The sequence below is a fragment of the Kallipyga gabonensis genome, assembly GCF_001286805.1.
GTDB classification, from domain to species: domain Bacteria; phylum Bacillota; class Clostridia; order Tissierellales; family Peptoniphilaceae; genus Kallipyga; species Kallipyga gabonensis.
Genome location: NZ_CXYV01000002.1, coordinates 173015 through 229986, shown reverse-complemented (window position 1 = coordinate 229986; position 56972 = coordinate 173015). Strand labels below are relative to the sequence as shown.

The following is a 56972-nucleotide window of genomic DNA, read 5'->3' as shown; positions in this document are numbered from 1 at the left end:
TACGGAGAGGGAAAAGGGAAACATCCAGGGACAGAGCAGGAGGTCGCCCTCTTTTATACTTTACTCATCACCAGCGTTAGCTGAGTTTATGAGGAGGAGAAAGAGTATGTCGAACCTGGAGAATGAATTAATAAAAAGGACGAAGCAATATCGTTCGGTACAAAGTTTCATTGAGAACCAGTCGATAATGGCCATGGAGGGCTGGTTGGAAATGCGGCAAAGCGGGACAGCTAGGCGTTATTATTCCTGTGTCTATGACCGGAACCAGGGAAAGACAGTGCGAAAATATCTTCGGAAAGAACAACTGGGACTGGCGAAGGAGCTGGCACAAAAGGCCTATTACAGGAAAGTACAGTGCGCCATCGATCGCTGTCTTCCTTTGATGGAGGAGCTGGGGCGGAGAATTCATGAGGAGGATATCGGAAAGCTCTATGATGACTTACCGGATGCGCGAAAGGAGCTTATTCATCCGGTGATGATGACGAAAAAAGACCGCTTGGCTCAATGGATGGATGAGGCCTACTCACCTAACCCCATGCCCAAAAGTTCTCGTTCCATTGTGACGAAGCTTGGGGAAATTGTCCGGTCCAAATCGGAAAAGATTTTGGCGGATCTTTTTTATGATGCCGGGGTGCCGTATAAATATGAGTGTCCATTGCGGTTGAGGGGTGGTCGCATTCTCTATCCGGATTTCACCTTCCTGGACCCCAGGAGCTTGGAGGAAGTTTATTGGGAGCATTTTGGCCTGATGGATGATGTGGGCTATATGAATCGGGCCCTGGAGAAAATAAAGCTTTACGGAAGATCGGGCTATCGCCTGGGTGAACGCTTGTTGGTTTCCTTTGAATCCAGCGAGGTATATATCGATTTTGACCTGGTCCGGCAAACTGTTGAAGAGCGATTGAAATGGCCGGGGTGAGGGGGGCTTGTCCAAGAATAGTAGTGGTTTGGGGAAAAATGGTAATCCAACACTACTGTGGCGAGGGATAAGTAGTGTTGATTTAGTGAAATCGCCAAACCAACACTATTTTTTTTGGCTCATGTTCGTGTTGATTCAACAAAAAAGCCCAAACCACCACTACTTTGGCGGAGGGAGTGGCGGCTCATAGTAGTGTTGATTTGCTGAAAACAGCTAAACCACCACTATTGGGCCGCCAAAAACATAGTGTTGATTCGTCAAAAACGCCAAGCCACCACTACTACGGCGGCAAAAAACATGCCGATTCGCACAAGTGTGTTGCTATAACAACAGATATTGTTCTGAGATAGGGCTAAGCTAAATACAAACAAGGAAAGGAGTGATTACGATGACAAAGAAGTTTGATTTCAACGATAAAGAACGGGCAAGCGGCAAGCCTAGCAACAGTCGGACGGACCAACTCAAGGGTTATTTGAAGAGGCTTGGCCAAGGGGAAGCACTGGAGGCGGTGCGGGCGGATTTTGCCCATGAGTTCGGGGAGGTGGAAGCGGCTGAGATAATGCAGGCGGAGCAGGAGTTGCTGGAGGAGGGAACTCCGCTTACCGAGGTCCAGAAGCTTTGCGATGTCCATGCGGCGCTTTTCCATGGGGCCACGACAGAAGATCGGAAAGTCAATGCTGAGGTGATGGAGATGATGATCGGCCATCCTTTATATACGCTGACCAAGGAAAATGAGGCACTATCCAAGCTGCTTGCGGAGTATAGGGAAGGGAGGGAGGACCTTCTTCCCGAGATTCGCCAGCTTTCTATTCACTATGCTAAGAAGGGGGACCTCCTCTATCCCTTGTTGAAGGTGAAGTATGGCATATCCGGGCCGTCTGATGTCATGTGGACGGTGGATGATGAGATCCGGGATGAGCTGGGTCGTCTTTCCGGTGAGGGGGACCATGATGAGGCATGGAAGGGCCGCATGGATACAGTACTCAATCGTGCGGAGGAGATGGTTGATAAAGAACAGAATATTCTCTTTCCCATCTGTGCCGCCAATTTCACACAAGAGGAATGGGTTGGGATTTATCGGGATTCCAAGGACTATGCCGTCTGCTTTGGCGTGGGACAGGTGAATTGGCAAGAGGCCGAAAAGGCAGAGGTCCCCATAGCGGCTGGCGGAGAGGGTGAAGTTGTCATGCCGGGTGGGCATCTGACAGTCGCCCAGCTGACGGCCCTTCTGAATACGATCCCGCTGGAGATTTCTTTTGTCGATGCGGATAACATCAACCGCTTCTTCAATGAGGGGCCCAAGGTATTCAAACGACCCGCTATGGCGATTGACCGCAATGTCTTCTCCTGCCATCCGCCCAAGATTGAGCCGATGGTGCGGAAGATCATTGAGGATTTCAGGAATAAACGCCGCGACGAAGTGTCTGTTTGGATGGAGAAGGGCGGCCGCACCATGCTAGTCAAATATATGGCCGTCCGGGATAGGGACGGCAAGTATTTAGGGACGGTGGAGCTGGTCCAGGATATGGAATTTGCCAAGGAACACTTTCTTGGAGACGAGGTGTAAACCTGTTCAAATACTATAGAATTGTAGAGAATAGGGAGGGCTATCCGCTATGATTGGGATGACCCTCCTGTTTCTTTTATCCACGCATTTGTTCCATCAACCATTCTTTGAGAACAAGAGCGTGATTACACTGCTCATTTTTTGCCGAATAAAGAAGAGTTATTGCACTTTCTTGTATCTTTTGTAGGCATAGATCTTTAAATTCCTCCGAAGTCGGGTTGTCAGCTAATTCTTTTCTGTAGCGTTCATGAAATGCAGCATATTTTTCGGGAATATGAGAAAACCATTTTCGGAGTTCGTTAGATGGAGCAATCTCCTTAGCCCACAAATCAATGTTAGCCTTTTCCTTTTTGACGCCTCGCGGCCATAGTCGATCCACAAGAATACGAAAACCGTCTGTTTCTTCGTATGCCTCATAGATGCGTTTACACGATATTTTATTCATTATGCATAGCCTCCCTTTAAAGTAAATTCATTCTTACGGTAGGTGATCAATCCGTCTTCCTGCATTTTGGAGAGTTCCTTGGACATCGAACTCCGATTAACGGCAAGGTAGTCAGCAAGTTGCTGGCGATTGTAGGGGATGGTGAAGTGGGCACTTCCGGCTTCCAGCGCTTGTTCGGACAAGTAGGACAGGAGCCTCTCCCGCAGGGAGTAAGAAGCCGTGTGCATCATCCGTCTAGAAAGATTCAGATTTTTCTGGGCGGAAATCCGAAGCATATTCTTAACGAGCCGGGTGTGGAAGGCGCATGCCCGCTGGCATGGGGTAAGGAGCTTTTGCATATTGAGAAAAAGAACCCGGGTCTCTTCACAGGCAATAACATCGCAGATGAGGTCCTTGCCGGGGATCGCCGCATAGTTTTCTCCAAAGATTTGTCCCTTACTTACATGGCCAAAAATATTGCTGTTCCCCCAATAAAAATTCACCACGATATTGACGCTGCCGGATTCTATAAGGCCGATCTCGCTGATTGATGAGCCGGCCCGGAAGATGACTTCATCTTTTTGGAATGTCCGCTCCTGTGCACCCAAGCAGGTGAGCAAGACGGAGATCTCGTCTTCGGTGATCCCCCTGAAGATGAGAGTGTTTGCTAGGAAAGAAGTATTCATAAAAACCTCCGATACGTTGCCATGACAACATACTAGTTGTAATAATTATAGTATGATCGAAGTAGGAAATCAAAAGAAGTCGAAGGAGGGTAGGATGAACAATGTAATCAAAGCAGGCGAAGTTTTCAAATTGGCAAATCTTGTTTCTTATACAGAAGGCAAAGTCACCAAGGTGAATGTGGTGGACGATGATAAGGTGAAGTTTATTCTAATGGCCTTTGATGCAGGATCGGAACTTCCGGAACACGCCGCGCCAGGCGATGCCATTGTCTTCGCTTTGGAAGGTGACGCCGTGATTAGCTATGAGGGACAAGACCATACGATCAAGGCGGGCGAGAATTTCCACTTTGCGAAAGCCGATCTGCACTCAGTAAAAGCGACAAAACAGTTTAAGATGGCACTTCTTCTTACATTGGATTAAGAGAAAGAGAGGTTGATGACAATGAAGTATAGAGTCAATGAAGGATGCATCGGATGTGGACTCTGCGAGGGAACCTGCCCGGAAGTTTTTTTCATGACAGATGAAGGTGTGGCAAAGGCGATCGAAAGTGATGTTCCTGCTGATTTCGAAGAAGCAGCGGCAGAAGCGATGGACGGATGTCCGGTTGGAGTGATAGAGGAAGAATAAGGAGGATAGGCTATGGCAGAAACGAAGATGTTCTGTTTCCAGTGTCAGGAAACAGCAGGTTGCAAACGATGCACAATTTCAGGAGTTTGCGGGAAGAAGCCGGAAGTAGCAGCCATGCAAGATCTTCTGGTCTATGTGACAAAAGGGCTTTCTGCAGTAACGACAGGTCTCCGTCATGAGGGGAAGGAAATCGCAAAAGAGGTCAATCACCTTGTCACAATGAATCTCTTTATGACGATCACGAATGCAAATTTTGACCGTGAGGCAATTATTGCAGCGATTAAGAAAACGCTGAAAGCGAAGGAAGACCAGCTTGGCCGGCTTGACCACAAGGAAGGATTGACTGAGGCGGCGCTTTGGAATGGCAGTGAAGAGGAGTTTGAAGGAAAAGCAGGAACAGTGGGTGTTCTTTCGACGAAGGATGAGGATGTTCGCAGCCTTCGGGAGCTCATCACTTATGGATTGAAGGGTCTGGCCGCCTACTCCAAACATGCGAACACACTCAATCATGACAATGAAGAGGTTGATGCCTTTATCCAGGAGGCCTTAACCAAGGTTCAGGATGATTCTCTTTCGCTCGATGAACTGGTTGCTTTGACACTTGAAACAGGGAAATTCGGTGTGGAGGGTATGGCTCTCTTGGATAAAGCCAATACCGAAACTTATGGCAACCCGGAGATCACAAGCGTTGATCTCGGGGTCCGAAAGAATCCCGCTATTTTAATTTCCGGCCATGATCTTCGCGATCTGGAGATGCTTTTGGAACAGACGAAGGGTAGTGGTGTCGATGTCTATACGCACTCCGAGATGCTGCCGGCCCAATACTATCCGGCATTCAAGAAATATCCTCATTTTGCCGGCAACTATGGTAACGCATGGTGGAAACAGAAGGATGAATTTGAAAGCTTCAATGGCCCTATTCTGATGACCACCAACTGCATCGTACCGCCAAAAGAGAGCTATAAAGACCGTCTGTGGACGACAGGATCAGCGGGATATCCGGGCTGTAGACATATCCCGGGAGAATATGGGCAAGAAAAAGATTTTTCTGCGATCATTGAACAAGCAAAAGCTTGTCCGGCCCCAACCGAGATCGAGACCGGAACGATTACCGGTGGATTCGCCCATAACCAGGTGTTTGCTCTGGCGGAACCCATTGTCAATGCCGTGAAATCAGGAGCCATTCGCAAGTTTGTTGTCATGGCGGGTTGCGACGGGAGACAGAAGGGCCGTGACTATTATACGGAGTTTGCGAAGGCCCTTCCTAAGGATGTGGTTATTCTTACCGCCGGTTGTGCAAAGTATAGATATAATAAGTTGAACCTGGGTGATATCGACGGCATTCCAAGAGTTTTGGATGCGGGGCAATGCAACGATTCTTATTCATTGGCGTTGATTGCTCTCAAGTTGAAGGAGATCTTTGAACTTGAGGATATCAATGATCTGCCGCTGGCCTTTAATATTGCATGGTATGAGCAGAAGGCCGTGATCGTACTCTTGGCCCTTCTTTCCCTAGGGGTAAAGAATATCCATCTGGGACCCACACTTCCCGCCTTCTTATCTCCCAATGTAGCCAAGGTCCTGGTAGAGAATTTCGGGTTAGCAGGGATAAGGACGGTCGATGAGGATCTGGAGGTCTTGATCGGCTAAAAAGGAGCATCTATCATGATTTTTAAGAATAACGATGAAAAAACCTGGCTGGAAGATGAGTCCGGCAGAGAGATTGCACGGATTGACCACCCGGTGATCCGCCCCGGTGTCGTCAACATCCTTCATACGGAGGTGGATCCTTCTTATGGCGGTCAAGGCATTGCGGGGAAAATCACCCAGAAACTGGCTGACCGGCTCCGCGATGAGGGGATGAAAGCGGAGCTATCCTGCTCCTATGCTATCAAGTGGTTTTCCACGCATCCGGACTATGCGGACGTGGTGGTTTAGGGAAATCGAGAAGACCGCCACTAGTGTTTCGGCTTCGGGATAGTGTTGGTTTGGCGAAAAAGGCCAGACCAACACTATTTTTTATGCCCAAAGGAAGTGTTGATTCGACGAAAAAGTCCAAACCACCACTACTTTGGCAGAGAGAAAGACGGCTCAAGATAGTGTTGATTTGCCGAAAAAGCCCAAACCACCACTATTGAGGCGGGGAGAAGGGGGGCTCATGGTAGTGTTGATTCGCCCAAAAAAGCCAAACCACCACTACGGTTGCGACAAATCCTGGTTTTCATTTGATAAAATCATAAAATAAAGGGGAGTCGGTTGGTATAAAAAGCGAAAGGAGGCTAGATGATGACGAATCCTGGGCTAAACGGGCGGAAAAAAGGGATCCAATCTTTTGAGGAGAGTATTCCCTTCATTAAAGAAATTAAATTTACTTATGGTGAATGGTTTGTTGGGTATGAGACGAGGAAGATCACCTTCAAAGGGGAAGATCTCTTTCTGGATGTCGATTATTCCTATGTCTTTCAGAATGAGGTAAAGCCATTTACTCAGGAATTTCCCGGTATGAAAAAAGATTTTTTCGAAGCTCTGACCGCCCTACATGTTGGCGAGTGGGAGGAGCGCTACGACAATTGGAATGTTTTGGATGGATACTCCTGGAGCTTGGAGATCTGTTTTTCCAATGGTCATAAAGCGGTGGAAAAAGGTGGCTCCAACGACTATCCGGACAACTTTGATGATTTTTACCAATTGCTGAAGTTAGAAGAGAATGATTTGATGAAATGATTTTTGGCGGTAGCCAATGCCTATTTGGACCGGCGCTTTCTGTGGACAAGCCTGATAAGCCCCATCCATCCTCATGTTACTTTTCGTTGCTTGTGGCAATGGACACAATGGCGGTATTCTGACTATAAAAGGAGGATTCAGCTATGCTAAGTGAGAATATCAAAAGAATACGAAAAGAAAAGGGACTTTCTCAGGAGGAACTTGCCGGCAAAGTGTATGTGGTGCGACAGACAGTGTCTAAATGGGAGCAAGGGCTTTCTGTGCCGGATTCGGAAATGTTGATTGCCCTATCCAAAGCACTTGAAACACCGGTTAGCAGCTTGCTGGGGGAAAGTATGATAAAAGCAGAGGTGGATGAGCTGAATATCCTTGCTAAAAAATTAGAAGTGATCAATTTTAAGCTCTCTGAGGAAAATGAAAAAAAGAGAAAGCGGATTCATGGTCTTTTTATTGCTTTGGCCTTGATGATCCTGGTCATTAGCCTGATCTTACTCTTCCTTAAAAGTCCATATTTGAATTGGGACTATGGCGATCCGGAAACAGCGGTTCTTGGGACTGCTTATCATTCCTTTGAATGGGCTTTTGCCCGCATTGCCCCTATCGCTTTTATTCTTTCGGTTATTGGGATCATTCGGACGCGAAAATGATCCTCGCTTCAAGTAAAATCAACAGAAACCTGCTATACCAGAACGCTAAATGATAAATGCCATGATGTTTATTCTGTAGATGAGGAGGTTCTATGCTGAAAAAACAGAAAAGACGGATAGAAGAAAACCTATCAGAAATAGGGGCAAGTTTGGCCCTTGGATGAAGAAGATTCCGATCGTCCTGGTGACCTGAGTATTGATTCTTCCGCTAGGCATGCTTATGCTCCATGCGGAGGGCCTGGAGTCTGGCCCGGTCGATGCAGGCGTAGAATGTGCTCTCGATTCGAAGGTAGCGGGTGCCATCTTGGACAACGGCCCCCTTCAGGCCGCGGCGGATTCGGTCTTCTTTTTTTGCCCCATAATTTTGGGCGATGAAGGTGGAGAAGGCGTTGCCGAAGTCCTGGACGGGCATATAGGTAAAGGCATCGATCTTGACCCCGACGGCGAAGGCGGCGACCTCCCGGATGGCATCTCGGAAGATGGGGCCTCACCGGAAGAGCCGGCGGACCTGGGGGGCAGATCCAGGCATATGCTCCGATGCCAATGCCGGAGACGAATTGGGCGATGACGGTGGCCTCCGCTGCTCCGGCCACGCCTCGGCCCAGGCCTAGGACAAACCAGAAATCGAGGACAATGTTCAGGACGGAGGAGATGGCCAGGAAGACCAGGGGGACGACGGAATTCCCTATGGCCCGGAGGAAGGAAGTAAAGAAATTGTAGAGGAAGGTAGCGGTGATGCCGAGGTAGATGACGGCCAGGTAGTCCCGCATCATCCCCCAGACTTCGGGTGGGACCTGGAGGAAGCCTTCGATGGCATCCAGAAAGACGAAGGTCAGGACGTTCAGGACCAGACTGGCCATGGCGATGAGGAGGAAGGAGGCGCGGAGGCTTTCCTCCAGGCCCCCCTCATCCCCTTGGCCGAAACGGATGGAGAAGAGGGCCCCGCTCCCCATGCAGAGGCCCAAGAGGATGGAAGTCAAGAAGGTCATGAGGGTGAATGAGGACCCCACCGCTGCCAGGGTCTCCTTTCCAAGAAACTGCCCGACGATCAGGGTATCCGCCAGGTTGTAGCACTGCTGGAGGAGGTTCCCGAAAATCATGGGGAGGGCGAAGGTGATCATGGCAGGAAAAAGGGGCCCTTTGGTCGCTCTTTGCCCTTGACCAGTCGAAAAAGAAGCACCTGGAAAAGAATCACCGGAAAAAAGCTAAGTATGTCAGAGCCCTGCGTTGAATGTGTAACATATGTCTAAACAGTTAAGACACAGTAAGTACTATGGCAAAAAAATTTCTTGATACCAAGGGGATTTTGATGTATCTTAATAACTTTATATAATATGATGATTTTATCATTTGTGTGCTTTGAAAATAATGTGAAGCTCAAACCTACCGGGAATTTTGTGTACTCAAACGCATCGAAAAAGGTCATCGTTGAAAATCATCTACTTCGTTGAAAAAAATAATGATGCCTTAAAATGCAACGCATGCGTTGCATTTTTTGCTTTCGTGTTTTATACTTAATTCAATGAAGAGTAGGAGGACGGCATTATGAATAACGGAGCAGACAAGGCGACAGGGCTTTATGATGTAAAACGTCTGGCATCTCGTATGAGAGTAAAGCCAGCAACTATAAGATCAATGAAATCACGTGGAACGATCCCAGAACCAGCTTGTAACGATATAAACGGTGGTGCTGTCTGGTATCAAGAGGTCATTGAAGATTTTTTATCCATAAAACATAACGATGTATTAGTAACAACTATAAATGAAGATTTGCCAAATATTATAGATCTTTTTGCTGGATGTGGAGGAATGTCTCTTGGTTTTTCTGAGAGTGGATTTAATGTTGTAGCAGGTTTTGATAATTGGCCAGTAGCTGTTAATACGTATAACAAAAATCTGAACCATCATGCATATAACTTAGACCTTAGCAACGTGGAGCAGACAATTGAAGCATTAAAGCCATTCTTTGAAAAAGATACCCCTGGAATTATCGGCGGACCTCCATGCCAGGATTTTTCTTCTGCTGGAAAAAGAAAAGAAGGCAAAAGAGCTAATTTAACCGAGAAATTTGCACAAATTGTCTCCTTCTTCAAGCCCCCCTTTTTTATCATGGAAAATGTTACACGGGTCGAGAAAGCAGCAGCATTTCAGCGTGCTAAAGCTATTTTTTCTAATGCTGGATATTTTGTTGATTACATTGTTTTGAATGCTGCTTTTTGCGGTGTTCCTCAAAGTAGAAAACGATTAATAACATTTGGAAGCCCTTCAATAGAGACTACCAACCGCGTAATAGAAGCACTTCGTAAAAATCTGAGTCAAAAAGCGACCACTGTGAGAGACTGGTTCGGTGATTCCCTTAACACCGAGTTCTATTACAGGCATCCTCGGAGTTATGCTCGGCGAGGAATTTTTTCGATTGATGAGCCCTCTCCAACAATACGTGGAGTGAATCGTCCAATTCCAGCTGGGTACCCCGGCCATCCTGGGGATGCTGCACCAATATCGCAGGCCAGACCATTAACCACAGCAGAACGTGCAGAAATACAAACTTTCCCACCAGAGTTTGAATTTGTTGGCTCAAAAACTGATATTGAGCAAATGATTGGCAATGCTGTGCCCGTTCGTCTCGCTAAATATATGGGTGATCATATTGCCTCTATTCTTCTTGAATCTCCGAGTTGAGAAGGTGCTGAATCATGATGGCGCTATCCAAGCGTCTTTCTGGCATTAAATAATTGAAAGCCTCACGAGTGACGATACTTTCTAATTCAGCTTTTTGAATTCTTGGATTTCTAAATTCCGGGCTATTTAAATGCTTGAGCGGAATATCTCCTGCAAAAGCTCCGGCCTTATCTGTCTGTGCATCATAGGTGATTTTGGAATGATGCTTAGAAAAGTTCAAGGTTCTTTGAGCTGCATAATCAAACAACGCTGAAATTAGCCATATCAAAGACCTTTCCGGTCTTGTGACACTGTTTTTCTTCCTTTTCGAATTATTAACATCATCCGTTGATTTATCAATAAATAGCTGAAGAAAGGCCATGTCAGTCCATGCGAAGATATCAAATGCATTGTCTTCAAGGACTGGCTTTTGGCCTTTTGTTCTCCAGATAGCTGTCAAGGCAAAAGGTGTCTGCAACTTGATTCCTTGTCTAACAATTTCATTCGCAGCCATAACTACTTTTGGAACTTTATCTCTCATCCACAATTCTGTAGACCACTGATAATCCATCGGGTTTTTGAGGCAGTCTGTGATAATGTCAAGCAATTCAGTTCGACGTGCAGCTCCATACGAATCAGCTATTGAAAAAGCCAACTGCTCAATTGACGGCGGACGGACAACAATTTCGCATGATTGCTTGTCGTGAGGACGATCTGCTGTTTGTGAATTTGGCACAACCACAAGTTTTACTTCAAATGCTCGAGTTTGTTTTCCTGATGCATCAGAAACAACAATATCGCTTTTATTGGGAGAAGCATTCGTATATGGATTAAAACCTTGAAAAATCTCCTCAAATTTAAAAATAGCTGATTCCGGATCCGTTTCTATGATTTCACGCCATGATTTCAATGTATGCTTTGTAACTATTTTTTGGTCCGCTATATCAGCAGTAATAAGAGGAATGTCCATGCCCTTGCGTAACGCAAGATATTGTGCTATAGAAATAGGAAATGCATTGGTAAAAATGTTTTTTCCTAAGGACACTGGGTCAGTAAAATCATGACTTGCATGATCAAGCCCAAACAGAAGTAACGGTCCTCTTTGGCCATCTTTTTTCGACATAAATCATACCTCGCTTTTCTTATCTTTTGCCATCATTAGTTCGTAATGCTGATTAGACTCATTAATTCAAATATTAGTTTGAATAGTTTTCGATGGCTCTTTTCATTTTACTTCACGTGACATGGTTCAAACTATCGTCTTCAAGGTAGTACTTGAAGGCTACCATTGGTTTATTTCTGAAGTGGCCCCCAAATAGTAAAGCCTATATTGGTGTTATCAACATTTTATTGGTAATAGAACCAGTGAGGTGTTCGGTAAACAAGGGAAGCATGACTCCTTCTCTTCTCATAAAAGTGCCATACAAATTCATAGACTAGCTGCTTTGTTTCAAGAATTGTTTTCGGTGTGTTGTACAACCACTCTGCCTTTATCTTTCCAAAAAAGCTCTCCATTGCTGCATTATCCCAACAATTTCCGTCGTGACAATAAACTTGCGTTGTACCCTGAATGCCATCCCTTCTCTTACATAATTAGTTCCACACGCTTGTGATTCACCGCTGACTTTTCCTACTTCTGATGTCACTTCTGGCGGAAGCGGTAGATCAATGCAAACCTTAGTCTCTTTGGATCTTGATTAGAAAGGGTGCGGCTTTTTTTAAGATCTCTATCTCCTCCTTCAATTTAGCAATCTCCTTATCTGTCTCTGCCTAAAACTTTTTGTAAGCTCCACTTTCTTTACTCAAAAAAGCATAAAATTGCTGAACATTCTCATCTCCATGCTTTAGATAGATGTCCCTTCAGCGACAGACGGTAGAGGGGAGAGTACTATATTTCTCTGAGAGCAGAAATTCATTCCCTTCCATCTGTGGCCTTAATGTTTCTTCAACAATACTCTTTCGAAGTGATTTGGTGTATCTTTGTCTTGCCATGTCATTCTCCTTCGTCTCTTTCTTCATTGTAACTTGTTCTCTTCGGAGACTCTAATTTTATGGAGACATGTTACTACTGCGTGTAGCCAGAGCAGCCCGCCCCTGGCTTATGGCAAAATTGAGCCCCACCCAGGGCGTGGCTATCCTGGCTAATGCCGGAAATAAGCCCCAGCTAGGGCAGGGGTCACCCTGGCTAGCGGCGAAACTGGGCTCCTGCCAGGGCAGGGGTAGCCCTGGCTCAGGCCAAAACCAGGCTCCAGCCAGGGCGTGACTGCCCTGGCTAATGCCGATAATAAACCTCAGCCAGGGTATGCTCCTCCATAATGCCTCATCATGACTCCAACAGGCAACCGAAAGGACTTCGCAAGGCTCATCGCTGCCCCCATCGCCATCCCTCATAGGTCCTGCACCACCCCCCAATCTCCCAAACTAGGGGAAAGAACTGGTCTTTCTCGTCTTTTACAGTATAATAGAAGGTAGTGTGAAAAGAAATGAGGAGGAATCATGCTTGATATTAAAAGGATTAGAGAAGAAAAAGACCAGGTTTTAGCAGGCTTGGCTAAGCGACATGGCGAATATCCGGTGGATGAAGCGCTCAAGCTCGATGATGAGCGTCGGGGCCTCTTGGCAGAAGTGGAGCTCAAGAAAGCAGAGCGCAACCGGGTTTCCAAGGAAATTCCCCAGCTGAAGAAAGAGGGGAAGGATGTTTCCGAAGTCATCGCCTCGATGAGGGAGCTGGGGGATGAGATCTCCGGCTATGATGACAAGCTGCGCCAAGTGGATGAAAAAATTCGCGACATCCTCCTGAATATTCCCAACGTGCCCAATGCTGAGGTCCAGGAAGGAAAAGATGATTCGGAGAACCTGGAACTCCGCAAGGTGGGCGAGCCCCGCAAATTTGACTTTGAGCCCAAGGCCCATTGGGACCTGGGAACGGACCTCGACATTCTGGACTTTGAGCGGGGGATCAAGCTTTCCGGCTCCCGCTTCACCGTCATGAAGGGACAGGGAGCCCGCCTGGAGCGCGCCATCGTCAACTTTATGCTGGCCCTCCATACGGAAGACCAGACCTATACCGAGGTTGCCCCTCCTTATATTGTTAACCGGGCATCCATGACCGGAACGGGTCAGTTGCCTAAGTTCGAAGAGGATATGTACCACTGCAATGAGGACGACCTCTTCCTGGTTCCTACGGCCGAAGTGCCGGTGACCAACCTCTTCCGGGACGACATCTTGGAAGCCAAGGACCTCCCCATCCACCTGACGGCCTATACGCCCTGCTTCCGTCGGGAAGCCGGATCCGCCGGTCGGGACACCCGGGGCATCATCCGCCAGCACCAATTCGACAAGGTGGAACTGGTCAAGTTCACCAATCCGAAGACCTCCTACGATGAGCTGGAATCCCTGACCGCCGACGCGGAAGAAGTCCTTAAGCGTCTGGAGATCCCCTACCGGGTCGTCCAGCTCTGCACCGGAGACCTGGGCTTCTCCTCGGCCAAGACCTATGACATCGAGGTCTGGATGCCTTCCTACCAGTCCTATGTGGAAATCTCCTCATGCTCCAACTTCGAGGACTACCAGGCCCGCCGAGCCAACATCCGCTACCGCGACGAAGAGGGCAAGGTCCAGTTCGCCCACACCCTGAACGGATCCGGCCTGGCCGTGGGACGGACCTGGGCAGCCATCGTGGAGAACTACCAGAATGAGGATGGGTCCATCACCATCCCCAAGGCCCTGGTTCCCTTCTTCGGCAAGGATAAGATCGAAGCGCCTTCCAAGTAATGAATAAGAAAATCATACTGACCGGCGGGGGAACTGCCGGTCATGTTTCTGTCAACTTAGGCCTCATCCCCCGCCTGAGTCGGGAGGGATGGACCATCGACTATGTGGGCTCGGAAGAGGGGATCGAGCGGGATCTGGTCTCCGACTTCCCCCAGGTGACCTACCACGCCATCTCGACGGGGAAGTTCCGCCGGCGGCGAAATTGGGAGAACATCAAGGCCAACATCGGGGACGTGGGCCATGTCTTCTCCGGCATCAAGGAAGCCAAGACCCTGGTGAAAAAAATCAAGCCGAATATCGTCTTTTCTAAAGGGGGCTTTGTCTCCGTGCCTGTGGTTTTTGCCGCCTCCCGCCTGGGTGTCCCCGTCATTGCCCACGAATCCGACTTGACCCCCGGCCTGGCCAACAAGCTCTCAGCCCCCTTTTCCCGGAAGATCCTGACCACCTTTGAAAAGACCCTGGACTACCTGCCAAAAAACAAGGGCCTCTACTTGGGCCCCATCATCCGGGACCAGATCAAAGAGGGATCCCGAGAAAAGGGCCTGGAGATTTTCGGCTTTGATGGAAATAAGCCTATCCTCCTGATCCTTGGGGGATCTTCCGGGGCTGTCCGAGTGAATGAAGCCATTTGGGCCAATCTGGATTCCCTTCTGAACACTTTCGATATCCTCCATGGGGTGGGCAAGGGGAAGGGGAGGGAGGAACTCAACCGTCCCGGCTACCGCCAGGTGGAGTTCATCCGTGAGGATATGAACCACGCCCTGGCCATGGCTGACCTCATCATCTCCCGAGCCGGGTCCAATGCCATCTTCGAATTCCTCTACTACCGCAAGCCCATGGTCCTGGTCCCCTACCGCCTGGGTTCCCGGGGAGACCAGGTGGACAATGCCCAGGTCTTTGTCGACCGAGGATTCGCCCTCTCCCTCAATGACCAGACCATGAGCCGGGATGATTTCCTGGAGGGGGTCAATGAGGTTTGGATCAAGCGGGAGGACTTCATCCGAGCCCAATCCGACTTCGCCTTCGAAGACGGGCTGGGGAAGATTTGTCAGATTTTGGATGAGGACCAAATGCCCTATTCCTCCCGGTCCTAAAGCCGTCAACAACCGGCACGGATCGTCATTATAGAAAGCGAGTAAGCATGGATTCCACTGTATTACCGGGCCTATTATTGCCCTTCCTGGGAACCACCCTGGGCTCCGCCTGCGTCTACTTCATGCGGGGGGACCTGAGCCCTAGCCTTCAAAAAGGCCTATCGGGCTTTGCCGGGGGGATCATGGTGGCCGCCTCCGTTTGGTCCCTGATCATTCCCGCCATTGACCAAACGTCCGGAGAAGGCTTCGCCAAAGTCATGCCCGCCTTCGTGGGCTTTTGGCTGGGCACCCTCTTTCTCCTCCTCCTTGACCATGTCATTCCCCACCTCCACCTTGGGGAAGAGGAACCGGAGGGGCCCAAGGCCAACCTGGACAATTCAACCATGATGGTCTTTGCCGTCACCCTCCACAACATCCCTGAAGGAATGGCCGTGGGCGTCGTCCTGGCCGGCATGGTTTCCGGCCAGACCACCATCACCGCCGGGGCCGCCCTCTCCCTGGCCCTGGGCATCGCCATCCAAAACTTCCCGGAAGGGGCCATCATCTCCATGCCCCTCCACGCCCAAGGGGACACCAAGAACCAGGCCTTCCTCAAGGGCTTCCTCTCCGGGGCGGTCGAGCCCATTGCTGCCCTCTTTACTATGATGGCTGTGGGCCTGGTGGTTCCGGCCATGCCCTACCTTCTCTCCCTGGCCGCCGGGGCCATGATGTATGTGGTTGTGGAGGAGCTGATCCCGGAACTCTCCGAAGGCCAGCACTCCAACGTCGGGGTCATCGCTTTTTCCCTGGGCTTTACGGTCATGATGGCCTTGGATGTGGTTTTGGGATAGAACGCAATTTTTTGGCGGACCTTGCCGGCTAGGAGGACGAGATGAAGAACAGGAATATCGGAAAAATCTTCTGTTGCTTGATTCCGGTTATTATCGGGACCTATCTATCGGTGAAAGACTACGTAGAGCTTCAAAATCACCCGGAATGGAGTGTTTCACCGACCGTCGTATGGATAAAATTTGGGATAGGATTGGTCATCAGCATCATTCTGCTTTGGTTTGTTTTCAAACAAAAGAATTAAATCAAAAAAAAGCCCCCAGACTTCGGAAAGCAAGTCTGGGGGCTTTACATTATCCCTTATCTGGAGCCCGGTCTTGGGCTCTTTTTATTGAGCAGTCCGCTGTTTGATGGATTCGACGATTTCCTCCAGGCGGAGGGCCCGGGAGGCCTTGACCAGGACCAGGCTGGCCGGCTCGATCAGGGTCTTGGCCCGGTCGACCAGGTCCGACTTCTTGGAGAACCAAAAGAGGTGGTTGTCCCGGAAGCGGAGGCTGGCTCCTTCCATCATGTATTTGGACAGGGGGCCGAAGAAGAGGACGTCCGAGAAGACCTCGGGGTCAATCTCCTGGCCGATGTCGAAGTGAATCTTCTTCTCCATGGGCCCTAGTTCCAGCATATCGCCCAGGATGGCGATCTTCTTCCGGTAGCCCGCCAGGACTTTGGTGGTGTGGAGGGCTTCCCGGAGGGACTGGGGGGAGGAGTTGTAGCAGTCGACCAGGATGTCGAAGCCCTGGGCATGGATGAGCTCGGACCGCATCTTGGTCTGGTCGGTGACCTGGAGGCCGGCTTGGATGGTCGCCTCATCCAGGCCCAGCTCCTTGGCACAGAGGATGGCTGCGGCGGCGTTGTACATCTGGTAGGAGCCCAGGAGGTTAACGGAAAATGGCTCCCCTCCCAATGTGAAGGAGGACCCGCCTTCATTGGACCGGGTCAGAGAGAGGGAGGAATCCGCCTGGGGATCCTGGCCGAAAGAGAGGGTCCGGGGGAGGAGGCCTTCTGCCGAGGCTTTTCGCCGGTCGACCTCATGGGCCAGGAAGGAAGAATCCCGGTTGTAGATGAGGAGGTCGTCGGGGCCCATCCCGTTGACGATTTCCATTTTGGCCTTGGCAATATTTTCCTGGCTGCCCAGTTGGTTGAGATGGGACTGGCCCACGTTGGTGATGATGGCGATGTGGGGGCGGGCCATCTTGACCAGGGTGTCGATTTCTCCGAAATCCGACATCCCCATCTCGATGATGGCCATTTCCGTGGACTCATCCAGGTCCAGGAGGGTCCGGGGAACCCCGATTTCATTGTTGAGGTTGCCGATGGTCTTGACGGTCCGGAATTTTCGGGTCAGGACCGAGGCCAGGATGTCCTTAGTCGTCGTCTTTCCGTTGGACCCCGTCACCCCGATCACCAGGACATCCAGGCTCTTCCGGTAGTTGGCGGCCAGGGTCTGGAAGGCCTCCAGGGTATCGTCGACCAAAAGGAAGATCTTATCCTTGAAGTCATCGACCAGGTCCAGGTGGTCCCGGTCGATGAAGGCGGCAGCGGCGCCTTTTTCAAAGGCGGTGGCGAGGAAGCGGTGGCCATCCATCTTCTCCCCGATGATGGGCATGAAGATTTCCCCGGCCGTCATGGTCCGGGTGTCGATGGAGACCCCCTTGGCCATGGTCCGGTCGGGATCGTGAAGGCTGGGGTCAAGTCGGATTTCCGCTTGGGCCCATTGGGCGATTTCTGTGATGGAATGTGGCTTCATGGTCTACTCCCAGGAATAGGTTAGGGCTTGGCGGTTGGCGTAGGATTCTTCCCCGAAGCGGATGATGGCATCCAGGTAGTCGGAGAAGGTCATGTCGGTCAGGGCGGTCCACATCTTGGGGGCTAATGAGGTGGGAGTCATGCCGGGCAGGGTATTGACCTCATTCACATAGAAGCAGTCATCCTCCCCATAGAAGATGTCCACCCGAGCCAGGCCCTCGCAGCCCAAGGCATGGTAGGTCCGGAGGGCCAGGTTCTGGATCTCCCGGGTCTTTTCCTCTGAAAGGGGGTGGGGGATATTTTCCACCAGGGTCCGGTCCAGGTACTTGGCCTCATAGTCCAGGACCTCTCTTGTTGTGGTGTAGGAACCCGGCTTCGATGCCTCGGCCTCCGCATTCCCCAGGACCGAGACCTCCAACTCATGGCCCCGGATCATCTCCTCCACCAGGATCTTGTGGTCGTAGGCAAAGGCCTCATCCAAAGCCCGGTCGAAGTTCTCCCGGCTGGTCTTGGTCACCCCAACCGAGGACCCGTTGTTGCAGGGCTTGATAAAGCAGGGGAAGCCCAGCTCCTTTTCAACCCGGTCCATGAGGACCTTCCGGTCCAGGCCCTTCTTTTCCACGATGATGTACTTGGCTTCCGGGATCCCCAAGTCGGCCAGGACCTGGTTGGTGTAGCCCTTGTCCATGCAGAGGGCTGAGGCCATGATCCCATTGCCTATATAGGGGAGGCCCAGCATTTGGAGGAAGCCCTGAACCTGGCCATCCTCCCCGCTCTGGCCATGGATGACAGGGAAGACCATGACATCCTCCAGGCGGTCCATATCCCGGGCGAAGGCTTCGATGGTGGAGAGGACCGAAGCCTCTGACCGGACCATGAGGTCCTCCGGCTGGTCCACATGGTCCCGCCGACCCAGGGAGAGGAAGCGACCCGCTTTATCTACATAGTAGGCTACCACCTCATATTTCTTCTTATCCAGCTCATTGATGACGGTCCGGGCGGACCGAAGGGCAATCTCATGCTCCGTGGATTGGCCCCCACATAAAACCACAATTGTTTTTGCCATGAAAATCTCCAAAATCTATTGCACCAGCAGAATCAAAAATACGACTACTCATATGCCCCCTATTATAATGCAAAAAAAGAGGAAATCCCAGATGGGCCGGGCAGTCCCCCAGATACGGCCAGGCAGTCCCCAGACCCGCCTTCGCTTAGGCAAATCCTCCGGATTTGCAATGCGCTCAGGTCGGGCCTGGGGACTGCCTGGTGGTGGAGGCATGTGGGCTGGGGCAGTGTGGAGAGACCGGGTTCCCTTTTTTGAGGGTCACTCTAGGGGACACCCCTCCTTCCCGCCGTTTTCACCACTTGGAGGGGTATGAGGATACCCCTCCTTCCCGCCGCTCTCGCCACTTGGAGGGGTACGGGGTCACCCCTCCTTTCCGCCGTTTTCACCATTTGGAGGGGCAAGGGGATACCCCTCCTTCCCGCCGTTTTTTCCATTTGGAGGGGCAGGGGGACCCCCCTCCTTCCCGCCGTTCTCGCCACTTGGAGGGGTATGGGCCAACCTTTTGGGCTCCGCTCAAACCCGCCCTGGCCAGGAGCAGGGAAAGTTGTGTACTATTTTCCCTTCCCTAGAAATTTCGAGGGAGGGGCGGTAGGAAGTTCTGATTCGGGGCCTCATGAGCCCACAAGCCGGAAATCATTGAAGGGAGGGCAGGTCTCGGGTATCATAAGAGGTGATGAAAAGAGTGATAGAGCGATGTGCTTGGTTGGGCGGGAGTCCTCCTGAGCCATCAGTGGATCCTTGAGGAGGAGAGCATGAAGATTAAGTTGTATTCGGATGGTGCGAAGTTTGAGGAGATGGTGGAAGATTACAAGAAGGGCCATGACGGCTTCACGACCAATCCCTCTTTGATGAAGAAGGGCGGGGTGACGGACTACATGGCTTTTGCCAAGAAGGTTTTGGAGGAGATTCCTGACCGTCCGGTTTCCTTCGAGGTTTTTTCAGATGATTTTGACCAGATGGAGGAAGAGGCCAGGGCAATTTCTGCTTTGGGCGATAATGTCTTTGTCAAGATTCCGGTGACCAACACCAAGGGCGAGTCCAGCCTTCCTTTAATTAAGAAGCTGTCTGCAGAGGGTTTTAAGCTCAACATCACGGCCATCTTCACCCTTGATCAGGTGAAAGATGTGGTGGATGTCCTCAGCGAGGAGGGCGAGTCCATCGTCTCCGTCTTCGCCGGCCGCGTGGCGGATACGGGCGTTGACCCCATGCCCCTCATGAAGGAAGCGGCAGAGATTTGCCATCAGAAGAAAAATGTCTACCTCCTCTGGGCCTCCACCCGTGAGGCCTTCAATATCAAGCAGGCAGAATCCATCAGCTGCGACATTATCACGGTGCCCCCCAGCATCCTGAAAAAGCTGGACCTCTTTGGTAAGGATCTGAATGAGTATTCGTTAGAAACCGTTCAAGGCTTCCTCAAGGATGCCAAATCATCTGGTCTGTCGATCCTCTAATTTTGAAGGTGGCCGGCGGACCATGGAAGGGTCACGCAACTGAACTGTTAGCGACCGCCTCGAAAAAATAATAAAACGCCCCCTCCCGGATCCGGGAGGGGGTTTTCTTTTTGGGCTGGAAGCCTAGGCCAGGTCGGCCAGTTTGGGGATAGCATTGGAAGCTCCCCGGGTCAGGCAGGTTTTTGCAGCGGCCCGGCTGGCCAGGGTCATGGCATCTTCGATGGACCGGCCCTTGGTGATGGCGGCGAGGAAGTAGCCACAGAAGGTATCACCGGCGGCGGTGGTGTCAACGGGTTGGATCTTCTCGGCGGGGGCGAAGAAGCGGTGGTCCTGGTCCTGATAGATGGCCCCCTTTTCACCTAGGGTCAGGACCACGGTGGCCTGGGGGTATTTTTCCTTGAAGAGGGCCAGGATTTCTTCGCTATCTGAGGCACCGGTCAGGGCCTGGCCCTCAATTTCGTTGATGAGGAAGCAGTGGACCTGATCCAGGGGGGCGGTCAGGACGTCTTCGTCGATGGGGGAGGGGTTGAGGTAGATCCGGAGTTTGCGTTCAGCGGCCTTATCCATCACCTCATGGAGGCAGGAGATTTCATTTTGGAGGAGGATGAGGTCGCCTTCTTCAAAATGGGCGAGGACGGCATCCACATAGTCCGGGTCGATGGCCCGGTTGGCCCCGCCGGAAACGATGATGGAGTTGTTCCCCTGGCTGTTAATCTGGATGACCGTGTGGCCGGAGGGGAGGGGGGACCGGCCCACAAAGTCGGTATGAACCCCGGCGCCCTGGAGGGCCTGGACCAGGCTGTCCCCGTCCCTTTCCCCAACCAGGCCCGCATGCCATACCTCCCCACCGGCACGGGCGATGGCGATAGACTGGTTAAGGCCCTTACCCCCGACAAACTCCCGGTAGGAGAGGGAGGAGAGGGTTTCGCCCTCCCTGACCATATGGGGAACCCGGTAGGTTTTATCAATATTCAATGATCCGAAATTTACGATACGCATGACGCCTCCTTATGAACGTTTTTCAAGAGTTATTGTGAATCCTTAGTTTTCATGCTGTTTTGGACCGGGCTAAGGCCGGGGGTAGGCTCCCCTCCTAACCGACCAAGGTTAGCTGAATATCCAACTGTTCCATATATTTTCTCCATTCCGGGCTCAGCCCCCTGTCGGTGATGATCTCATCGATCTCTTCAAAAGAAGAAAAGAAGGCGGGCTTTGTCATGCCGAACTTGGAGGAGTCGGTCAGAAGGTATCTTTTCAAAGAGGATTGGATGGCCGTTCTTTTTGTAATGACCTCATATTGGCTAAAGCAAGTCAGGCCGTTTTTTTCCACTCCTGCGGTGGAAATGAACATCTTGGTTGCCCGGAGGTGGCTGAGAAATTCCACATTTTCTGTAGATTCAAAGGATCGGGACTCGTGGTGGTAGTAGCCACCGATGAAGATGAGCTGTATATTCCGGCGTAGGGTCAGGTAGGGGAGGAGGTTTTCACTATAGGTAATGACCGTATAGGGAATGTCCGTGGGCAGGAGAGAGCCCAGCAAATTGACGGTAGACCCGGTATCTAAAATGATGATGTCATTTTTTTCAATGAGAGAGGCCGCATGTTTGGCGATTTGAGATTTTTCCTCCCTGGCATCCTTGCAGGCCTTGTTAAAGACGTAGGACCCGCTGGAAGGAACGGACTTGGGCACATCCAAGTGGCGGGTTAAAACACCCTGCTCTTCTAAATATTTCAAATCCCTACGTATGGTCATTTCCGAAACATCATATTTTTCTGCTAAAGATGAAATCTTGAAAGCGGGATTTTTCAGGATTTCCTGGGCAACAGCCATCAAACGTACCTTGCGTGTCATATCTCACCTCTTCAAATCGTTTTCGAAGGAGAGAAATTCTCCCTGTCTCTTGTCACTGATTATATCAAAAATTAACATTAAAATGTTATAAAATGTTAAAAAAGACCATATTTTGTGAAATAAATGGATAAATCACTATATTTTTGTGAAAATCTGTTGACAGCGGAGAGAAAAGTGCTAGAATAAGGTTACAGGAAATCGATACCAATAACCTAATTTTGGAGGTGTGAAAAATGTTGCGAAAACGGAAAATTTTAGCTCTTATGCTCGCTTTTGTCATGCTGTTTACCTTTGCCGCTTGTGGCAAAGATGGAGACAAGCCGTCATCGGAAAGCACTCCGGCTGAAAGTTCACAAACCAGCGAATCCACTTCGAAAGAACCTGAACCGACAGCGGAGAACCCGGTCAAGGGAAAGAAGGTGGCCTACATCATGCAACTCCCGTCCGCCACAATTTTCCAGATGTGGAAAGACTCTTGTGCAAAATTGACTGCCGCCTTGGGTGTGGATTTTGAATTCTTCTTCTGCGACGGAGACTTCAACAAATGGCAAGATACCATCCGTACCTGTGCTTCCGCCGGTTACGATGGTCTACTGGTCAGCCACGGCAACCAGGATGGTTCCTATGTGTTCTTGAAGGAAATCAAGGAACAGTATCCCGATTTAAAGATTGTCACCTTCGATACCCAGTTCTACACCGACGGCGAATACAAGAAGTTGGACGGCGTTACCCAGTTATTCCAGCAGGATAAGTCCCTGGTCACCGTTCTTCTTGACCAGATGATTAAGGATAAAGAAGCCCGTAAAGAAGAAGGCCCTGTTCGCTTAATCAAGGTTTGGAGAGGCCCCAATTTCAACAGCCCCTTCGACCGCAGAGAAGTTGGTTGGAAAGAATATGAAGATGCCGGCAAGATTAAGACCGTCGGTGAAGTACAGCCTCTCCAGGACACCATGGACTCCGCCAACACCGTTACGGCTGCTTACTTGCAGAGCATTAAGAGAGAAGATGTTGATGGCATCATCGCTTACTATGACCTCTATGGCCAGGGCGTCTACAAAGCCATCTCTGAAAATGCAGCAATGAGCGGAGATAACCCCCTGCCCATGGCTTCTGTCGATATTGACCCTGTTGACATCACCAACATGCACACTCGCCCTGACATCTGGACCGCAGCCGGAACTACCGACTGGACCCTGAACGGCGAAATCGGTATGCGTCTCCTTCTCCTGGAAATTGCCGGCGAATATGACAAGATCTATGATCCGGCCACCCAGAAGTCCGGTGTTGACGTTGTCGAAATCCCCGGAACAGCTATCTTAGCCAGCAACCTCAAACCCGAATCCACGATTGAAAACCTGGGAGAAATTGCGGGTGAAACCTATGGTAACCTGGACTATCTCTCTGAGACATCTTGGATGCCAAAAGATTTGATTCACAAATAAGCTTTTACGAAGATTGCGTGACGAAAATCTGACATTGTCTGGAGGAGAGAGTGAAAACTCTCTCCTTTTCAAAATAGGGATTAGGGTGAAAATATGGAAAAAATGACAATACAAGCCAAGAATATTTCAATCACCTTCCCGGGCGTCAAAGCCCTGGATCAGGTGGATCTTACCATCTATTCAGGAGAGATCGCAGCCATCGTTGGAGCCAACGGAGCCGGAAAATCAACCTTGATGAAAGTTCTTTCCGGGGCTAACCCCAAGTATGAGGGCGAGGTACTTCTGAATGGCCAGGTTGTAGAACTTCGCAGCCCCCAGACGGCTCAACAACATGGCATTCAGACCGTCTACCAGGAAGTGGACACCGCCCTGGTTCCCACCCTTTCCGTTGCAGAAAACATCATGCTGAACGATATGGTTTTAGAGGGTGGAGTCAAGGTCAAGTGGTCTCGAATCGAAGAAGAGGCTCGAAAGGCCCTCAAGCGGCTGAATATGGACTCCATCAATGTGAAGGCCCAGGCTCAATCCTTAACCCTGGCACAAAAGCAGATGGTCCTCATTGCCCGAGCCATCCGGGAAAACTGCAATTTCCTCATCCTGGATGAGCCGACAGCCCCGCTCAGCAACAATGAGACCCGGGAGCTCTTCAATGTGATGAGAAAGCTCAAGGAAGAATCCGATCTGGGCATTATCTTCATTAGCCACAGGTTGAACGAAGTCCTGGAAATCTGCGAAAAATATACGGTAATGAGGAATGGGAAGATTGTCGATACGAAAGAGATTACGCCCGCTACCACTTCCTCAGAAATCGTAGAGAAGATGTTGGGGCGGAGCTTATCCGATACCTACCAGAAGACCAAGGTCCCCATCGGGGATGTCATCTTTGAAACGAAGAATCTTTCCTCCGAAGCCGGACGTTTGGAGGGGATTAACCTCACCGTCCATGCCGGAGAAATAGTGGGCATCGCTGGTTTGGTGGGTGCAGGAAAGTCGGAGCTCTGCAAAACTATTTTCGGTGCCTATCCCAGTGAAAGCGAAGGAAATAGTCTGGGTGGCCAGGAAATCAAGGTCCACTCTCCTTCCCAAGCCGTAAAGGCAGGGATCGGTCTGGTACCGGAGGAGCGGCGGAAAGAGGGCGTCCTGGTCCACGAATCCGTTTCCTTCAACCTGGCAGCGGCCACCTTGGGAAAACTTTGTTCTATGTCCTTTATCAATAAGGATCGGGTGAAAAAGAACGCAGATTCCTTTGTTGAGGCCCTGGGCATTAAAACCCCCTCCATTCGGCAGAAAGTCGCTAACCTTTCCGGTGGTAACCAACAAAAAGTTGCCGTTGGAAAATGGCTGGCTGCAGATTCCCTCCTCTACATTTTTGATGAACCCACAAAAGGGGTGGATGTCGGGGCAAAGCGGGATATTTTTAAGCTGATTAATAACATCGCTGCCAATGGAAAAGGTGTCATCTACGCTTCCAGTGAAAATGAAGAATTGCTCTCTCTGGCTGATCGAATTTATGTCATGTACAGCGGAAAAATCGTCGCTGAGCTGGTGGCCGCAGAGACCTCAGATGAAGAAATCATGTACTATTCGGTCGGTGGACCCAATAAGAATCGGGAGGAAATCGCATGAATGATAATGTCATTAAGGAAAAGAAGTCCACAAAATCCAATGATTTTTTACATACCCTCATCAACTGGGCAGCCCTCTTAGCCCTTATCCTCAGCTTCCTTCTTTTCTCACTCTTACGAGGGCCATCCTTCCTCTCCGGCGATAACATGATCAATATTTTGAGGGCTATGTCCATCAACACCGTTTTCGGTATTGCACTCACGATCACCATGGCCCCGGACGGTTTTGATATGTCGGCCTGCACCCTGGCCTCCTGCTCGGCTTATGTCTTTGTCTCTGCCTACCTCTGGTTCGGCTTAAGCCTGGCCATGTCCATCATCGTTTGCCTGGTCGTCACCCTGATTATGTACCAGCTGACCATGTTCATGATTCTGGTCTGCAAGATTCCGGATATGTTGGCCACCGTTGCCCTGATGTTTGTCCACCAGGGACTGGGCCAATGGTACATCGGCGGCGGCGCCGTCTCCACCGGAATGAAAACCTCCTGGGGAGCGGCCCCCGCCCGCGTCATGCTTGAGGATTCTTTCTCCGCCTTGGGACGGGCTCCCATCATCATCATTATCATGTTCGCCTGCGTCATTGCCGCCCATGTTTTCTTAAACTACACCAAACAGGGTCGCTACCTCTACGCCATTGGTGGGAACAAGCAGGCTGCCCAATTATCCGGCATCAATGTGAAAAAGTACCGCTACATGGCAGGGATGATCACCGCTGTCTTTATCGCCATCGGGGCCATCCTCGTTGCTTCCCGGTCCAGCTCGGCCCAGGTTATGGGGGCGGATAACTACTTCATGCCTTCGCTGGCTGCCGTCTTCGTTGGGAAAACCGTGGGCGGAATTGAAAAACCCAACGCCTTAGGTACTATGCTGGGTGCAGCTCTGGTATCCACCTTGGAAAACGGCTTGACCATTATGGCTGTTCCCTTCTATGTCCTACCCGCAGTTAAGGGTGCAGTTCTTGCTCTTGCTTTGATCGCTTCTTACTCGCTCAAAGAAGAAACCTACAATTAATCGTAAAAATCGGCACTTCAATAGGAAGGGGAATTAATGATGACTGATTTTTCCAAATATTTTTTAATGATTGATGAATCCGATCCGGTGAAGACCGAGAAGATCGTCATCGAATACGTTCTTTATAAGACTGAGGGGACAGGCGAAAACCAGATCCCTTGGGACAGGGAATCCATGAAGGCGGTGATCCCCAAGGAACACGGGAACCTCAACCACGTCTGCCGGGTCTTCGATGATAAAGGCCACAGCATCTATATTAAGCAGGCTGGGGACACCCTCCGGATTTCCGAAGATATGACCGCCACCTTGGACCGGAACCGTCAGGAATCCGAAATCCTCCAGATCGAAGAGTCCCTTGCCCCCGGCTATGTTCCTCATGTCTATTTTTATGACACGGTCATGAGTGCCAACGGAATGGAAGACTGCACAGACTATAAAGTCATGCGGAACGCCATGCTGGACCATGATATTTATGAAGGTTTTGATGAGGAAATTGCAGAATTTATGGCAAGAACCCTCCTTCTTTCCAGCGACCTGGTCATGGACCACAGAGAAAAGAAGGAGTGGACCCGCCGGTTTATCACACCGGACCTCTGCGATATTACGGAAAAGTTAGTCCTTATGGAACCCTATCTGGGAGCGGATCGGAACAATATCTTTGCGCCCAACCGGGAATTTGTCGAGAAATACCTCTATGGCGATCCCCAGCTCCACAAGGAAGTGGCTAAGCTTAAATTTAACTTCATGACCAATGCTCAAGCCCTCTTGCATGGAGATCTTCATACAGGGTCTATCTTCATCAAGCCCGGATCCATCAAAGTCTTTGACTGCGAATTCGGGACCTATGCGCCCATGGGTTATGATACCGGCAACCTCTATGCCAACCTGGTCTTTGCCTACTGCAATGGACGGGCTTACGGCAAAAATGAATTCTGTGACTGGATCAAGCGGACCATCGCTTCCGCCTTCGACCTCTTTGCGAAAAAGTTCATCGACCTCTATGAAAAGGAAGTTACCGAACCCATGGCCCGGGTGGAAGGCTTCCAGGATTGGTACCTGGCTTCCATCCTCAGGGATACCGCCGGCTATGCCGGGACCGAACTCCACCGCCGGACGGTAGGCATGGCCAATGTCACCGACCTGACCACCATCGAAGATGAACCTTCCCGGATGATTGCGGAACGAACCTGCATACTCCTTGGCATCGATCTGATTAAACATGCAGACTCTTTCGTGGATGGAAGATCCTATGTTGATGCCCTGGAGAGAGCGGAAAAAGAGGCCCTTGCATCCGTGAATTGATCCTTTTTATCAAGAAAGTGGAGGTGTTCATTATGAAAAAAGAATTACAGGGATTTTTTGACCGGGTGATCTCGGTTAAACTCCCTGAGAATAGAGAGTATGTCGACATCATTGACCAAACCCTGCTTCCCAATGAAGAAAAGCGGATTGCCCTCCGCACCCGAGAGGAAATTTGGGAGGCCATCAAAAAGCTCCGCGTGAGAGGGGCTCCGGCTATTGGGGTTTGTGCCGCTTACGGTATGGCTGTCCTGGCCAACCGGTATTCCGCCGAGACCTATGAGGACTTTTCAAAGGCTTTCATGGCAGACAAGGACTACCTGGCTTCCTCCCGTCCCACGGCCGTCAACCTCTTCTGGGCCCTGGACCGGATGGGGAAGGTGGTGGAGAAGAATTCCTCCTTGCCCTTGGACCAGCTCAAGGACCGTCTCTTCGACGAGGCCAAGGCCATCCAAGAAGAAGACATCCAGATCAGCCGGAACATCGGGGAGATCGGCTTCAAGCTCATGAAAGAACTGAAAAAATCCGGTCAGCCCCTGGGGATTGAAACCCACTGCAATGCGGGAACCCTGGCTACGGCCATGTACGGGACAGCCACTGCCCCCATGTACACCGCCCTGGATAAGGGGTGGAAGCCTGAAGATATGCATGTCTACTGCGATGAAACCCGTCCTCTCCTTCAGGGTGGGCGTCTGACTGCCTATGAAATGAACAAATCCGGCATTCCTACGACCGTGGAGTGCGACAGCATGTGCTCTATCCTCATGCAATCCGGCAAGATCCAAATCATCTTTGTCGGCTGTGACCGGGTGGCCCGGAATGGAGATGCCGCCAACAAGATCGGAACGTCCACCCTGGCCATTGTGGCTAAGCACTACAACATTCCCTTTTACATTTGTGCGCCCTCCTCAACCATCGACCCGGAAGCCAAGGATATTCATGACATTCCCATCGAGTTCCGTGACCCGGAAGAAATCAAATCCATGTGGTATGAGAAAGCCATGGTTCCCGCTGAGGTGGAAGGCTACAATCCGGCTTTCGATGTCACCACTCATGACCTCATCACCGGAATTATCACAGAGAAGGGACTGGTAACCGGAGATTATGAGAAGGAGTTTCAGCGGTTAGGGATCTTTTAGGATCGCCCATCCTGCCGATCAACGCTTCACAACGTGAGGAGGCAAAACGTGGAAAAACAAAGTGTTCAATACCCCAGCGATGAAGAAGCCAAGGCCTTAATTATCGATATTGGAAAAAGAATCTATGACCGGGGTTTTGTTGCGGCCAATGATGGAAATATCTCTTGTCGTGTGTCGAAAAATGAGATATGGGTGACGGCAACCAATGTCAGCAAGGGCTTCATGACGGAAAAGAACCTGGTCAAAATGTCCATTGATGGCAAGATTCTTGAAGGAGAAGAAAAACCCTCCAGCGAGACCAAGATGCACCTCCGAGTCTACCGGGAGTCGGAGGATCTGAACGGGGTGGTTCATACCCACCCCATGCATGCCACAGCTTTTGCCTGTGCGGGCTTGTCTTTAGACAGTCGCTTTCTCCCGGAAGGCATCGTCCAGCTGGGCAAGGTTCCCTGCATCCCCTTTGCCATGCCGGGAACCGAAGATGTGGCCAATTCCATCGTTCCTTATATTAATAAGTATAACGCGGTCCTCCTGGGCAACCATGGGGCCCTGACCTGGGGCGATTCCCTGGTCCAGGCCTGGATGCGGATGGAGACTGTGGAATATCTGGCCCATATCACCGTCATCAATAAGTACATCTTGAAAAAGTACAATGATTTCACGGATGAGGAGATCGACATCCTTCTCGGAGCCCGGTCTTCCTTCGGGATCCGCGGGGGGAGCCGGCCTTCCTAAGCCTATCTCTTCATCTCACCATTTAAGGAGACACTATGCTGCGAGGAATCCCATCAACCATTTCTTCCGACCTCCTGAAGGCCATGGCGGACATGGGGCATGGGGACCTGATCGTGGTCGCCGACCACTTCTATCCCCCCTATTCAAAAAGTCCCAATGCCCGCTCCATCCAAGCCAAGGGCATGAACTGCGCCACCCTCATCGGTGACATGCTCAAGCTCTTCCCCCTGGATGCTGACTTCAGCGAATACCCTGTCCTCTGCATGGTTCCCGACGGGGCCGGCAAGGAAGCCCTTACGGACCAAACCGCCGCCCTGGACGTCATGGAAAAAGTCCTTGAAAACGGCTACTCCAAATTCTCAGTCGGTGCCATCGAGCGTTCCAAGTTCTACGATTTAGCGGCCACAGCCTTTGCTACCGTATGTACCAGCGAGCAAGAGCCCTATGGCTGCTTTATCCTAAAAAAAGGTGTAAATTAGTTTCATTTCATTATGATTTATAGCCTCATGGAAAAGATCCATGAGGCTATAAATCCCTCCTATTTTTTTCTGTTTTTTATCTTTTTTTTATCTGCCTGAAAAATCAAGGGCATCTTTTCTCCATCATTCCCAGGATCTGGACAGATGAAATCCCCTTACTTATACTTTAGATAAGTTGGATTTCATGAGGAGTAAGGAGGATTTTTTTATGTGGGATATTACGGCCCTTGGTGAGTTATTGATCGATATGGCACCGATTTCAGTGAATGATGAGGAAGACCAGCCGGTTTCCGCCTATCTGCCAAAACCGGGGGGCGCTCCGGCCAATTGCATTGCCCAATTAGCCAAACTCGGGAGAAAGGTGGCCATGATCGGTTGCGTGGGCCATGATGTCTTTGGGCAGAGAATCCTTGATGCATTAAGAAACGTGGATATTGACGTTTCCTGCGTTCAGGTGGACACGGAGATTCCGACCACCCTGGCCTTTGTCTCCCTTAATGAGGAGGGTGACCGGGAGTTCACTTTTTACCGAAAACCGGGAGCCGATCTTCGGGTGAAATGGAATCGTGAAGCGGAAAAGCTGATCAAAGATTCTTACATTTTCCACCTGGGGACACTTTCCCTCGTAGATGAACCCTCCATTACGACGACCATGAAGGCTCTGGAGTGTGCTAAAGAATCCGGAAAGCTAATTTCCTTTGATCCCAACTTTCGCCTTAACCTTTGGCCCTCCTTCCAGGCACTGAGAAAAGCTACCGCCTCCGTCTTACCTTATGCCCATGTGGTAAAAATCAGCGGCGATGAATTACGAGCCTTTTGCCATCCTGATCAAGTCCAAGACCTGGTTAATGCAAAGGGAAAGAGGGAATACTCCCTGCCGGATGTCCAACCGGAGGAGGATGAGGTAAAGGAAGATATTGGTCGCCTGTTTAAGGACTATCCCCAATTAAAGATCCTGGCGGTCACTTTCGGGGCTAAAGGGTCCATTTTGGCCATGAAGGACCGGAAGGTTTTTATCCCCGCCTATTCCATTCGCGCGGTGGACACCACAGGAAGTGGGGATGCCTTCATGGGCGCCCTTCTGTCCGGCCTTCTGGAGAGTAAGCTGGAGGGCAAGATTGGGGTGGATGGGATTTTCTGGGATGACCTCGCCCTTGAAGAGATGGGAAGATTCGCCAATGCATGTGGAGCCTACGCTGCTTTACGCTATGGGGCCATTCCCTCCCTGGGAGAAAAGGACAAGATGGAAGAATTTATCTATAGTTTTCAAGATAAATAATATCTTTTGATAAAAGAACTCCCGGCTAGAAGGGCCTTGCCTTCCCCGCCGGGAGTTCTTTTATTAGTGATTATCGTTTGGAAGAGTAAAGGGATTAATGATTCAGTGCATCGGGGTATTTCCCATCGCGTACAGCTTTGCATACCGATAGGTTGACATCACAGTAGGGGATGAGGGTGGCCTGGTAGGCATGGTAGAGGTCAGGTTTGCCCGGCCAAACGGTCCCGACCACCTCATTATTATTGTTGAGTTGGTGGAACCAGGATCCATGGTCATGGTCCAGGACTTTTTCGTCAAGGTAGGCAAGGAATTCGGCAAAGGAATCCGCATAATAGGCCTGGTTGGTCACTCGGTAGAGAACGGCGGCGGTGTTGATGGCTTCGGCAAGGACCCAGTGCATCCGGTAGGAGACGATGGGCTTTCCTGACCAATCCGTGGTATAGACAAACCCGGGAGCCCCATCAGCAAACCAGGCATCTTCTTTCGCTCGGTGGAAGAGCTTTTGACTGGCCTCCAGAAAATGGTGGAAGTCAGGATCATCCTCATCGAAAGTGGAAGAGGCCCATTGGAGGATCAGTCTTGCCCACTCAAGTCCGTGGCCGGGTGTGGCCCCGTAGGGCTTAAAGGGGTCGGCAGGCCGGTCTTCATTGTAGTCCAGAAGGGGATCCCATTGGTCATTATAGTGTTCCGGGATCCGCCACTCATTGCCGGCTGCCAGGTCCACCACACGGCGGATTATCCTTCCGGCACGCTGGCGGTAGACTTCCTTCCCGCTGGCATCCGCTGCATTTAATAGGGCCTCCACCGTATGCATGTTGGCATTTAAGCCCCGGTAGGAATCCTTCTGTGAGAAGGAAGTATCCCAGGTATCACAGGTCATTCCATCCTTCTCATCCCAGAAATAGCGGTCAAAAACGGAAAGGGCCTTGTCAAAGAACTCTTTCCCCTCTTCATCCCCGGCCATCAGACAATCGGAGGCAGCGAGAATGACGAAGGCATGTGAGTAACAGAGTTTTCCCTCTTTGGGCTTTCCGTCAGGTAGGAGGCCGTCAAACCATCCTCCGTTTTTCTCATCGTGCAAGGCGGAGATCAGTCCCTTTTTGGCTCCATCCGCCTGCTTTTTCCATTCCTGCCTATACATCATGGCCCCCATGTGATAGACGTGGCACATGCGGGCCGTTTCGTAGGTGTTTCTCGGGAAATCAGGCCAGGGACGGCCGTCATCCCCCAAATAATAGGCAGTTCCGTCGGGCGAGATGACATCCTTACCGAATGCCAGTAGCTTTTTTCGGATTTCATTCAAAAAACGGATATTCTCAGGGGTGTCGATTTGGTATTTTTTATCCATAATAAAATCTCCTATGATGCTTTTCCATGAGCATTTCGATTATTCCGGTTAAGAATTGAAGCGGAGAGACCAGGTCCTGTAGTGGACTTGTCCCGGGGGAAGGGAGGTGAGGTCCTCCTGTTTTTCAAAATCTTCCACAATTCCTTGCCTGGAAGGTAGTGCGGACCAGGGCTCCAGGCAGAGATAGGGCGCCTTGGTATGTGGTTTATGCCAAAATCCCCAATAGGGGAAATCGGGTGCAAGAAGAGTAACCGAACAGGTTCCTTTCTTACTTCGCAGGGTCACGCTTTTCGGTGTATTTTTTAGAACGATAGCATCGTCATCGAAAAGGTCATGTCGCAAGGGAAGACTGGAGTTTTTCAGAGGGAAGGGGAGGTCATGTCCGGTGATGAAGCAGTCTTCGGAAAATTCAACACGCTTCATCTGATCCGAGGAAAAGTCCAATTGGTAGTCTTCAAAGGTCAACCCATCTTCCAAAGGAAGGTTGATGCCGGGGTGGCCACCGATGGCGAAGTACATGGTCTTTTGGTCCTTATTGCTGACGGAATATTCAACATGAAGGGATTTCCCCTCCAGGCGATAGCTGATGGAGAAAAGAAAATGGAAGGGATACATTTGATAGAGGGAGTCATTGTCTTCTAAATTGAAGGTGATGGCATCTTCCGATTGATGGCTTACTTGAAAGCTTGAAGTTGGTGCAAAGCCATGTATGGGCATCTGATACTTTTTTCCCTGATAGGTGTAGGTTCCCTCAGTCAGGCGAGCGATATACGGAAAGAGCTGGGGAGCTCGTCCGGACCAAAACTCCGGATCGCCTTGCCAAAGAAACTCTTTTCCATGGGCATCTTTTATTGACATAAGTTCAGCTCCTCGTTGAGAAATCGAAACAGAGAGCAGACCATTTGAGACACGGTAAACCATATATTCATTCTCCTCGCATTTAGATTGACATCAATTAACTCCATGATAAACTGAAATAAGCATTAGTTAAAGCGTTTTCTTTGTGACATTACGTTCTCGTAAATTTTACAAAAAGGATTTTCAAAAAACATTTTAAGAAGATAGGTTGAATAGATATGCTGACACTCGGACTGGACATTGGTACAACCAGTATTTCTGCCGTTGTTTGTGAAGGCTACGACGTGGTTGCTTCAAAGACGATCGACAATGATTCAAGACTCTCGGGGGAGAAATGGGAAAGCCTTCAAGATGCCGAGAAGATCGTTGAAAAATCTTTCGTAACGATTCATTCGCTATGCAGTGAATATCCTGAAGTTGCGAAGATCGGCATCACCGGACAGATGCATGGAATTGTTTATTTGGATGATCAGGGGAATCCCGTCAGTCCCCTGATCAATTGGAAAGATGGACGAGGTGACCTTCTGATCAATGAAAAGGAAAGTTGGGCACAAGACCTGTCCAAACGAACGGGTTACCGGCTATCCACAGGTTACGGGGCCCTTACCCATTATGTAAATAGAAAGAAGGGATGGATTCCTCAAGGGGCCAAGGTCTTCTGTACCATTGGGGATTATTTGGCCATGAAACTGGCCGGAAGAAAGACCCCGATCATCCACCCAACCAATGCGGCCAGTCTGGGCTTATTTGACCTGCAACAGAGGTCCTTTGATAGGTTGGCCCTCAAGAAGGCAGGACTTTCCCCAGACCTTTTCCCGGAAGTCTCGGAAGAGGGACTCCTGGGCAGGACGGAAAAAGGAATCAGAGTTCACCAGGCCATCGGGGACAACCAGGCCAGTTTCCTTGGTGCCAGTGAAGGAGCAAAGGATTCCCTCCTCATTAACGTAGGCACAGGAAGCCAGATTTCGATCTACAGTCCCGATTACATGGAGATTCCCGGCCTGGAAACCCGCCCCTATGTGGATGGAGAATGGCTCCTGGTGGGTGCAGCCCTATCCGGGGGATTAAGCTTTGCTCTTTTGGAGAGCTTCTTCCGTCAAACCGTGAAGATGGTCACAGGGGAAGAAAGAACTTGCTATGGCCCTATGATGAAGGCCATGGAAGAAATGTCCCCCCGGTCTTCGGAAGACGTGCCGATCATTACTCCTTTATTTTATGGGACAAGACAGGATCCGACACTGGCGGCATCCATCACCGGTCTCCGACCCGATAATTTTACGCCTCAAGGCTTTATTCTTGGCATGATGAAGGGAATGAGTCATGAGCTATATCAGATGTTTGAGGGGTATTTGGCCCAAAGTACAAGACGACCTCTGCATTTTATTGGATCAGGGAATGGTCTTCGGCAAAATCCCTATCTCGTTCAAATCATTGAAGAGGAGTTTGGAAGGCCTCTACATCTTTCCAACCGGACAGAAGAGGCGGCCTGCGGAGCAGCCCTGTATGCTTGTCAAATTGCCGGCCAGGTGGATTGACAGGAATTGTTAATAAATGCTAGTATTAGTGACATATAGAAAGGTTTGCCTGCATTTTATTATTCTTAGTTTTCAGGAACGGAAGGTGAAGACAAATGGGTGAGATCATCGTCTCAATGGAAGGAATTACCAAGAGCTTTCCCGGCGTCAAGGCATTGGATAAGGTCCACTTTGAGCTTCGGAGTGGAGAAGTCATGGCCCTCCTGGGCGAAAATGGTGCCGGGAAATCCACTCTTGTTAAAATTCTTAGCGGTGTTTATACAAGGGATGAAGGAACAGTAGAGATCTTTGGAAAGCAGTATGGGGATCTGAACACAAAATTAGCTCAGGAAATTGGTATCGCCATTATCCACCAGGAACTCAATATGTGTCCACACCTGACCGTGGCTGAAAATATGTTTTTAGGCCGTGAGATTGTGAATGGGTTCATCACGGACTCAAAGAAAATGGAAGCGGAAGCATCAAGGATTCTCAATGAGCTTCAGATTAACATTGATCCAAAAGAGGTCGTGGGCGATCTTGCTGTGTCAAAGCAGCAGATGGTGGAAATTGCCAAGGCTCTCTCCATTAACGCCAGAATTTTGATTATGGATGAACCCACTTCCGCATTAACCGCCAAAGAGATTAATGATCTTTTCCGTATTATCAAGAGGCTTCGTGAAAATGGTTGTGGGATCGTCTATATTTCACACCGGCTAGATGAACTTCAGCATATTGTTGACCGGGTGACCATCATGCGGGATGGTCAATATATCACCTCCTGCAACTTCAAAGACACCTATATGGATGAGATCATTTCCAACATGGTCGGGAGAGAAATTAAAGAAAAGTTTCCAACCATAGAATGTAAAAAGGGAAAGAAAATATTTGAAGTAAAGAACCTGAATGCGGGAAGTATGGTTCAAAATATCAACCTGGAGGCCTATGAAGGCGAAATTGTGGGAATCGCCGGCCTCATGGGAGCCGGGCGGACAGAAACCACCCGGGCGATATTCGGTGCGGATCCCAAGACATCGGGAGAGATTATCCTTGATGGGAAAGAAGTAAAGATTAATCATCCGGGGGATGCCATAAAAGCAGGCGTCGTTCTTGTACCGGAAGATCGCAGGAAAGACGGTCTGTGTACAAAACTCTCGATTCGCGACAACATTGCTTTGCCGAATTTAGACCTGGATAGACTTTGTAATTCATTGGGCGTCATTGATCAGGCCCATGAGGAAGAAATGTGCAAGGACGCCATTGATAGCTTACGGATTAAGGCTTCCAGCCTGGAAATTGATGCGGGCAGCCTGTCCGGCGGAAACCAGCAAAAAATAGTCGTTGGAAAATGGTTGGCGAGAGATTCTCGGGTCGTTATCTTTGATGAACCCACAAGAGGGATCGATGTTGCGGCGAAAATTGAGATTTATAACCTGATGAACCAGTTGAAGGAGCAAGGAAAAGGCGTTATCTTTATTTCTTCTGAAATGCCCGAAGTTCTTGGCATTGCAGACCGAATTATTGTCATGTGTGAGGGACGTATTGTTGGCGAGGTAATGGCCAGGGAAACAACGCAAGAAGAGGTACTGACGCTGGCAACAAGATTTAAGAAAAAACTGGCGGATCAGGCCGTCTAAAGGGAGAAAACTATGAAATCGAAAAAGAAATGGTCTTCAGTGCGGGGCTTGCGGACCGCCTTGCTTGCTTTTGTCGCTTGGGCAGTTTTGATGGTTGTGTTTGGATTTATCGACTCCAATGTTTTTAAGATGACGAACATTCTCAACCTTCTGCGGTCCATGTCAAAATACCTCCTGGTCGGGGTTGGCCAATCCATCATCCTCATTACCGGAAACATTGACCTGTCGATTGGTTCGATTGTCGCCATGTCAGCCATGATTTCCTGCACCCTGATGACCAAGGGGGTCAGCGTTATTGTCGCTATTCTTGTGGCCTTTATTGCCTGCATGGCTTTTGGCTTTATTAACGGCGTTCTCGTTGGAAAATTCAAGGTCCCTCCTTTCATCGCTACCTTAGGCACCATGTTTGCCGGAAGAGGGATTGCCTATATGGTGAACAATAACCGGAATACCGATGCCATCGCATCCGGAATTGGAAAAGAAGCCGGCGAGTCCTTCCAGAACTTCTTCTATTATGGTAAGACCTTGGGGGTTTACAACGCTTTCTGGATTGCCGTGGTCATCTTTCTCGTCGCCTTCTTTATTATGTCAAAAACCCGGACCGGTCGACATATTTATGCTATCGGATCCAATGTGGAAGCGGCTAAGCTTTCCGGTGTGAACGTATTTGCCACCACGACAAAGGCCTACATGATCAGTGCTTTCTGTTCTTTTGTTGTCGGCTTGATCCTGGCCGCCCAGGCGTCCATGGGAAATATGGAAGCAGGGAATACCTATGAAATGTATGCCGTTGCAGCTGGTGTTATCGGTGGCATCTCGCCCCTTGGAGGAACAGGTCTCCTGCTTGGCACCTTTGCCGGCGCAGGTGTTTGGCAAATGCTGGAAAATGGATTGGGAATTATTGGAGCACCGGTAGGTATCCAGAGACTGGTCATTGGCGTTATAGTAACCGCCGCCGTACTGGCGGATATTCTCTTCCGTCAGGGAGGAACTACGAAAAAGAATAGAGACTGAGGATGTTATTGATACAGGAACCATCCTGTAGAGATAAAATAAACGTCAAATAAGGAGGAAAGAATGAAGAAGAAATTACTCGCATTAATGTTGTCATTGGCCATGGTCCTTACCGTTTTAACGGGTTGTGGTCAAAAATCCGGTCAGGAGAGCTCAGAATCTTCAGCTCCCGCTTCTGAAAGCCAGGAAGCCGGTGAATCCTCTGAGGCGGAAGCAGGCAAGGACAAGGATTACAAGATTGCCCTGATCACCATGGACTCCATTGACCAGCACTGGGTCCGTTTGAACGAGGGTGCTCAGGAACAGGCCAAGGAACTTGGAGTCACCGTAACCTACATGGCTCCAAACACGAAGGATGATGCCCAGCAAATTGAGCAGGTCAACAATGCCGTTTCTGCCGGCAACCAGGTGATTATTGTAGCCGCCAATGGCCCCGATGCCATTACCTCCGCATTGAAGGAAGCCGTCGCTGCCGGTGTTAAGGTCATCTATGTTGACTCTGCCGCCAATATGGACGCTGAAGCCACCTTCTCTACTGATAACAAAGCAGCCGGTAAATTGGCCGGTGAAACCATGCTAGAAGAGTTGAAAGCCAACGGAACCACTTCCGGAAAAATCGGGATCATCAGCGTGAACGCCGCCACGGCTTCCACGGTGGAGCGTACCGAAGGATTCTCCTCTGCCTTTGAAGGCACCGACTTTGAAATTCTTCCCATCCAGTATGGTGAAGGCGATGCTGCCAAGTCCCAAGCGATTGCTGAAAACTACATCACCCAGGGTGTTGTCGGCATCTTCGGCGGTAACGAAGGCTCCACTACCGGTGCCGGAAATGCCATCAAAGCAGCCGACTCAAAAGTCGTCGTTGTTGGTTTCGACCAGTCCGATGCTATCATGGGACTCATTGAAGATGGTTACATTCTCGCCACCATGGCCCAGAACCCTGATGTGATGGGTAAAGAAGCGGTGAAAGCGGCTGTCGAAGTCCTGAACGGCACATCCCTGGATGGGAAAGTCGTTGATACCGGTGTTACTGTCTTGAAGAAAAAATAGAAGCGGACGAATAAGTGAATCATCAGATTTGATGTCGCTTATTTAATGAGAAGGAGGAGCAGGAGAATGCTCCTCCTTTTTTGTTGGGGAAATCATTAAATGAATTTTATGGTTGTAAAGAGAATGAAATAAGCTCCGGGTATTGACTTTTACTTAGTCCTATACTTTTGTTTACATTTTCTTGACAAAAATATAATTAATTCTTATTCTATGATTAGTAAAACGTTTTATTCATTCGAGGAGGAGTTATGAGAATCTTGAATTTTGGATCATTAAATATTGATAAAACGTATTCCGTCCCTCATATTGTTCAAGAAGGTGAGACGATCTCTTCTGTTGCTTATCAGGAGTTTGTTGGTGGAAAGGGGCTTAATCAATCCATCGCCATTGCCAGAGCAGGTGGGGAGGTTTGGCATGCAGGTTTAATTGGAGAGGAAGATGGAAGCATTCTTCTACAAGCACTGGAGGATTCGGGTGTCCATACGGAATTTGTAGAAAAACGTCCTATTGCTTCGGGACATACAATTATTCAGGTCGATCAAGAAGGGAGAAATTCTATCATCGTTAGCGGCGGTGCCAATCGGGCTATTGATGAGCCGTTCATTGACAAAGTTCTGTCACATTTTTCAGCAGGTGACTTACTTCTACTGCAAAATGAGGTTTCTTGCTTTTCTACAATTATAGATAAGGCCCATAACAAAGGCTTGATCATTTATCTTAATCCCTCCCCTATGGACAGTGAAGTTTTATCAGCAGACCTAAATATAATTGATTGTTTTTTGATTAATGAAATTGAGGGACAAATTTTGACCGGCGAAAAAGAAAGCACGAAAATCATGGAAGCGATGAGATCAATGTATCCAAAGGCTTCCCTGGTTTTAACCTTAGGTGCAGAAGGTGCTTATTTTCAGAAAGATGATAATCGGTTCTTTTCACCCTCAGTTAAGGTTCATGCCATCGATACAACAGGTGCGGGTGATACCTTTTGTGGGTATTTTATTGCCAGTGTTACCAAAGGAGAGTACATTAAGGAAAGCTTGAGAAAAGCGAGTCGTGCTGCATCCTTAGCCTGTACTATCAAAGGAGCCTCCAACTCCATTCCTATGAGGGAGGATATAGATTGAGAACTACATTAAAAGATGTTGCTAAAGAAGCCGGTGTTTCTGTTGCTACGGTTTCCTTAATCTTAAATAATAAAGCACAACACATTCGGCCTGAGACAATAAGGAGAGTGAATAAGGCCATTAGAAAGCTAAATTATTCACCAAATTCATACGCCCGCTTTTTGCAAAAAGGGAAGACTAATTTACTTGCCCTCCTTGTCCCAGACTTAGGAAATGAATTTTATACGCAGGTCGCTCAGGGAGCTTTGTTGCGTGCCCAAGAAGAAGGTTTTTTATTAACACTGCTCAATTTTTCTCAAGAAAATAATGCTATCAAGGAGTTGCAGATTAACCTTTCCGGGGGACAATTTGCAGGAGCTTTAGTTGTATCTCGTCGTTTCGATACGGTATTAGAAAATCTTGTAGAGACTAGAGACTTTCCAATTGTTCTATTAGATGAATCAATCAATATTGGCCATTCCTATAACCTAGTTACAGGGGACAATAATAAAGGAGGTATAATCGCAGCAAACTACCTTTTGGATTGTGGACATAAATCTTTTTTTTGCATTTTAGGACCTCAAGAGACGCCAAACTCCATTCGACGGCTTTCAGGATTCATTAAAGCCTTAAATTTGAGAGGTTATAGTTTACCAGGTGACCACATATTCTTTGGAGATTATAACCTCCAGGGTGGTTATAAGGCAGGCTGTGAAATATCAAAGTTGCTAGAGAGGGAGGAGGGGCCGTCAGCCATATTTTCCCTGAATGATTTGTCAGCTATTGGATGTATTCGAGCATTAAAGGAATCTGGATACGATGTGCCAACAGATGTTTCAATTATGGGATATGACCACATCTCTATTGCATCCTATCTCCCTATCCAGCTTACAAGTATTGATCAGCAAGCTGCACAAATCGGTGCGAGAGGAATAGATACTCTTGTTAAAAAAATTAAAGGGATTGAACCTGTTGATAAGATTCTTGTTGAGCCCATACTTTTTGAAGGGGAGAGCGTAGTAAATTATAATCGTCTCCCAGAAAAGTAATGAAAAGAAAAAAATAAAAGCTTTCAAAAAAAAACGATTGCATTTCACTTCACGATTATATATAATTGATTTATCAACGAAAGGTTTTTATCAATTAAGTTAAACGTTTTAATAATTTGGAAAGGAGGAAAGTATGGGAGAGTTTGAACCAATACTTCAATCTCAATATAGACCCTTAGCACCATATGTAGATCTTGAACCAGATTTTTTTAGTAACTTTGATCCTAAGAAAAGAAAGGAAATTGTCAATAGGGAAGAAAATTTTTATCATGAACTAACAAAGCCATATTCCTTGGAGGACAAGGTAGATCAAGAGATGCTTAAGTTCAAATCTTTTGATACTACGGATATCAACGTTAAATTCTATTGCCCAAAGGATTGTCCCGATGTATCACCTGCAGTAATTTTTATTCATGGAGGTGGATTTATCACATGTAGTCCTGAGACACACAATTATGTTCCGGAGTATCTAGCTGCGAAAGCTCGTGTACGTTGCTTTAATATTGATTACCGGCTTGCTCCAGAATATCCTTTTCCAACGGGACTTGAAGATTGTTATGCGGTCATTCTTGAAATTCTAAAGGATTCTAAGAAGTTTAATATCGATGAGAATCGGATTGTTCTTTGTGGAGATAGCAGTGGTGGGAATTTTGTTGCAGCGCTTACACTTATGGCAAGGGATAGGAAGGAATTTTCTGTGTTCAAGCAGGTTCTTATTTATCCTGTGACAGACCTATCGAATACGATCCCTTCAAAGTCAGCGAAATTCTTTGCACCTGATTCGTCTGATAACAGGATGCCTCCTTATAAAGAATGGTATCTACCAGATCCAAAAGAAGCAAGGAACATTTATGTTTCTCCAGTTCTAGCAAAGAATTTTAAGGATCTTCCGCCAGCTCTATTTATTCAGGCAGGATGTGATCTCCTTCTGGATGATGGGTTGATTTATGCGAACTGCTTGAAAAATGATGGCGTTGACGTAGATGTAAAGGTTTATGAAGGAATGCCTCACGCATTTATTCTAAGAACCTATGATGAAACATTTGAGGCTTTGGATAAAATAGTGGAATTCGTGAAGCAATTTGAATGCAGAGGAAATACGAAAGGATGAATATCATGTTAAAAAAGATCATTGCTGGCCTACTCTCTCTATGCTTAGTTTTTGGCTTAGCTGCTTGTAGTTCCAAACCTGCAGATACGAACAGTGGGGAATCTGGAAAAGAAAGCACAGAAACAACGAGTAGCTCTACAGAAAATAATGGGAAGGACATGAAGAGAATCGGTTTGGCTATGCATAACCAAACAGCAGACTGGGCCGTCCAGTTTGCTGACACTTTCAAGAAAGAGGCTAAAGAAAGAGGTTATGAAGTTGTAATGACCGATGCCAACTCAGTGGCGGCAGACCAAGTTTCACAGATGGAAGACCTTGTGGCTCAAAACATTGGTGGTTTAGTGGTTTTGCCAGCAGACTATACAGCTTTAGGACAAGCCCTAAAAGCAGCCAGCGAAGCTGGTGTGAAGATTGTTAATGCTGACTCTCAGGTTGATGAGAAAGATCAGAAATTAGTGGACGTTTTTGTAACAGCTGATAGTTTTCAGGGCGGGTATGTAGTTGGTGAATATCTATCAGAAAAACTTCCTAAAGATGCCCAAGTTGGAGAAATTAACTACTCTCAGCTTTCTGTTATTGCTGATCGTTTCTTAGGCATGGAAAAAGCTTTTAAGGACAAGGGAAGAGAAGATGTTACCTTCGTCTCCAAAGATGCCACGGACCTAAATGCAATTGCAGCTTATGCTGAAGATATGCTGATTGCAAACCCCAACATGAATGCCATGGTTTGCCTCAATGATAGCTCTGCTCTTACTGCGTTTGGAGCTGCAAAACAACTCAAGAAAACCGATCTCATGGTTTTCGGTTTCGATGGTTCGCCAGCTTCTAAACAGTCGATCTCAGCAGGAGAAATGTCTGGAACAGTGGTTTATTCGCCAGTAAAATTGGCTGAGGCATCCCTGGAGGCAGTGATTGGACTGTTAGAGGGGAAAGATGTTCAAAAGGATACCAAGGTTGATATGGAGTTGATTAATAGCGAGAATCTTAAAGATTACGATATTGACTCCTGGAATTAATTTTATGGCGGGCCGCCTTTACAGGCGGCCCTTTCATTCATAAGGATATGACATGGCTAATAATCTTCTAAAGATGACGAATATTCACAAACGCTTCCCTGGAGTCTATGCCCTGCAGGGCGTTGATTTATCTCTAGATAAGGGTCAGGTTTTAGCTATTGTAGGTGAAAATGGTGCAGGAAAATCTACACTGATGAACGTTTTAGGTGGAATCTATCATCAAAATGATGGAGAGATATATTTTGAAGGCCAAAAGCTAGATCTGAAAAATTCTAATGATGCAAAAGAAATAGGTATTAGCATTATCCATCAAGAACTAGTGCTTGTACCCTATATGACGGTTGCAGAGAATATTTTTTTAAATCGTGAACCTTTAAAGGGAAGAGTTGTTGATTTTAATAAGATGTATCAGGACGCTCAGAAGTTCATCGATTCTTTTAATGTAAATATTGATGCACATGCTATTCTAGATACATTGACAATTGCTGACCAGCAATTAGTTGAAATCATCAAAGCTATCTCTTTTAATTCAAAAGTAATTGTCATGGATGAACCCACCTCATCCCTATCTGGCTCTGAGATAGAGAATCTTTTCGATGCGATTCGATTGCTGAAGAAGCGAGGAATAGGCATTATTTATATTTCCCATAGACTTTCAGAATTGCAAGAAATTGCTGATAAAATTATGGTCTTGCGAGATGGAAAAACAGTGGGACATTTTGATTTTGAAGAAATTGAAATGGACGAGATCGTCCAATTAATGGTTGGACGTAAGGTGGTAAATTACTACTCACGCGATTTTTGTCAAAGTGGAAAAGTACTCTTAGAAGTTCAGGATCTCTCATCAAATCGTGTGAAGGATGTCACCTTTAAATTACATGCAGGAGAAATTTTAGGTGTTTCGGGATTAGTTGGTTCTGGAAGGACAGAAATGATCCATGCATTACTTGGTTTTGATCGGCTGAACTCGGGGACTATTTACTTTGAAGGAAATAATATTCATTTTCATAAACCTGAAGAAGCCTATCAGCATGGAATCGCATATGTGCCAGAGGACCGGAGGGGAGAAGGTATTTTTCCCCAAAAAAGCAGCCAATTTAACTTGACCCTTAATATTTTGCAAAAGTTTATCTCGGGAGTAAAGGTAAGAGCTACAAAGGAAGATCAGATTTTTGATCACTATAAAGAATCCCTATCTATTAACTTACCAAGCCGAGAAACAATGATCCAAAATCTTTCTGGAGGAAATCAACAGAAAGTAGTCATTGGCCGATGGCTAGCTACAGAGCCTAAGGTTTTAATCTTGGATGAGCCTACAAGAGGCATAGATGTTGGGGCTAAGGCTGAAATATATGAAATTATGAATGAGTTAGCAAAACAAGGTCTAGGCATTATTATGATTTCTTCGGACATCATGGAAATACTAAATATGAGCGATCGGGTCTTAGTAATGAGGGAGGGTTCAATGTCCGCATTGCTTGAAAAGGAAGAAATCTCACAAGAAAATATTATGAAGAATTCATTGGAAATTCGGTAGGTGGTCAAATGCAAACATTTATGATGGGTGTTAAGAAAAGCGTTCGGAAATATGCAGGTCAGCTAGGTATACTGGTTTTGTTGCTCCTTGTATTATCACTAACCTCTTCTACGTTCAGAAGCTTTACCAATATTATCAATGTAACTCGCCAAGTATCAATCAATATGATTGTAGCATGTGGTATGACTATGGTCCTTATTATTGGAGGGATTGATCTAACAGTTGGCTCAACAATGGCCTTATCAGGTATGCTTTCAGGTTGGCTAACGATTAATGGGTGCCCCTTCTTAGTCTCTCTACTTGTAGGCCTCGTTAGTGGAGTTATGATTGGAATGATTAATGGTGCTGTATTAGCAAAGACAACCTTACCTCCATTTATTGTCACATATTCTACATCGAGTATTATTCGTGGATTAGTTTATGTTATTTTTGGATCGGCTACTATCCGATTGATAGATGAAGACTATCTGAATTTTGGAGGTGGATCCATTGGTTTTTTACCCCTCCCAGTTATCTATATGATTGCCATTATAGTGATCAGTATCTTGCTCGTCAATTATAGTAAGATGGGGAGACACATGTATGCCATTGGTGGAAATATGAAAGCTGCTTTTTTCTCTGGAATTAATACTTCAAAGGTTATTTTCCTAACTTATACTTTATCAGGCTTTTTTGCAGCTTTAGCTGGTATGGTTTTAACAAGTCGAAATAGTTCTCTTCAGCCTGCCGTTGGGAACGGAGCTGAAATGGATGCGATAGCTGCTGTCGTTTTGGGAGGAACATCCATGGCTGGTGGTAGAGGATCTATTGGAGGAACGGTTCTGGGCGCCTTCATTATAGGTCTCATCAGCAATGGTCTTAATATGCTGGCTATTGATAGCTTCTACCAATTGGTAGTCAAGGGAATCATTATTCTTATTGCTGTTTATGCGGATTATCTGAAGAATAAAAAGATGTCATCTGCAAAGTAGGAAAGAGTGTATCTATGAAAAAAACGAATTTGCTCAATTCAGAGATTTCGTTTGCTATTGCAAAGATGGGTCATACTGATCAATTGACAATCTGCGACTGTGGATTACCTATTGCTGAATCTAACCATCGAATTGACTTAGCCGTTACCAAGGGGATCCCTCCTTTTCTGGACGTTTTAGATACTGTTCTGACTGAGCTAGAAGTTCAGAAAATATATTTGGCAAGGGAGATAGAGAAAGAATCTCCTGACCTTATGAAGGCGGTGATAAAAAGATTTCCAGAGACTCCTGTTGTATTTATTAATCATGAGGACTTGAAGGATAGGGTGAAATTTTCTAAAGCGGTCATAAGAACCGGTGAATGCACGTCTTATGCAAATATCATTTTGGAATCTGGCGTAGTTTTCTAAATGACAAAGTTATTTTTTCAAATTAATTTATTTTTTAACTTCAATGGTAAGAATTAAAGACTAAAAAAGATGAGTTTCTAACTCATCTTTTTTAGTGCTAAAATGACAAGAAGAAGTCATTTTATCTTTTTATAACCTACCCATCGAGGCCCGCCATGGTTGAATCCCAAAAATTCCTATCCTTCCTCAAAGACTACATGTCCATCTATTCCCTTTCCGGGACATCTGCGGAGAGGGAGGTTCCTCCCTTTCTTTTCGCTTGCCTAAGGTCCTGGCCTTACTTTCAGGCCCATCCTGACCGGCTGGGAACCTATGAGATTCCAAAGGATCCCCTGAAACGCGAGGTCTTCTGGGCTCTGGTAAAGGGAGAAGGGGAGAGGACAGTCATTCTCCTCCACCACTACGATGTCATTTCTACCGATAATTTTGGGGCCCTTCAGGATATGGCCTTTCGCCCGGAGGACCTGGCCCGGGCCTTGGACAAGGAGGACCTGACTCAGGAGGTCCGAAAGGATTTGGAATCGGGGGATTATCTTTTCGGACGCGGGGGCTGCGATATGAAGGCCGGCGGGACCATCCAGCTGGCCTGCCTGGAGAAATTTTCGAAGATGGAGGATTTCACAGGCAATGTCCTCCTCCTGGCCGTACCGGATGAGGAGAACCTGTCGGCCGGCATGCGGTCGGCCCCCGACCTCCTTCTGGACCTGAAAGGCCGATTTAGCCTGGACTACAAGCTCCTGATCAACTCGGAGCCTCATGGGCGGAAATACCCCAAGCGACCCACCATCTACTTGGGCTCCTGTGGCAAGCTCCTTTTCTTTGTCTACGCTAAATCGGTGGTGGTCCATATGGGGGAGAACCAAAAGGGGGTGTCCGGCCTGGGAATCATGAGTCGAATTTTGGCCAAGACCGACCAGAACCGGGCCATGACGGAGGAGGATCGGGGGGAAGTGACTCCACCTCCGGTTTGGGTCTACCTCCGGGATACCAAGGATCGCTATGATGTTTCCATGCCTCCCGGAGCCTTTGCCGCCATGAACCTCATCACCTTCAAAAATGACATCCGAGTCTGGAAGGATCGGATGGAGGGGGTCATTCAGGAAGCCATAGAAGAACAATTGGGGGACAACCTTAATCATTTTGACTATAGGGTCCGGTCTTTAGATGAGTTAGCTGTGGACCGGGATCTCCAGGAAAAGTGGGAGAAGGAGGTGGCGGCCGGCCGGATGAACTATTTGGAGGCAACCTATCATCTGATTAAGGATCTATTGGATAAAGATAATTTTCATGGTCCCCAGGTGGTCTACGGCCTTATCCCACCCATGTACCCCTCGGTTATCTCGGATGAAGAGACGGAGGAGTTGGTGGAGGACCTCTTCTGCTATGCCAAGGAAAAATGGGGGCTGGATATGGAGAGCCAGCCCTACTTCACGGGGATTTCCGACCTCTCCTACACAAGAAGCCAAATTTCCTCGGAGGATCGGGAAGCGGTCGAGAAGATGATGGCCTTTTATGGAACTCCCTATGAGGTCCCCTTTGAGGGAATGGAAGCTCTGGAAATCCCCGCCATCATGTTGGGGCCTTGGGGCAAGGACCTCCACCTCAAGACGGAAAGGGTCTATATCATGGATTTGCTGGAAGTCACGCCGGATTTGGTCACCCATCTGGTATTTCGGGTCCTTCAGGAAAAGGAAGGGGCAGAAAATCCGGAAATGCCGTATAATAAATAAGATGTGTTCAAAAGGCCATCTCATCGGATGGCTTTTTTCGTTTGTTGTTCCCTAAAAAATGGTTAGGAGCCCTTATGGAAAATATCCTCTTTTCCCTTCGCGTTGTCTTTCCTTTTCTGCTGTATATGACCCTAGGCCTTGTTTCCCGCCGCTTCATCCGAGTGGAGGACCTATCCGGAATCCTTAACCAGGTCGTCTTCAAGCTCATCCTCCCCGTCCATCTCTTTTTAACCACGGCAAAGACCCAGGTGGATATTGGAAGCCTATCCGGGCTTTATCTTTTTGTTTTTATCGCTATCCTCCTCATCTTTCTGGTCTTTTGGTTCTACTATGACCGGAAGGACCTCCCCCGAAAGCAGAAGGGAGTCCTGATCCAAGCGTCATACCGGTCCAATTACATCCTTTTCGGGGCCCCTTTGGGGGCGGCCCTCCTGGGCGAGGACAATGCGGGGATCGTGGTTCTTTTGATTCCTGTCGTCATTCCCTTGTTCAACCTCCTGTCCATTTTTGCCCTCTCCTATTACGGGTCGGATGACCATGAGGGACTCAAGGGGGTCCTGGTTAAGATTGCCAAAAACCCCCTGATCCTGGGCATTTTAGCGGGTTTCCTTTGGAAGCTTACCGGATTGGACCTGCCTGACATCCTGGTCCAGCCCCTGCAGAGGGTAGGATCCATGGCTACGCCCATGGCCCTGATCGGTCTGGGCCACGCCTTCTCCTTCTCCGCCTCCAAGGCCTATTCTCACCAGCTGGTGAGGTCGGTCTTCATCCGCCTCCTCTTGGTTCCCTTCTTGACCCTGGGGGCAGCCACCCTCCTGGGCATCCATGGGGGAGGCATTGTGGCCCTCCTGGCCGTCTTTGCCTCGCCGGTGGCCATCTCTTCTTATGCTATGGCTGAGGCCATGGACAACGACGGAAAGCTGGCGGGGCAAATCCTGGTCTACACCACCCTTTTCTCCTCTCTATCCCTCTTTTTTATCATCTTCGTTCTGAAGAGTCTCACCCTGATTTGAGTCTGTATTTTTCCTGTTCTTCCTGAGGCCGGCCGGTGGGTCGGCCTTTTTCTTTGGTAAAATAGACCCAATAGGAGGGGATCATATGCAGGGGAGAGAGATTGGGACATATCTGGATGCTTTGGGCAGGGCCATTGGCCGGGAACTGGACCGGGATTTGGGCTATGGTTGCGTGACCATGACCAGCCAAGGGGCTCATGATGACATGGACTTCCGGACCTTCCTCCGGTCCCAGGAGGGGATCCTCGAAGCCTTCCGCCGGGCGGATTGGGACAGTGTGGGAGACTTCCGGGACCTCCGCCAATTGGGTCGGGAGGTGGAAGAGGCCATGATGGAGGAGACAGGGGGAATCAACACCCACAAGGGCCTGGTCTTCCTCCAGACTTTTCTCCTCCTGGCATGGATTCGGGGGATAGCTTGGGATGACCTGACACCCTATATTCAGGATTTGTCGGCCCCCCTCCGGGCGGACTACCGGGAGGGGACTTTCCCCAAATCCGCCCTCCTCAACCGGGAGGGGGTCCGGGACATCCGACAAATCCCCCTATCAGGTTATGCCTTCCTTCTCCGGGGGATGGGGGACTTCCGGTCTATGGAGGACGGCGATCTGACCCTCCACCTCCTGGCCCGGGTGGATGATACCACCACCATCGCCCGGTCCTCCCTCCCTATGCTGAGGAAGCTCCAGTCCCGGGCCGGGGAGATTTTGACCATGGCCCCCAAGGAGAGGGCCCGAGCAGCGGAGGACCTTTCTGCCTACTATGTCGATCAGAAAATCTCATCCGGAGGGGTGGCGGACCTTTTCACCACCATCCGGACCCTGGAAGCCCTCCCCTGGGCCTGAAAAGGAGCAGATCCCATGAGGACACTTTGGGTAAAAGAATCAACCTATGACCGGAAGGCCTGGGAAGGCCTCCTGGAGAAGGTCGGGATCCGGCCGGAAGAATCCATTAACCGGACTCTGGGACTCTTTGAGGGGGAGACCCTGGTGGGGACGGTTTCCCGCCTGGATAACATCATTAAATGCGTAGCCGTCGACCCCGACCACCGGGGGGGATCCGTCTTCAATGCCCTCCTCTCCCGGATGATCCAGGAAATCTACCAGGTGGGCTATGACCGGCTCTATGTCTACACCAAGCCGGAATCCGTCCGAGCTTTCGAAGCCCTTTCCTTCCGGGAGATCGAGAGGGTGGGGGAGGACCTGGTCTTCCTTGAGCGAGCCGAAGAGGGTTTCCCGGCCTACCTGGAGGGGCTCCGAAAGTGGAAGGAAAAGACACAGAGGGGGGACGAAAAGGAAGTGGCGGCCATCGTCATGAACGCCAACCCCTTCACCCGGGGTCACCTGGCCCTGGTGGAGGCGGCTCGAGAAGCCAGCGATGTCCTTTACCTTTTCGCCGTTTCCGACCCCTCCTCGGTCTTTCCTTTCGACGTTCGAAAGCGGCTCGTGGAGGAAGGAGTAGCCCACCTGGACCGGGTCCATGTCTTGACCACCGAATCCTATATGGTCTCCCGGGCGGTCTTTCCCTCCTACTTCCTCAAGGAAGCCAACCAGGCGACCGCCATCCAGGCCCGGCTGGATGCCAGGATCTTCAAAAATCACATTGCTCCGGCCTTGGGGATCAGCCTCCGTTTTGTTGGGGAGGAGCCCTTCAGTCCGGCCACCCGGATCTACAACAAACAAATGGAGTTCGTCTTTGCCGGCCCACCCCATCCGGGGAAACCCCGGCTTGAAATCATCCCCCGCCTGGAAGAGGGGGGAGAGGCCATCTCCGCCTCCACCGTCCGCCGGCTTTTGGCCCAGGGCCGGTTAGTGGAAGCCAAGCGCCTCCTTCCTCCCGTCAGCCAAGCCTTCCTGGAGAGCCCGAAAGCCCGGCCGATCTTGGAGGCCTTAAAAAAAGATCCCCTCCAGGGACTTAAAGAGTCAGATATATAAGCTTAATTTCAAAAGAAGATCCATAATTTCCCTCGCTGATAGGGATGGTATGGGTCTTCTTTTTTGACCAGAATAATGTTAAAATAAAGGAAACTTGAGATTTCAAGAAATGAAAGGAGCTGTGAGATGAATTTAGCCAAACTTTCAAAAAATGGACAGATTACCGTACCTCTTGAGGTTAGACGGGCATTAAATCTTAAAACCGGCGATAAGGTTCTTTTTGTCAAAAATAGGGAAGGTCAAATGACGATCGGAAACGCCTCCGATCAAGCAATTTATGAGGCGCAGACTGCCTTTGAGGGAGTTGCTGAAAGACTAAAACTGAAAGGTGATGAGGATGTCCAAAAGTTAGTTGACGAAGTGCGGTATGACATATGAGAATCCTGGTTGATACGAATATACTTATTTCAGCCATTCTCTTTCCAAAATCTAAACCGGCGAGAGTGCTTCATAAGGTTATGCAAGAACACAGAATGGTTCTATGCGAACAAAACTTGGAGGAATTTCTGGAGGTTGTTCGGAGAAAAGCACCGGACCATATTCAGGGAGCGGAAGCCCTTCTTTTAGGTCTACGTTACGAACTAATACCGTGTTCTATACGGGAAATAAGAAAGATTCGTGATCCTAAGGATCAACCGATTTTAAATGCAGCAATTGAAGCTAAAGTGGACCTATTGATAACGGGAGATAAAGATTTTCTTGTTCTTCATCTAAAGCAACCTCGATGTATAACGGCGGCGGATTTTTTAGAAAATTATTGATATGTTGTGGAAAAAAAGCCTATAGTTTCTTTTATTCATAAGGCTCATAGAGGTCGGCATGGGTCTTTTCAAATTCTTTGGCCTGACTCATGAGATAGTCCCGTGCTAAAAGGAGGTGGTCTTCAATTTGGAGGGCCAGGGTATCAAAGTCCTTTTCTTTCATAGACTTGATGATGGCCTTGTGCTCAAAGAAGGCCCGTTCCCGACGGGAGGATTCTTCATCCTTAAAAGAGATATTGCGGAAGGCAAGAAGATATTCCTTGAGCCGCTCCACCATGAAGGAGAGGCGGGGGAGCCTGGCATAGGTATAGATAGCATCGTTAAAGCGGGCAGAGGCCTCAATAATCTGAGGGAGGTCTTTAGAATCGATGGCCCGGGCGGTATCCTCCATGATCTCATTGAGATGATCATAATCTTTGGGGGCCATTCGATTAGCCGCCTCCCGGAAGGCTAAGAGTTCCAGGGCCAGGCGAATTTTGAAGATTTCATCCACATCCTCAGCAGACAGAACACGAACCCGGTAGCCCTGGTTCCGGCTGTAGTCCAGGAGGCCCTCATCATAGATCCGCTTCAAGGCCCACCTGACCGGAGTTCGGGAGACGTGGAGGTCCTTGGACAGGCTCACTTCATTCATCCGCATACCGACAGGAAAAGTGCCGTTGAAGATTCTTTCTCGAATAGTGCGGTAAACATCTTCGGAGAGGCTGATTTGGGACATGGCTTCCTTCTTTCATCATGGGATCGGGTTTCTATCTTTTATTTTACCAGATATTATAGAAAAGACTCCTGCCGGAAATCCGGCAGGAGTCATTTTTGTTCATGAGCCTTCTCCGAAGCCTTTCTATCACAACAGGAAGGAGAAGGTGATGGAGGCGATGATAAGAACGATAGCTCCGCCCAAACGGGATGAGAGCTGGGCATAGGCCATGAGGCCCATACGGTCGGCAGCACCTAAAACAGCCAGGTCGCCGGATCCGCCACGGTTGGCCATGCAGAGGCCGGCGGTGACGGCGGTGTCGATGGGATAGAAGCCCACCAACCAACCAACGATGGCGGAGCCTAAGATGGCACCAACGACAACAAAGAGAGGAACAACGATGTTCTGAACGGAGGTCAGGGTGGCAAAGAGTTCATCCAGGTCGAGATCAATGCCGACTCCGACCATGATGACCACCAGGAAGACCTTGGTGAAGAAGGACTGGAAGCGCTTGGCTCCCATCCGGACTTCGTCAGGAATGACGCCCAGGGCAGCCAGGATGACCACGAAGATGATCATGTAGGCCAGGCGGTGGATGGGGAAGCCGAAGATGGTGGGCAGGAGGTAGTTGCCGAAGATGGTTCCGACGACATAAGAAGCCAGGGCGACCAGGAAGCCGGCGCCGATTTCCTTGATTTCGGGAAGAACAGCTTCTTCTTTTTTCTTGTCCTGGTCAGCCAGCTCGGAGCCACGAATCAGGGTGGTGCGGTCTCCGGTCCAGGTCGGTTTTTGCTTGCCCAGGCCATTGAGGAGGGCTGCGGTAATGATGGCGTAGATGTTGCCGATGGTCAGGATAATGATGGCAAAGTTGTAGTAATTGACGGCCTTATCGCCGGTAACCCCCTCATAGATCTCGGACAGGGGAACAGCACCGCCGCCGTTGCCTCCGCCCATGATGGGAAGGACATAGTGGGTGATGATCCGGCCGGGGGCAATCCCGAAGATTAAGCCGATGGCCACACCCAGGATGGCGGCACCCAGGACCCCGCCTAAGATAGCAGGCAGGTAACCAACAAAGGACCGGAGTAGGATCTTCCGGTCCAGGGAGAGGACGGACCCGGTGATGAGGACGATGATGAAGAAGGTGAGGAAGTCCTGGTCGCCCATGAAGGCATCAATTCCTTCCAGGAGGTCCTCCGGAATCAAGTTAAAGTGGACATAGGCTGCGGTGCCCAGGAAGGCCAGGAGGATACCGCCGCCGATGTGGGTGTTCCAGATGGGGATCCGTTCGCCAATCTCATAGAGAGGGATGCCGATGGCCAGCATGAGGGCCATGGTATGGGGCAGGTTTCCTTTAAGAACGCCAAGGGCGGCGCCCAGGTAGATGACGGCCACGCAGGCCAGGGTGATATACCAGGGAGCTCCGAAGAGTCTCAGGGTTTTCTTATTTTCCATATTTTCCTCCATGAAGTAAGATGGATTTTTTCATGATCAGCAAGTTTTGGCCTAACGGGAGGCAGGCTTGCGGATGGTGTCGATGATGGTTCCGTCGCGGTATTCCACCACGGCAACCACCTGGTCGGTGAACTGAATGGGCTCAGGTTTGCCCAGGATGGCCTCAGCTCTGTCGCAGAGTTCTTCGATGGTGACCAGGGGAAGGCGGGTTTTCTGAAGATCTTCCAAAATGTCCTGACGCTTGGGGTTGACCGCAATGCCGTAGTCGGTGACCAGGACGTCTACGGTCTCACCGGGGGTGGTGACCGAGGTGACCTGGCGACGGACGGTGGCCAGCCGGCTCCGGATCAGGGGAGCGACGATGATGGTGCACTTGGCTCCGGCTGCCGTATCGGGATGGCCGCCGGGAGCACCTTGAATGGTCCCGTCGGAGCCTTGGACGGTGTTGACGTTAAAGTCGGTGTCGATTTCCAGGGCTCCCAGGATGACGTAATCCAGGTAGTTGACGAAGGCCCCCTTGTTCATGGGGTTGGCGTATTGGGAAGAGGAAATTTCCACATGGCCGGGGTCGGTGTAGACGGACTCAACGGAGGCGATGTCGAAAGCCTGGTCGTTGACTAGCTTCCGGATATAGCCTTCCCGGAGGAGGTCCACCATGGGTTGGGTGATTCCTCCCATGCCCCAGCCCATCTTGATTCCCCGCTCATCCATAAAGGGTTTGAGGAAGCGGGTGACGGCCAGGGAAGCCCCGCCGGCTCCGGTCTGGAAGGAGAAGCCGTCCTTAAACCACTGGGTGGCGGCGATGACTTCAGCACAGGCCTTGGCCATCTTGAGCTCCCGGGGGTCCTTGGTCATCCGGATGGCCCCGGAGGCAATCTTGGAGGGATCGCCGACGGAGTCGACCTTGACCACATAGTCCACGTCCACTCCTTGGATGGGGGCGGGGAGGTTGGGGGCTTCGACCAAGGTGTCGGTGATGACGACGACCTTGTCAGCATACTGGGCATCCACGCTGGCATAGGAGAGGACGCCGCAATCGGCCTTGCCACCCTTGCCGGAGGCGTTGCCATAGGGGTCGGAGCTGGAGGCTCCGATGAAGGCGACATCGATGTGGACCTGGCCGGTTTCGATGGCCCGGACACGGCCCCCGTGAGTTCTGATGGTGGCGATATTCTTGAGCTTGCCGGAAGAGAGGGCTTCTCCAATTTCATCCCGGACCCCGGAAGAGGAGATCCCGGTGATGGTCCCGTCTTCGATCATGGGGACCAGGGAGGCCTGGGCCTTGCCCAGGGAGGAGGCGCAGATATAGAGGTCCTTGATCCCCATCTCATGGATGACTTCCATAACCATGGCACAGACGTAGTCGCCGTTGCGGAAGTGGTGGTGGAAGGAGATGGTCATTCCGTCCTTAAGGCCGGTCTTTTCGACGGCTTCTTTGATGGACTCCACCATTTTGGAAGTCCCGGGCTGGACCTGGGACCGGATTTTTGGGGCGGCTTTCTTGAATTCGTAGTTATCCCGATAGAAGGCCCCCTGGAAGGCTTCAATGCCGTCCTTCAGAAGGGCATCGGGGATTTTGCGATGGACTGCATTTTTCATACCAGACCTCCTTCATAAACGCCGGCGGCTTTGGCCAGCTTCAGGGTCCGCTTGGCTCCTTCAACGTGAGCAATGTCGACCATTTTTCCGTCAACCGTCAGAACACCGATTCCCTGGGCTTGAGCTTCCTTGACCCCCAGGATGATGTGTTCGGCCGAGGCAATGTCAGCTTCACTCGGGGTGAAAACATCGTGGATGACTTCGATTTGCCGGGGGTTGACGATGGACTTGCCGTCGAAGCCCATATTTTTGATCATCTGGGTTTCCTTGCGGAGGTTTTCCATATCATCCAGGTCGGTGAAGACGGTATCGAAGCACATGACACCGGCTGCCCGGGCGGCGACGACAATGGCCGACCGGGCGTAGAAGTATTCCTCCCCGGTCTTGGTGGTGGTGGCCTGCATGGTCCGAGCGAAGTCGCCTCCGCTCAGGGCCACTCCCATGAGCCGGTCGGAAGAGGTGCAGATCTCGTAGCAGTTGATGATGGAAAGGGGGGTTTCCAGGGCCGCCATGAGGAGGACGGACCCTTTTTCCAGGCCGAATTCTTCTTCGGCTTCTTCCACCAGCTTTTCCACCACCTGGACATCCCTGGCGGTCTCGCACATGGGGATCCGGATCCCGTCACAGCCACCGGCTACGGCAGCCCTGATGTCTTCCTTAAAGTATTCGGTGTCCAGGGCGTTGATCCGGACCCATTTCTCCACCTCACCGTAGTCCAGGTATTTCAGGGTGTTGTAGAGCTGGATCCGGGCCGAGTCTTTCTCTGACTGGGAAACCGCATCCTCCAAATCCAGAATGACGCAGTCCGGCCCGTAGACGTAAGGGTCCTTGACCAGGGAGGCCTTTTGAGTATTGAGGAACATCATGGTACGGCGAATGCTTCTTCTCATAGCTTCACCCCCCAAGGCAGGTTGCTGGTCTGGTCGACCGAACGGAAGATGGCGGTTTGGACGCGGGACCGGAGGGTGCAGTCCAAAGCACCTTTGTCCTCCACTTTGATTTTTCCCTTGGTCACTTCCAGGTTTTTCAGGACCTCTTCCACGCTTTCCTGAATCTGTCGGCCGAATTGCTCTTTGACCGAGGATTCGATGGTGATGGTGAGGGCATCGCTGGGCTCTACGGTCACCTGGGCATCGCTGGATTCCAGGGTTCCGGCCATGGCCCGATGGATCAGTTCCATATTTCCTCCTTTTCTTTGTACTTTACAAAATTAAGATCGAATGAAAAAATAGAATAAAAGAGAAGAAAGCTCTTCTATGCCTGTTTTTATTATAAAGTGAAAAAAATAAAAAAAGAGACGCGAGCAGGGAATAACCATCGAAAGAACACTTTGCATGTGGAGGAGACATGATGAATCATTTTCAAGAAGGCGATCGTCCAAGTCTGGAAGCGGTTTTGGACAATCGGGAGAGTCGAAGGAGGCGGATTGACCGGCTCCTGGGTGACTGGCCTGATAAAACAGTGGTCTGTTTCAAGCTGAATATCCCGGGACCGGTCAAGAACAATCAATGGATCCGAAAGCTCTTTGTGGAGGGGCTTGGGGCCATAGAGGAAGCCTTGACCCTGGGAACCACGGCGCCGGTCGTCCGGGAGGATTTCCCTGACTTTCCCACGGGGCCGGAGGCCTTTATGGTCATCGGCCGGGACCCTTTGGCGGTCAAGAGGGTCATGGTCGCCTTGGAAGATGGCGATGTTTTTGGCCGTTTCTTTGATATTGATGTGGAAGGGGGCGGAACGACTGCTCATCCCGGACCCATTAGCCGGGAAGATTTGGCTTTTCCGGAGCGCACCTGTTTTCTCTGCGACCAGCCCGCAAAAGTCTGTGCTCGCTCTCGGGCTCATTCGGTGGAGGAGATGCTAGGTTTCATTGAGGACAGTTTGGAGAAGGAAGGCTTTTTCTGATTTCAGGAAAAATCTTGCCCTCCTTCTCGAATATTCGCCATCTATCCTTTATAATAAAAGTAATGTGTAAAAAATAAGTAAAGTTTCTATCCAGTCCATTTTTTGAAATCAGACATCCGGGGGGATTCATGGATATTTGGCATTTGTTTTCTTTATTGGGAGGCCTTGCCCTTTTCTTATATGGAATGTCG

Annotated in this window: 55 protein-coding genes and 2 pseudogenes (1 of these 57 cut by a window edge); 41 read left to right on the top strand and 16 right to left on the bottom strand. The window is 49.4% G+C overall.

The window, feature by feature from the left end:
• The first annotated feature begins 106 nt into the window (after positions 1–106).
• Complete coding sequence (locus tag BN2373_RS02505) at positions 107–919, top strand: hypothetical protein (protein WP_053942608.1); 813 nt, start codon at positions 107–109, stop codon at positions 917–919.
• Positions 920–1307: 388 nt separating this feature from the next.
• Positions 1308–2486 carry a DUF438 domain-containing protein gene (locus BN2373_RS02500; RefSeq protein ID WP_053942607.1) on the top strand — a complete coding sequence of 393 codons (1179 nt, stop codon included), beginning with the start codon at positions 1308–1310 and terminating at the stop codon, positions 2484–2486.
• Between the two features lie 76 nt (positions 2487–2562).
• Here the strand turns inward: BN2373_RS02500 and BN2373_RS02495 are convergent, their stop codons facing one another.
• Both BN2373_RS02495 and BN2373_RS02490 read right to left on the bottom strand, forming a co-directional pair.
• Positions 2563–2931 (bottom strand): DUF488 domain-containing protein, encoded by a 369-nt coding sequence (locus tag BN2373_RS02495; protein ID WP_053942606.1) that lies wholly within the window; start codon positions 2929–2931, stop codon positions 2563–2565.
• The gene (locus BN2373_RS02490; RefSeq protein ID WP_053942605.1) at positions 2931–3596 is read right to left on the bottom strand and encodes a Crp/Fnr family transcriptional regulator; all 666 of its coding nucleotides are present in this window, start codon (positions 3594–3596) and stop codon (positions 2931–2933) included. The genes BN2373_RS02495 and BN2373_RS02490 overlap by 1 nt, the downstream gene beginning before the upstream one ends.
• An 82-nt stretch (positions 3597–3678) precedes the next feature.
• On the opposite strand from BN2373_RS02490, the pseudogene BN2373_RS02485 reads away from it, so the two are divergent.
• The 6 genes and pseudogenes from BN2373_RS02485 to BN2373_RS02460 all read left to right on the top strand — a co-directional run.
• A pseudogene (locus BN2373_RS02485) lies at positions 3679–4017 on the top strand (cupin domain-containing protein); the annotation flags it as partial.
• Positions 4018–4038: 21 nt separating this feature from the next.
• Positions 4039–4224: a ferredoxin gene (locus BN2373_RS02480; protein ID WP_053943476.1), complete on the top strand. Its 186-nt coding sequence runs from the start codon at positions 4039–4041 to the stop codon at positions 4222–4224.
• 12 nt (positions 4225–4236) lie between these two features.
• Entirely contained in the window at positions 4237–5874 is a 1638-nt protein-coding gene (gene hcp / locus BN2373_RS02475; protein WP_053942603.1) for a hydroxylamine reductase, read from the top strand.
• A gap of 15 nt (positions 5875–5889) precedes the next feature.
• Complete coding sequence (locus BN2373_RS02470; RefSeq protein WP_053942602.1) at positions 5890–6162, top strand: GNAT family N-acetyltransferase; 273 nt, start codon at positions 5890–5892, stop codon at positions 6160–6162.
• 345 nt (positions 6163–6507) lie between these two features.
• On the top strand, positions 6508–6948 hold the full coding sequence (locus BN2373_RS07815) for a hypothetical protein (RefSeq protein ID WP_053942601.1): 441 nt from the start codon (positions 6508–6510) through the stop codon (positions 6946–6948).
• A 143-nt stretch (positions 6949–7091) separates the two neighbouring features.
• Positions 7092–7595 (top strand): helix-turn-helix domain-containing protein, encoded by a 504-nt coding sequence (locus BN2373_RS02460; RefSeq protein ID WP_053942600.1) that lies wholly within the window; start codon positions 7092–7094, stop codon positions 7593–7595.
• 307 nt (positions 7596–7902) lie between these two features.
• Here the strand turns inward: BN2373_RS02460 and BN2373_RS02455 are convergent.
• Positions 7903–8716 (bottom strand): annotated as a pseudogene (locus tag BN2373_RS02455) (MATE family efflux transporter); the annotation flags it as partial.
• 424 nt (positions 8717–9140) lie between these two features.
• Here BN2373_RS02455 and BN2373_RS02450 point away from each other — a divergent pair.
• Entirely contained in the window at positions 9141–10277 is a 1137-nt protein-coding gene (locus BN2373_RS02450; protein WP_074017944.1) for a DNA cytosine methyltransferase, read from the top strand.
• Here BN2373_RS02450 and BN2373_RS02445 read toward each other — a convergent pair.
• Positions 10252–11379 (bottom strand): HindVP family restriction endonuclease, encoded by a 1128-nt coding sequence (locus tag BN2373_RS02445; protein WP_053942598.1) that lies wholly within the window; start codon positions 11377–11379, stop codon positions 10252–10254. The genes BN2373_RS02450 and BN2373_RS02445 overlap by 26 nt on opposite strands.
• A 224-nt stretch (positions 11380–11603) precedes the next feature.
• Entirely contained in the window at positions 11604–11828 is a 225-nt protein-coding gene (locus BN2373_RS08085) for an integrase core domain-containing protein (protein ID WP_082337976.1), read from the bottom strand.
• 924 nt (positions 11829–12752) lie between these two features.
• Between BN2373_RS08085 and serS the strand changes: the two genes are divergently transcribed.
• Genes serS through BN2373_RS02420 form a run of 4 tightly spaced genes read left to right on the top strand, consistent with a single transcriptional unit; the run spans position 12753 to position 16196 of the window.
• Positions 12753–14030, top strand: a complete 1278-nt coding sequence (gene serS, locus BN2373_RS02435) for a serine--tRNA ligase (protein ID WP_053942596.1) — start codon at positions 12753–12755, stop codon at positions 14028–14030.
• Entirely contained in the window at positions 14030–15124 is a 1095-nt protein-coding gene (locus tag BN2373_RS02430) for an undecaprenyldiphospho-muramoylpentapeptide beta-N-acetylglucosaminyltransferase (RefSeq protein WP_053942595.1), read from the top strand. Before serS ends, BN2373_RS02430 begins: the two co-directional genes overlap by 1 nt.
• A 47-nt stretch (positions 15125–15171) precedes the next feature.
• Positions 15172–15954: a ZIP family metal transporter gene (locus tag BN2373_RS02425; protein ID WP_053942594.1), complete on the top strand. Its 783-nt coding sequence runs from the start codon at positions 15172–15174 to the stop codon at positions 15952–15954.
• A gap of 41 nt (positions 15955–15995) precedes the next feature.
• Complete coding sequence (locus BN2373_RS02420; protein ID WP_053942593.1) at positions 15996–16196, top strand: hypothetical protein; 201 nt, start codon at positions 15996–15998, stop codon at positions 16194–16196.
• A gap of 84 nt (positions 16197–16280) precedes the next feature.
• On the opposite strand, the gene BN2373_RS02415 is transcribed toward BN2373_RS02420, so the two are convergent.
• Together BN2373_RS02415 and BN2373_RS02410 are read right to left on the bottom strand one after the other, a co-directional pair.
• Positions 16281–17696 carry a UDP-N-acetylmuramoyl-tripeptide--D-alanyl-D-alanine ligase gene (locus tag BN2373_RS02415; protein WP_053942592.1) on the bottom strand — a complete coding sequence of 472 codons (1416 nt, stop codon included), beginning with the start codon at positions 17694–17696 and terminating at the stop codon, positions 16281–16283.
• Between the two features lie 3 nt (positions 17697–17699).
• On the bottom strand, positions 17700–18761 hold the full coding sequence (locus BN2373_RS02410; RefSeq protein ID WP_053942591.1) for a D-alanine--D-alanine ligase family protein: 1062 nt from the start codon (positions 18759–18761) through the stop codon (positions 17700–17702).
• A gap of 752 nt (positions 18762–19513) precedes the next feature.
• On the opposite strand from BN2373_RS02410, the gene BN2373_RS02400 reads away from it, so the two are divergent.
• Positions 19514–20212 carry a transaldolase gene (locus tag BN2373_RS02400; RefSeq protein WP_053942589.1) on the top strand — a complete coding sequence of 233 codons (699 nt, stop codon included), beginning with the start codon at positions 19514–19516 and terminating at the stop codon, positions 20210–20212.
• Between the two features lie 123 nt (positions 20213–20335).
• Here the strand turns inward: BN2373_RS02400 and BN2373_RS02395 are convergent, their stop codons facing one another.
• Both BN2373_RS02395 and BN2373_RS02390 read right to left on the bottom strand, forming a co-directional pair.
• A complete protein-coding gene (locus BN2373_RS02395; RefSeq protein ID WP_053942588.1) occupies positions 20336–21211 on the bottom strand; it encodes a ribokinase in 876 nt (291 codons plus the stop codon).
• A 94-nt stretch (positions 21212–21305) separates the two neighbouring features.
• Positions 21306–22064, bottom strand: coding sequence for a DeoR/GlpR family DNA-binding transcription regulator (locus tag BN2373_RS02390; RefSeq protein WP_053942587.1), 759 nt, complete (start codon positions 22062–22064; stop codon positions 21306–21308).
• 278 nt (positions 22065–22342) lie between these two features.
• Between BN2373_RS02390 and BN2373_RS02385 the strand changes: the two genes are divergently transcribed.
• From BN2373_RS02385 to BN2373_RS02350, 8 genes are all read left to right on the top strand, one after another.
• Entirely contained in the window at positions 22343–23506 is a 1164-nt protein-coding gene (locus tag BN2373_RS02385) for a substrate-binding domain-containing protein (RefSeq protein ID WP_238379640.1), read from the top strand.
• Between the two features lie 93 nt (positions 23507–23599).
• Positions 23600–25132 carry a sugar ABC transporter ATP-binding protein gene (locus BN2373_RS02380; RefSeq protein ID WP_053942585.1) on the top strand — a complete coding sequence of 511 codons (1533 nt, stop codon included), beginning with the start codon at positions 23600–23602 and terminating at the stop codon, positions 25130–25132.
• A complete protein-coding gene (locus BN2373_RS02375) occupies positions 25129–26142 on the top strand; it encodes an ABC transporter permease (RefSeq protein ID WP_082337975.1) in 1014 nt (337 codons plus the stop codon). Before BN2373_RS02380 ends, BN2373_RS02375 begins: the two co-directional genes overlap by 4 nt.
• A 39-nt stretch (positions 26143–26181) precedes the next feature.
• Positions 26182–27444, top strand: coding sequence for an S-methyl-5-thioribose kinase (gene mtnK, locus BN2373_RS02370; RefSeq protein WP_053943473.1), 1263 nt, complete (start codon positions 26182–26184; stop codon positions 27442–27444).
• Positions 27445–27476: 32 nt separating this feature from the next.
• On the top strand, positions 27477–28580 hold the full coding sequence (gene mtnA / locus BN2373_RS02365; RefSeq protein WP_053943472.1) for an S-methyl-5-thioribose-1-phosphate isomerase: 1104 nt from the start codon (positions 27477–27479) through the stop codon (positions 28578–28580).
• A gap of 48 nt (positions 28581–28628) precedes the next feature.
• A complete protein-coding gene (locus tag BN2373_RS02360) occupies positions 28629–29315 on the top strand; it encodes a class II aldolase/adducin family protein (RefSeq protein WP_053942584.1) in 687 nt (228 codons plus the stop codon).
• A 35-nt stretch (positions 29316–29350) separates the two neighbouring features.
• Positions 29351–29794 (top strand): RbsD/FucU family protein, encoded by a 444-nt coding sequence (locus tag BN2373_RS02355; RefSeq protein ID WP_053942583.1) that lies wholly within the window; start codon positions 29351–29353, stop codon positions 29792–29794.
• 208 nt (positions 29795–30002) lie between these two features.
• Positions 30003–31073, top strand: coding sequence for a carbohydrate kinase family protein (locus BN2373_RS02350; protein ID WP_053942582.1), 1071 nt, complete (start codon positions 30003–30005; stop codon positions 31071–31073).
• A 94-nt stretch (positions 31074–31167) separates the two neighbouring features.
• On the opposite strand, the gene BN2373_RS02345 is transcribed toward BN2373_RS02350, so the two are convergent.
• Both BN2373_RS02345 and BN2373_RS02340 read right to left on the bottom strand, forming a co-directional pair.
• Positions 31168–32421: an AGE family epimerase/isomerase gene (locus tag BN2373_RS02345; RefSeq protein ID WP_053942581.1), complete on the bottom strand. Its 1254-nt coding sequence runs from the start codon at positions 32419–32421 to the stop codon at positions 31168–31170.
• 48 nt (positions 32422–32469) lie between these two features.
• Positions 32470–33342: an aldose 1-epimerase family protein gene (locus BN2373_RS02340; protein ID WP_053942580.1), complete on the bottom strand. Its 873-nt coding sequence runs from the start codon at positions 33340–33342 to the stop codon at positions 32470–32472.
• 155 nt (positions 33343–33497) lie between these two features.
• Here BN2373_RS02340 and BN2373_RS02335 point away from each other — a divergent pair, with 155 nt between their 5' ends.
• The 17 genes from BN2373_RS02335 (at position 33498) to BN2373_RS02255 (ending at position 51128) form a co-directional block, all read left to right on the top strand.
• Complete coding sequence (locus tag BN2373_RS02335; protein WP_053942579.1) at positions 33498–34814, top strand: sedoheptulokinase; 1317 nt, start codon at positions 33498–33500, stop codon at positions 34812–34814.
• Between the two features lie 95 nt (positions 34815–34909).
• Positions 34910–36430, top strand: a complete 1521-nt coding sequence (locus BN2373_RS02330) for a sugar ABC transporter ATP-binding protein (RefSeq protein ID WP_053942578.1) — start codon at positions 34910–34912, stop codon at positions 36428–36430.
• A gap of 12 nt (positions 36431–36442) precedes the next feature.
• A complete protein-coding gene (locus tag BN2373_RS02325) occupies positions 36443–37444 on the top strand; it encodes an ABC transporter permease (RefSeq protein ID WP_053942577.1) in 1002 nt (333 codons plus the stop codon).
• 63 nt (positions 37445–37507) lie between these two features.
• On the top strand, positions 37508–38494 hold the full coding sequence (locus BN2373_RS02320) for a substrate-binding domain-containing protein (protein WP_074017943.1): 987 nt from the start codon (positions 37508–37510) through the stop codon (positions 38492–38494).
• A 248-nt stretch (positions 38495–38742) separates the two neighbouring features.
• Positions 38743–39618: a ribokinase gene (locus BN2373_RS02315; RefSeq protein ID WP_053942576.1), complete on the top strand. Its 876-nt coding sequence runs from the start codon at positions 38743–38745 to the stop codon at positions 39616–39618.
• Positions 39615–40646, top strand: coding sequence for a LacI family DNA-binding transcriptional regulator (locus BN2373_RS02310; RefSeq protein WP_053942575.1), 1032 nt, complete (start codon positions 39615–39617; stop codon positions 40644–40646). The genes BN2373_RS02315 and BN2373_RS02310 overlap by 4 nt, the downstream gene beginning before the upstream one ends.
• 133 nt (positions 40647–40779) lie before the next feature.
• Positions 40780–41757 carry an alpha/beta hydrolase gene (locus tag BN2373_RS02305; RefSeq protein WP_053942574.1) on the top strand — a complete coding sequence of 326 codons (978 nt, stop codon included), beginning with the start codon at positions 40780–40782 and terminating at the stop codon, positions 41755–41757.
• Between the two features lie 5 nt (positions 41758–41762).
• Positions 41763–42773, top strand: a complete 1011-nt coding sequence (locus tag BN2373_RS02300) for a sugar ABC transporter substrate-binding protein (RefSeq protein ID WP_162200044.1) — start codon at positions 41763–41765, stop codon at positions 42771–42773.
• Positions 42774–42825: 52 nt separating this feature from the next.
• Entirely contained in the window at positions 42826–44310 is a 1485-nt protein-coding gene (locus tag BN2373_RS02295; RefSeq protein ID WP_053942572.1) for a sugar ABC transporter ATP-binding protein, read from the top strand.
• 8 nt (positions 44311–44318) lie between these two features.
• On the top strand, positions 44319–45281 hold the full coding sequence (locus BN2373_RS02290; protein WP_238379614.1) for an ABC transporter permease: 963 nt from the start codon (positions 44319–44321) through the stop codon (positions 45279–45281).
• A gap of 14 nt (positions 45282–45295) precedes the next feature.
• Positions 45296–45691, top strand: a complete 396-nt coding sequence (gene rbsD / locus BN2373_RS02285) for a D-ribose pyranase (protein ID WP_053942571.1) — start codon at positions 45296–45298, stop codon at positions 45689–45691.
• Positions 45692–45846: 155 nt separating this feature from the next.
• A complete protein-coding gene (locus BN2373_RS02280; protein WP_053942570.1) occupies positions 45847–47421 on the top strand; it encodes a M20/M25/M40 family metallo-hydrolase in 1575 nt (524 codons plus the stop codon).
• Between the two features lie 74 nt (positions 47422–47495).
• Positions 47496–48434 (top strand): AEC family transporter, encoded by a 939-nt coding sequence (locus BN2373_RS02275; protein WP_053942569.1) that lies wholly within the window; start codon positions 47496–47498, stop codon positions 48432–48434.
• 85 nt (positions 48435–48519) lie between these two features.
• Entirely contained in the window at positions 48520–49278 is a 759-nt protein-coding gene (locus tag BN2373_RS02270; protein WP_053942568.1) for a triphosphoribosyl-dephospho-CoA synthase, read from the top strand.
• Between the two features lie 15 nt (positions 49279–49293).
• The gene (locus tag BN2373_RS02265) at positions 49294–50367 is read left to right on the top strand and encodes a [citrate (pro-3S)-lyase] ligase (protein ID WP_053942567.1); all 1074 of its coding nucleotides are present in this window, start codon (positions 49294–49296) and stop codon (positions 50365–50367) included.
• A gap of 126 nt (positions 50368–50493) precedes the next feature.
• Entirely contained in the window at positions 50494–50745 is a 252-nt protein-coding gene (locus BN2373_RS02260; protein WP_053942566.1) for an AbrB/MazE/SpoVT family DNA-binding domain-containing protein, read from the top strand.
• Complete coding sequence (locus BN2373_RS02255) at positions 50742–51128, top strand: putative toxin-antitoxin system toxin component, PIN family (RefSeq protein WP_053942565.1); 387 nt, start codon at positions 50742–50744, stop codon at positions 51126–51128. The genes BN2373_RS02260 and BN2373_RS02255 overlap by 4 nt, the downstream gene beginning before the upstream one ends.
• A gap of 31 nt (positions 51129–51159) precedes the next feature.
• Here BN2373_RS02255 and BN2373_RS02250 read toward each other — a convergent pair whose 3' ends face one another.
• From BN2373_RS02250 to citD, 5 genes are all read right to left on the bottom strand, one after another.
• A complete protein-coding gene (locus tag BN2373_RS02250; protein WP_053942564.1) occupies positions 51160–51846 on the bottom strand; it encodes a GntR family transcriptional regulator in 687 nt (228 codons plus the stop codon).
• Positions 51847–51972: 126 nt separating this feature from the next.
• Entirely contained in the window at positions 51973–53280 is a 1308-nt protein-coding gene (locus tag BN2373_RS02245) for a 2-hydroxycarboxylate transporter family protein (RefSeq protein ID WP_053942563.1), read from the bottom strand.
• Between the two features lie 51 nt (positions 53281–53331).
• Positions 53332–54879: a citrate lyase subunit alpha gene (gene citF, locus BN2373_RS02240; RefSeq protein ID WP_053942562.1), complete on the bottom strand. Its 1548-nt coding sequence runs from the start codon at positions 54877–54879 to the stop codon at positions 53332–53334.
• Positions 54876–55769 (bottom strand): aldolase/citrate lyase family protein, encoded by an 894-nt coding sequence (locus tag BN2373_RS02235; protein WP_053942561.1) that lies wholly within the window; start codon positions 55767–55769, stop codon positions 54876–54878. The genes citF and BN2373_RS02235 overlap by 4 nt, the downstream gene beginning before the upstream one ends.
• A complete protein-coding gene (gene citD / locus BN2373_RS02230) occupies positions 55766–56059 on the bottom strand; it encodes a citrate lyase acyl carrier protein (RefSeq protein WP_053942560.1) in 294 nt (97 codons plus the stop codon). Before citD ends, BN2373_RS02235 begins: the two co-directional genes overlap by 4 nt.
• Positions 56060–56229: 170 nt before the next feature.
• Here citD and citX point away from each other — a divergent pair, with 170 nt between their 5' ends.
• A complete protein-coding gene (gene citX, locus BN2373_RS02225) occupies positions 56230–56781 on the top strand; it encodes a citrate lyase holo-[acyl-carrier protein] synthase (protein ID WP_053942559.1) in 552 nt (183 codons plus the stop codon).
• Positions 56782–56909: 128 nt separating this feature from the next.
• A protein-coding gene (locus tag BN2373_RS02220) for a Na/Pi cotransporter family protein (protein WP_053942558.1) crosses the window boundary here: on the top strand, positions 56910–56972 show its 5' portion. Its footprint extends 1554 nt past the window's final position; 63 of the gene's 1617 nt are visible here — the first part of the coding sequence; the start codon lies at positions 56910–56912; its stop codon lies off the right edge, out of view.

Excerpts from the sequence above, each read along its gene's own strand:
- BN2373_RS02505 (WP_053942608.1), top strand. The coding sequence starts at position 107 with ATGTCGAACCTGGAGAATGAATTAATAAAAAGGACGAAGCAATATCGT.
- BN2373_RS02500 (WP_053942607.1), top strand. The coding sequence starts at position 1,308 with ATGACAAAGAAGTTTGATTTCAACGATAAAGAACGGGCAAGCGGCAAG.
- BN2373_RS02495 (WP_053942606.1), bottom strand. The coding sequence starts at position 2,931 with ATGAATAAAATATCGTGTAAACGCATCTATGAGGCATACGAAGAAACA.
- BN2373_RS02490 (WP_053942605.1), bottom strand. The coding sequence starts at position 3,596 with ATGAATACTTCTTTCCTAGCAAACACTCTCATCTTCAGGGGGATCACC.
- BN2373_RS02480 (WP_053943476.1), top strand. The coding sequence starts at position 4,039 with ATGAAGTATAGAGTCAATGAAGGATGCATCGGATGTGGACTCTGCGAG.
- hcp (WP_053942603.1), top strand. The coding sequence starts at position 4,237 with ATGGCAGAAACGAAGATGTTCTGTTTCCAGTGTCAGGAAACAGCAGGT.
- BN2373_RS02470 (WP_053942602.1), top strand. The coding sequence starts at position 5,890 with ATGATTTTTAAGAATAACGATGAAAAAACCTGGCTGGAAGATGAGTCC.
- BN2373_RS07815 (WP_053942601.1), top strand. The coding sequence starts at position 6,508 with ATGATGACGAATCCTGGGCTAAACGGGCGGAAAAAAGGGATCCAATCT.
- BN2373_RS02460 (WP_053942600.1), top strand. The coding sequence starts at position 7,092 with ATGCTAAGTGAGAATATCAAAAGAATACGAAAAGAAAAGGGACTTTCT.
- BN2373_RS02450 (WP_074017944.1), top strand. The coding sequence starts at position 9,141 with ATGAATAACGGAGCAGACAAGGCGACAGGGCTTTATGATGTAAAACGT.
- BN2373_RS02445 (WP_053942598.1), bottom strand. The coding sequence starts at position 11,379 with ATGTCGAAAAAAGATGGCCAAAGAGGACCGTTACTTCTGTTTGGGCTT.
- serS (WP_053942596.1), top strand. The coding sequence starts at position 12,753 with ATGCTTGATATTAAAAGGATTAGAGAAGAAAAAGACCAGGTTTTAGCA.
- BN2373_RS02430 (WP_053942595.1), top strand. The coding sequence starts at position 14,030 with ATGAATAAGAAAATCATACTGACCGGCGGGGGAACTGCCGGTCATGTT.
- BN2373_RS02425 (WP_053942594.1), top strand. The coding sequence starts at position 15,172 with ATGGATTCCACTGTATTACCGGGCCTATTATTGCCCTTCCTGGGAACC.
- BN2373_RS02420 (WP_053942593.1), top strand. The coding sequence starts at position 15,996 with ATGAAGAACAGGAATATCGGAAAAATCTTCTGTTGCTTGATTCCGGTT.
- BN2373_RS02415 (WP_053942592.1), bottom strand. The coding sequence starts at position 17,696 with ATGAAGCCACATTCCATCACAGAAATCGCCCAATGGGCCCAAGCGGAA.
- BN2373_RS02410 (WP_053942591.1), bottom strand. The coding sequence starts at position 18,761 with ATGGCAAAAACAATTGTGGTTTTATGTGGGGGCCAATCCACGGAGCAT.
- BN2373_RS02400 (WP_053942589.1), top strand. The coding sequence starts at position 19,514 with ATGAAGATTAAGTTGTATTCGGATGGTGCGAAGTTTGAGGAGATGGTG.
- BN2373_RS02395 (WP_053942588.1), bottom strand. The coding sequence starts at position 21,211 with ATGCGTATCGTAAATTTCGGATCATTGAATATTGATAAAACCTACCGG.
- BN2373_RS02390 (WP_053942587.1), bottom strand. The coding sequence starts at position 22,064 with ATGACACGCAAGGTACGTTTGATGGCTGTTGCCCAGGAAATCCTGAAA.
- BN2373_RS02385 (WP_238379640.1), top strand. The coding sequence starts at position 22,343 with ATGCTGTTTACCTTTGCCGCTTGTGGCAAAGATGGAGACAAGCCGTCA.
- BN2373_RS02380 (WP_053942585.1), top strand. The coding sequence starts at position 23,600 with ATGGAAAAAATGACAATACAAGCCAAGAATATTTCAATCACCTTCCCG.
- BN2373_RS02375 (WP_082337975.1), top strand. The coding sequence starts at position 25,129 with ATGAATGATAATGTCATTAAGGAAAAGAAGTCCACAAAATCCAATGAT.
- mtnK (WP_053943473.1), top strand. The coding sequence starts at position 26,182 with ATGACTGATTTTTCCAAATATTTTTTAATGATTGATGAATCCGATCCG.
- mtnA (WP_053943472.1), top strand. The coding sequence starts at position 27,477 with ATGAAAAAAGAATTACAGGGATTTTTTGACCGGGTGATCTCGGTTAAA.
- BN2373_RS02355 (WP_053942583.1), top strand. The coding sequence starts at position 29,351 with ATGCTGCGAGGAATCCCATCAACCATTTCTTCCGACCTCCTGAAGGCC.
- BN2373_RS02350 (WP_053942582.1), top strand. The coding sequence starts at position 30,003 with ATGTGGGATATTACGGCCCTTGGTGAGTTATTGATCGATATGGCACCG.
- BN2373_RS02345 (WP_053942581.1), bottom strand. The coding sequence starts at position 32,421 with ATGGATAAAAAATACCAAATCGACACCCCTGAGAATATCCGTTTTTTG.
- BN2373_RS02340 (WP_053942580.1), bottom strand. The coding sequence starts at position 33,342 with ATGGTTTACCGTGTCTCAAATGGTCTGCTCTCTGTTTCGATTTCTCAA.
- BN2373_RS02335 (WP_053942579.1), top strand. The coding sequence starts at position 33,498 with ATGCTGACACTCGGACTGGACATTGGTACAACCAGTATTTCTGCCGTT.
- BN2373_RS02330 (WP_053942578.1), top strand. The coding sequence starts at position 34,910 with ATGGGTGAGATCATCGTCTCAATGGAAGGAATTACCAAGAGCTTTCCC.
- BN2373_RS02325 (WP_053942577.1), top strand. The coding sequence starts at position 36,443 with ATGAAATCGAAAAAGAAATGGTCTTCAGTGCGGGGCTTGCGGACCGCC.
- BN2373_RS02320 (WP_074017943.1), top strand. The coding sequence starts at position 37,508 with ATGAAGAAGAAATTACTCGCATTAATGTTGTCATTGGCCATGGTCCTT.
- BN2373_RS02315 (WP_053942576.1), top strand. The coding sequence starts at position 38,743 with ATGAGAATCTTGAATTTTGGATCATTAAATATTGATAAAACGTATTCC.
- BN2373_RS02305 (WP_053942574.1), top strand. The coding sequence starts at position 40,780 with ATGGGAGAGTTTGAACCAATACTTCAATCTCAATATAGACCCTTAGCA.
- BN2373_RS02300 (WP_162200044.1), top strand. The coding sequence starts at position 41,763 with ATGTTAAAAAAGATCATTGCTGGCCTACTCTCTCTATGCTTAGTTTTT.
- BN2373_RS02295 (WP_053942572.1), top strand. The coding sequence starts at position 42,826 with ATGGCTAATAATCTTCTAAAGATGACGAATATTCACAAACGCTTCCCT.
- BN2373_RS02290 (WP_238379614.1), top strand. The coding sequence starts at position 44,319 with ATGCAAACATTTATGATGGGTGTTAAGAAAAGCGTTCGGAAATATGCA.
- rbsD (WP_053942571.1), top strand. The coding sequence starts at position 45,296 with ATGAAAAAAACGAATTTGCTCAATTCAGAGATTTCGTTTGCTATTGCA.
- BN2373_RS02280 (WP_053942570.1), top strand. The coding sequence starts at position 45,847 with ATGGTTGAATCCCAAAAATTCCTATCCTTCCTCAAAGACTACATGTCC.
- BN2373_RS02275 (WP_053942569.1), top strand. The coding sequence starts at position 47,496 with ATGGAAAATATCCTCTTTTCCCTTCGCGTTGTCTTTCCTTTTCTGCTG.
- BN2373_RS02270 (WP_053942568.1), top strand. The coding sequence starts at position 48,520 with ATGCAGGGGAGAGAGATTGGGACATATCTGGATGCTTTGGGCAGGGCC.
- BN2373_RS02265 (WP_053942567.1), top strand. The coding sequence starts at position 49,294 with ATGAGGACACTTTGGGTAAAAGAATCAACCTATGACCGGAAGGCCTGG.
- BN2373_RS02260 (WP_053942566.1), top strand. The coding sequence starts at position 50,494 with ATGAATTTAGCCAAACTTTCAAAAAATGGACAGATTACCGTACCTCTT.
- BN2373_RS02255 (WP_053942565.1), top strand. The coding sequence starts at position 50,742 with ATGAGAATCCTGGTTGATACGAATATACTTATTTCAGCCATTCTCTTT.
- BN2373_RS02250 (WP_053942564.1), bottom strand. The coding sequence starts at position 51,846 with ATGTCCCAAATCAGCCTCTCCGAAGATGTTTACCGCACTATTCGAGAA.
- BN2373_RS02245 (WP_053942563.1), bottom strand. The coding sequence starts at position 53,280 with ATGGAAAATAAGAAAACCCTGAGACTCTTCGGAGCTCCCTGGTATATC.
- citF (WP_053942562.1), bottom strand. The coding sequence starts at position 54,879 with ATGAAAAATGCAGTCCATCGCAAAATCCCCGATGCCCTTCTGAAGGAC.
- BN2373_RS02235 (WP_053942561.1), bottom strand. The coding sequence starts at position 55,769 with ATGAGAAGAAGCATTCGCCGTACCATGATGTTCCTCAATACTCAAAAG.
- citD (WP_053942560.1), bottom strand. The coding sequence starts at position 56,059 with ATGGAACTGATCCATCGGGCCATGGCCGGAACCCTGGAATCCAGCGAT.
- citX (WP_053942559.1), top strand. The coding sequence starts at position 56,230 with ATGAATCATTTTCAAGAAGGCGATCGTCCAAGTCTGGAAGCGGTTTTG.